This is a genomic window from Streptomyces ardesiacus, assembly GCF_003112575.1.
Taxonomy (GTDB): Bacteria; Actinomycetota; Actinomycetes; order Streptomycetales; family Streptomycetaceae; genus Streptomyces; species Streptomyces ardesiacus.
The window spans coordinates 110,586-166,215 of sequence record NZ_BEWC01000010.1; the positions used below are offsets into that span (position 1 = coordinate 110,586).

The following is a 55,630-nucleotide window of genomic DNA, read 5'->3' on the forward strand; positions in this document are numbered from 1 at the left end:
CCAAGGTGTGCGCCGCGTCGCTCGTCATCTCCCTGCCGGTGCTCGCCGCGGGGTTCGCCGCCCAGGACAAACTGGTCCAGGGCCTGTCGTTGGGAGCCGTGAAATGAAGGCCGCCGTCATCGAGTCCGTGGGCCGCGCCGTCGTCACCGAGGTCCCCGACCCGACCCCGGGCCCGCGCGAGGTCGTCGTGGAGGTCGCCGCCTGCGGGCTGTGCGGAACCGACCTGCACATCCTCCAGGGCGAGTTCGCGCCCAAGCTGCCGATCGTGCCGGGCCACGAGTTCGCCGGCGAGGTGGTCGGCGTCGGCGCCCAGGTCACCGAGGTGGCCGTCGGAGACCAGGTCGCGGTCGACCCCTCCCTGTACTGCTACGAGTGCCGCTACTGCCGCACCGGCCACAACAACCTCTGCGAACGCTGGGCGGCCATCGGCGTCACGACGGCGGGCGGCGCGGCGCAGTACGCGGTCGCCCCGGTCGCGAACTGCGTGAAGCTCCCCGAGCACGTCCGCACCCAGGACGCGGCCCTGATCGAGCCGCTCTCCTGCGCCGTCCGCGGCTACGACGTCCTCCAGTCCCGCCTCGGCGCCCACGTCCTGATCTACGGCTCCGGCACGATGGGCCTGATGATGCTGGAGCTGGCCAAGCGCACCGGCGCGGCCAGCGTCGACATGGTGGACGTCAACCCGGCCCGCCTGGAGACGGCCCGCGGCCTCGGCGTCTCGGCGTCGGCGGCGACCCCGGACGAGCTGGACCGGCCCCAGGGCTGGGACCTGGTCATCGACGCCACGGGCAACGCGGCGGCGATCCAGGACGGCCTGGAGCGGGTCGCCAAGGCCGGGACGTTCCTCCAGTTCGGCGTCGCCGACTACGCGACGCGCGTCCAGATCGACCCGTACCGCATCTACAACCAGGAGATCACCATCACCGGCTCGATGGCGGTCCTGCACAGCTACGAGCGCGCGGCGGAGCTGTTCGCGAACGGCGTCCTCGACCCGGACGTCTTCATCAGCGACCGCATCGAACTGGCCCGCTACCCGCAGGCCCTGGAACAGTTCGCGGCGGGCGTGGGCCGCAAGATCGTGGTCGTTCCGTAGGCGTCGCCGGCGGGGGCGGGAACGGCCGGGAACGCCGCCCCCGCCGCCCCGACCCGATTGGCCGCAGGGTAAGGGAACGGTAAAACGCCCTCGCTCGTTCACCCGGCATGACAGCTATGACCCCCGGCTCGAACATCCCCCTCTCCGCCGCCCGCGTGACGGTGGACGTCGCCGCGCCCGTGCGGCTCGACGTATCGGGCCTGCTGCTCACCGCCGACGGCAAGGTGCGCTCCGACGACGACTTCATCTTCTACAACCAGCCCGCCGGCCAGGGCGTGACCTACCGCTCCGGCGGCGGCACCGCCCCGGACGCGATCACGGTCGACACCGCCGCCGTCCCGCCGGGCATCGAGAAGATCGTCGTCACCGCCAGCCCGGACGCCGCCGGCCAGACCTTCCAGGGCATCGAGCCGACCGCCACCGTCCGCGACGCGGACGACGACTCCGTCCTCGCCACCTTCACGCCCCCGCAGCTCGGCACCGAGACCGCCCTGGTGATCGTCGAGGTCTACCGGCGCAACGGCGCCTGGAAGGCCCGCGCGGTCGGCCAGGGCTACGCCAACGGCCTGGCCGGCATCGCCACGGACTTCGGCGTCACGGTGGAGGAGCCCGCCGCCCCGGCCGCCCCGCCGCAGCCCCAGGCGGTCACGCCGCCCCCGCCCGCCGCCGCGCCCACGATGCCCGCCGCGCCGCCCGCGCCGCCCGCCGCACCGCCGGCCCCCGCCCCGGGCAGCGGCAAGATCAACCTGGACAAGGGCCGGGTCAGCCTCCAGAAGAACCAGACGGTCTCCCTCGTCAAGGGCGGCCGGCCGATGCTCTCCCAGGTCAAGATGGGCCTCGGCTGGGAGCCCGCGTACCGCGGCAAGGACATCGACCTGGACGCGTCCGTCATCGCCTACGGCCCGCAGCGCAACCACATCGACAGCTGCTACTTCGGCAAGCTCTCGATCCTGAACGGCGCGATCAAGCACTCCGGCGACAACCTGACCGGTGAGGGCGGCGGCGACGACGAGGTGATCGTGGTCGACCTCGGCCGGCTCCCGCAGGAGGTCTCCGGCCTGGTCTTCACGGTGAACTCGTTCTCGGGCCAGAAGTTCACGGAGGTCGCCAAGGCCTACTGCCGCCTCCTCGACGCCGCCACGGGCGAGGAGCTGGTCCGCTTCGACCTCACCAGCGCCGAGCCGCAGACCGGCGTGATGATGGCGAAGCTGATCCGCCAGTACTCCGGCGAGTGGGAGATGACCGCCGTGGGCGACTTCGTCAAGTCCCGCACGGTCCGCGGCATGGTGAAGCCGGCGGCCCAGGCGCTGTAGACGCCGGGGGGCGTCCGGCCTCGGACGCCCCCCTCGGACCTAGACCCGCCCCAGTCCCTCCATGAGCAGCGACAGGTACCGCCGCACGGCCGTCCCGTCCACCTCGCCCGCCGCCTCGGCCGCCGTCACCACGCCGTGCAGCAGCCGCAGCACCTCGACCGGCTCGACGTCCGGCCGCAGCGCGCCGGCCTCCTGCGCGGCCCGCACCAGGCGGGTCGCCGCACCGCGCACACAGTCGCCGCAGGCGGGCCCGCCGCCGGTGACGGCCGTACCGAGCAGCGCCTTCAGCCCGCGCACCTGGAGCATGCCGGCGGCCAGTTCGTCCAGCCACGCCACCAGCGCCGCGCCCGGTGCCCGCGCGCCGGCGATCGCGTCGGCGCGGGCCGCGATCGCCTCGAGGCGCTCCAGGTAGGCGGCCTCCAGCAGCGCCTGCCGCGTCGGGAAGTGCCGGTACAGGGTGCCGGTCCCCACCCCGGCACGGCGGGCGATGTCGTCCAGGGAGGCTCCCTCACCGTGCTCGGCGAACGCGTCCGCCGCCACCGCCAACAGCCGCTCACGGTTGCGGCGGGCATCCGCCCGCATGGGCCTGACCTGCGCCACAGCCCCTCCCTGCACACCGGGCACCCTTCCGGGCACCCTACCGCGCGTGCTCGGCGCGCTCCTGCCACGGCCAGTCGGCGTCCCGGCCCGCCTCCAGCAGCGGAACCATCCGGAACGCGGCGTCGGAGAGCCCGCCGAAGGTGTGCCGGTTCGCCCGGCCCGACGGACCGTGGCCCGCCCGGTACCCGGCGAGGTTCCAGGTGTAGACGGGCACGTGCGCCGGGACCTGCTCGGTCGGGTCTCCGTGCCGGCTGTACGCGTACTGCTCGTCGGTGACGATCAGCACCCGGTCGTGCTTCTTGTAGTGGCGCCGCACCGCCTCGGTGGTGTCGGTGCCGCCGAGGTCGCCGAAGCGCTCCAGGACCTTCAGCACCGACTCGCCCTTGCGGTACGTCACGGGCCTGCTGGACGTACCGAACTCGACCAGGTCCGCGTCGGCCGCCCGCAGCGCCACCGCCGTGCCGAAGACGGCCGCCGCGTCGGCCCGGGTCAGCTCGGAGCGGTCCGACAGCCGCGAGAAGAACATCGAGCCCGAGCGGTCCACGAGGACCAGCGTCCGGCCGCCCAGCGCGGGCACGTTGGCCAGCGAGTGGCCGAGCGCCCGCTCCAGCGCGAACGACCAGCGCAGCGACGGCGCGTGCCGGTACGCGGCGAGGTAGCGGAAGGGGAACTGCCGCGAGCGCGCCACCTCGGCCGGGTCGCCGATCCGCGCCGCGACCCGGGCCGCGACCTCGTCCGAGACACCGGCCTCGTCGAAGTTCCGCAGGTTACGGGCCAGCGCCATCGTCCCCATGGACGGGATCACCGCTTCCCAGGCGGCCTTGTCCATCGGGCCCTGGAGCCACCCGGCCAGCATCTCCCACGTGATGCCCGCCGCCGCGAGCCGCTCGGCGCCGTCGGGTGCCGTGACGACCGCTCGCCGCCGGTCGACGGGCAGCGCCATCAGCTCGCGGTGCGCGGTCAGGACCCGGTCCGAGGCGGGCGGCACCGCGGTGTCGGGGTGGTACCGGCGGTCGAGGGCGTACTGGAACAGCTCGCCCTGCCACGGCTTGTCCGGGTCGGGCGCCGCGTGTACGAGGTTGAGGACGTCGCCGAAGCGGTAGCCCTTGGACGCGGTGTCGTACTTCAGCAGCGACGTGCCGCGGTAGAGCCGTCGTACGGCGTCGGCGACGCCGCGCTTGACCGGCTTGGGCAGGGCGCGGCCGTAGGTCGCGGTCCAGTGGGCGAGCAGCTCGCCGGGCTCGTCGGGCCGCTGCAGCACGGAGGCGATCACCTGCCGGTTGGACGGTCCGTCGGTGGCGCCGGAGTCGAGGCGGGCCTTGACGTAAGCGGCGGCGCCGACGATCGAGGCGGTGCGCAGGTTGCCCTCGCCGCGCAGCCAGCCCAGCAGACCGGCGGTCCAGGACGGGTCGGACAGGGCGAGTTCGCGTACGAGTGTGACGAACCGGTCGTCGCGGGCGGCGCCGGGCTCGTAGAAGGTCCGCTGGGTCACGAAGTTGGCCACCGACAGCAGAAAGAGCTCGGAACGCGCGTCGCGTTCGGTGCCCCGGCCGCCCTCGCAGGTGCGCAGCACGCGTCCCGTCGACGTCACGCGCGAGGCGGGCTGCGCCTTGGCGGCCTTGGTGTTGAATCGCGCCATGGTGAATTCCCCCGAATTCTTTTGTGCGTTCGGCGGGAGACACGGCAGCGGAAGGGTGCCCGAGGTCGGAATCGGCGACGGAACGTGCGGATGCTCTGCCGAATTGAGCTACACCGACCCGAAGTCGGTGACGGGATTCGAACCCGCAACCGTCCGGTCCAAGAAGTATCCGCTGCCTGCGCACCGGGCACCCTTCGACTGCTGGGCCTCCCGAGATCACATGGGCGGCGGCACGGGATTCTTTTCGGAGAAGAAGTAGCCGCGGCCCGCGCACCGGGAGGTGCGTGAAGTTGTGGGTGTCCAGAGTTCAGGTCGGCGGAACCGACAAGGTGCTCTGACCTCTGAGCTACACCGGCGCGTGTGCCGGTGACGGGACTCGAACCCGTGACCGCCCCATTATCAGTGGAAGTAGGTCCTGCCTTCGCACCTGGACGTTCATCACTCTAAAAGGGCGGTCGTCGCTCGGGCGACCGAATTAATTACCGGCGCTTCTGGCGCTTCCACGGCCCCGCGATGGCGAGCATGATGCCGGGCGTCTGGATGTTGGCGTAGAGGGTCCGGCCGTCGGGGGAGAAGGTGACGCCGGTGAACTCGCTGTATTCGGGGTCGTCCTCGGTGCCCAGGTTCAGTTCGTTGCGGGCGATGGGGTAGGTGCGGCCGCTGTCGGTGGCGCCGAACAGGTGCTGGACGCCGTCGCCGTCCTCGGCGACGACGAGGCCGCCGTAGGGGGAGACGGTGATGTTGTCGGGGCCGTCGAAGGCTCCGTCGGCGGACGGGTCGGGGTTGACGCCCAGCAGGACCTTCAGGGTGAGGGTGCGGCGCTTGGGGTCGTAGAACCAGACCTGGCCGTCGTGCGGGCGGCCGGGGCTCTCGTCACGGGCGTAGGAGGAGACGACGTACGCGCCGCCGTCGGCCCACCACATGCCCTCCAGCTTGCGCGCGCGGGTGACCTCTCCGGCGGCGAACTGCTTGCGCACGGAGGTGGTCCTCGCGTCGCGGTCGGGGACGTCGACCCAGTCGACGCCGTAGACGGTGCCGGTCTTCGTGGCACGGGAGAGGTCGTCGACGAACTTGCCGCCGGAGTCGAAGCACTTGAAGGCCTGGAGGACCCCGGCGTCGTCGGCGAGGGTGCGCAGCCGGCCGCGGCCGTGCCGGAAGTGCTCCGGCGGGGTCCAGCGGTAGAGCAGGCCGTTGGGTCCCGAGGCGTCCTCGGTGAGGTAGGCGTGGCCGCGCTTGGGGTCGATGACGACGGCCTCGTGGGCGTAGCGGCCGAGCGCCTTGACCGGCTTGGGATCGCGGTTGGCGCGGTGGTCCTCGGGGTCGACCTCGAAGACGTAGCCGTGGTCCTTGGTCATCCCCTTCTGGCCGGCCTTGTCCTCGGTCTCCTCGCAGGTCAGCCAGGTGCCCCACGGGGTGCTGCCGCCCGCGCAGTTGGTGGCGGTGCCGGCGATGCCGACCCACTCGGCGACGTGGCCGCCGCGGCGGACCTCGACGACGGTGCAGCCGCCGGCGGCGGCGGGGTCGTAGACGAGGCCCTCGGTGAGCGGCACGGGGTGCGGCCAGCCGTCGCGGTGGCCGCCGAGTTCGTGGTTGTTGACGAGGAGGGTGGCGCCGCGCGGGCCCTCGAAGGCGGCGGTGCCGTCGTGGTGGGACGGGGTGTACTCGCCGGACTCCAGCCTGGTCCGGCCGGAGTAGGTGATGATCTCGTACCGGAAGCCGGCGGGCAGGGCGAGGATTCCGTCCGGGTCGGGGACCAGCGGCCCGTAGCCGACCCCGCCGTGATCGTGGCCGTGGCCGTGCTCCTCCCCCGCGCTGTCGGTGTCCGTGGACGCGAGGGCGTGGGGCGCGGTGGCGAGGGCGCCGACGCTGCCCGCCAGCACGACCCCGGCTCCGGTGAGCGCGGAGCGGCCGGCGAAGTCCCTGCGGCTGAGCGACATGGTGTCTCCTGTGACGGTGAGCGGGCCGTGGAGGACGGCGGACCTCGGTCCGCCGTCACGCTTCCGCGCGTCCCTGAACGAGAGCCCCACCGCGCCCTGAACGCGACCTGAACGAGCGGGAACGGCTCCCACCCGCGCCCGCCCGGCTCCCGGACCCCGGCCTCCGGACTCCCCGCCGTCGGACCGACCACGCTCCCCCGCCCACGGGCCCCCACCATGTCCCCACGACGCCCGGGTGCCGCCGCCGCCCCGTTCCCGGCCGCCCGTCTCCCCTCCGGCACACACCCCAGCCACAACCCGGCCCCCGCCTTCCGGCTGCAGGAGGACCACCGCTCCCGAGCACGGCCCGACCACCACCGTCCAGGCAGGGCGCCCCGGTGCCGCCCCGGCCGTCAGCCGCCCTGTTGGGAGCGGGCCTTGAAGGCTGCCTTGCGGGCCTCCTTGGCGATCTTCTTGTCGGGGTGCAGCCGTCCCATCGCCTCCAGGACGTCCGGCGTGGCCGGGTGTTCGACCCGCCAGACCGTGTCGAAGAAGCCGCTGTGCTGACGGGCGAGGCCCTCCACCAGGGCGCGCAGCTCCTCGGAGTTGCCTTCGGCGGCGAGCTGCGCGGCGACGGTGTCGATGGTCAGCCAGAAGACCATCTCCTGCGGCGGGGCGGGCACGTCCGCGGCGCCCTGCTCGGTGAGCCACACCCGGGCCAGCCCGCCCAGTTCGGCGTCGTCGAGGACCTCCCGCAGCGCCGGTTCGGCCTCCGCGCCCACGAGGGAGAGCGCCTGCTGGCAACGGAGCCGGCGCAGCGGTGCCCCGGGGTCGGAGCCGCGGGCGGCCGCGAGCAGTTCGCGGGCGGCGTCGAGCGGGCCACGGCCGGCCAGCCACAGCTCCGTCTCGGCGTGGGCGGCGGCCGGCGGGAAGGGGGCGGTGCCGTCGAGCAGCGCGTCGGCGCCCTTGTCGGCGAGGTCGCCGACGGCGGGGGCGTCGAAGCCGGCGTCCAGGAGCCGGGCGCGCAGTCCGTACAGGCCGAGCGGGGTGAGCCGCACCATGCCGTACCGGGTGACGTCGGCCTCGTCGACGGGCGCGGCGGGCTCCTCGTCGGCGTCGGCCATGAGCGCCTCGTCGACCGGCTGGTACTCGACGAGGCCGACCGGTTCCAGGAGTCGGAACTGGTCGTCCAGGCGCATCATCGCGTCCGACACCTGTTCGAGCACCTCGTTGCTGGGCTCCCCCATGTCGCTGGGCACGATCATGGAGGCGGCCAGCGCGGGCAGCGGCACCGGGGCGTCGCCGGGGCCCTCCTCGCCGACGGTGAGCAGGTAGAGGTTGCCGAGGACGCCGTCGAGGAACTCGGCCTCGGCGTCGGGGTCCCAGTCGAGGGAGGACAGGTCGACCTCGCCGCCCTCGGCCATCGCGTCGACCAGGTCGTCGAGGTCGGGCACGCCGGCGTCGGCGAGGACCGCCTCCAGGGCGGTGAGCCAGACGCCGAGCACGTCCTGGGGGGAGCCGGTGAGCAGGGCGAGGTCCTCGCCCGCGGCGACGGTGCCCGCCTCCTCGTCGGTGATCTCGACGAGCCCGGTGTCCACGGCGATCCGCCAGGCCTCGCTCGCGTACGCGGCGGCGTCGTCCCCGCTCAGCCCGAGCTGCCCGGCCGCCGCGGGCAGCTGTTCCTCGACGAGTCCGCCCCCGGCGTCGACCCGGGTGTCGGGACCGGCCCAGCGGGCCAGCCGCGCGGCCCGGGCGAGTACCGGCGCGGACAGCGCGTCGCGGGCCAGCTCCGCTTCGGGGCGCAGCCGTGCGGGCGGCAGGGTGGAGCTGTCTGACATCGGAAGTTTCTCCTCGCGCGCCTCTCGACCGCCGTACGGCCGCGGCCGGACCGCACCGGATCGCACCGGTCGGCACCCGGACCGCGTCATGGACCGCGTACGGCTCAACGGCTCAGCCTAGACGGGTTTCCACCCATGCCGCCCGGTTCATCTCCCCGTCGGGTGGTGTACATGGCCGAAACCTTGACAACCGGCGCGGCCAGGCAGGAGATTGACGCGCGTAGAAAGCGGGGGGCGAGCCGGGGGAAGGGTGCTCACCCGGGCCCCGGGAGTCCCACGGACCCTCAGGTCCTCCCCCGCGCCCCACCCCGTCCCCGCGCCACGTCACGTCCCCGGAGGGATCCGTTGGCCAGCAAGTCCTCCGCGCGCCTCGCCGCGCTCACCGTCGCCGCCGTCTGCTCGGTGGCGTCCACCGTCGTCCTCACCGCGCCCGCGCACGCCGGCGCCGCCCCGGCGGACCCCGTGCGCATCCACGACATCCAGGGCACCACCAGGCTCTCCCCGTACGCGGGCAAGCAGGTCGCGGACGTGGCCGGAATCGTCACCGGTGTCCGCGGCTACGGCTCCTCCAAGGGCTTCTGGATGCAGGACCCGCGCCCGGACGCCGACCCGGCCACCAGCGAGGGCGTCTTCGTCTTCACGAGCAAGGCGCCCGAGGTGGCCGTCGGCGACGCCGTCACCGTCTCGGGCACGGTCTCGGAGTACGTGCCCGGCGGCACGTCCTCGGGGAACCAGTCGGTGACCGAGATCACGCGCCCGACGGTCACCGTCGTGTCGCGCGGCAACGCGGTCCCGGCCCCGACGACCGTCTCCGCCCGCTCCGTCCCGCGCGCGTACGCCCCCGAGGGCGACGAGGGCGCGAACGGGTCGGTCAACGCCCTGCCGCTTCAGCCCGCGCGGTACGCCCTGGACTACTACGAGTCCCTGGAGGGCATGAACGTCCGGGTCCTGGACGCCCGTGTGGTCGGCGCCTCGGACCCCTACACGGAGCTGTGGGTCACGGTGAAGCCCCGCGAGAACGACAACCGCCGCGGCGGTACGGTCTACGGCTCCTACGACGACCAGAACACCGGTCGGCTGCAGATCCAGTCTCTGGGCAGGCCCGCCGACTTCCCCGCGGCCGACGTCGGCGACACGCTGACCGGCACCACCGCCGGTCCGCTGGACTACAACGAGTACGGCGGCTACACGCTCGTCGCGAGCGAGATCGGCGCCCTGGGGAGCGGCGGCACGGAGCGCGAGTCGACGCGTCCGCAGAGCGCGCGCGAGCTGGCGGTGGCGACGTACAACGTGGAGAACCTCGACCCGTCGGACGACACGTTCGCCGCCCACGCCGAGGCGATCGTGCACCACCTCAAGTCGCCCGACATCGTGTCCCTGGAGGAGATCCAGGACAACAACGGTGCCACGGACGACGGCACCGTCGCGGCCGACGAGACGGTCGGCAGGCTGATCGACGCGATCGTCGCGGCCGGCGGCCCGCGCTACGACTGGCGGGGCATCGACCCGGTCGACAAGGCGGACGGCGGCCAACCCGGCGGCAACATCCGCCAGGCGTTCCTGTTCAACCCCGAGCGGGTCTCCTTCACCGACCGGGCGGGCGGCGACGCCACCACGGCGACCGGGGTGCGCAAGGAGCGCGGCAAGGCGACGCTGACCCACTCCCCCGGGCGGGTCGACCCGGCGAACCCGGCCTGGAAGGACAGCCGCAAGCCGCTGGCGGGCGAGTTCGTCTTCCGCGGCCGCACGGTCTTCGTCATCGCCAACCACTTCAACTCCAAGGGCGGCGACCAGGGCCTGACGGCGCAGTACCAGCCGCCGTCGCGCGGCTCGGAGACCCAGCGCCACGCCCAGGCGAAGGTGGTGAACACCTTCGTGAAGGAGATCCTGGCCGCCCAGAAGAACGCGGACGTCGTCGCCCTCGGCGACATCAACGACTTCGAGTTCTCCGAAACCGCCCGCCTGCTGGAGGACGGCGGCGCCCTGTGGTCGGCGGTGAAGTCGCTGCCGGAGAGCGAGCGTTACTCGTACGTCTACCAGGGCAACAGCCAGGTCCTGGACCAGATCCTGGTCAGTCCGTCCATCCGCCGCGGCGGACTGTCCTACGACAGCGTGCACGTCAACGCCGAGTTCCACGACCAGATCAGCGACCACGACCCGCAGGTGCTGCGGTTCCGTCCGTAACCGGACGGTGGTGGGGGCGGGTTCGGCGGCTCGGCGGTTCGGCGGTTCAGCGCGGCACGAGACCGAGTGCGTGGTCGTACCGGCTGACCCCGCCGCCGGTCAGGCCCGGCCAGTTGTGCACCCGCTCCCACTGCGGCGTCGCCGAGCCGACCCCGTCACCGGGCGCGGCGAGGGCGTCGATGTGGGCCTGCGCGCTCTCCCACTCGGCGTAGTTGAGGACGCGCGTGCCGTCGGTGCTGAGGTGGAAGTGGGCCGAGATGCCCCCGGGTTGCGGGTTCGGCTCGGTCTCCAGGGCCTCGAAGACGGCGTCCACCCAGGCGCGCCGGCGGTCGGGGCCCGTCCCGTCGAACTCGACGTCGACGATGACGACGCAGCCCGGGGCCGCGGCTGCCGCCCCGTTCTCGCGGCTGGTGCTGCGGTACCGCCGGTAGCTGCGGAGCGCCAGCCGCTCGATGCCCGGCACGGCGGTGTCGATCTCGTCGACGCGCTCCTGGCGCCGGGTCTTCCTGAAGGCCTCGTACGCCGGCTCGCTCGCCCACTGGGAGTGGTGCAGCAGCGTGCTGCCGTCGTGCCCGGTGTAGACGTGATAGCCGCGCAGGTCTTCCGCGGGCCAGGGGCGGCGCTCCCAGGTGCGGGCGATGGCCTCGACGGTCCGCCGCTGCCGTTCGGGGGTGCCCACCCGCCAGGTGCTGAAGAAGGGCGCCAGGACGTCGGGGCGGGTGAGCCGGGGATGGGCGTCGGTGCGGCGGGTCATGCCGGCCTCCGTGGTCGGTGGTCGTCGGTACGCGGTGGACGCACGGTGGATGCGCCCACCGTGCCGCCACCACCCTCCGACCTCGACCAAGGTTGAGGTCAAGTCCGTTCCGGTACCGGCATGAGGGACACGGCCCTCAGCAGGGCCCGTGGCGGTGGCGCCGCGCGAGGCTCGCCGCCACCGCCACGCCCGCCGCCGCCCCGGCGACCAGCACGGCACGCGGGTGCCCGAGCCCGGCGCGCACCGCGCCCCGCGCCCGCCGTGACGGCGGGTCGGTCCGGCCCGCCCCGCCCCGCACGGTGTGCCCGGCGGAGCTGCGCAGGTGCACGGTCATGGCGCCGGCCCTGTCCTTGAGGTCGGCGACCCGGGCCTTGGCGCGGCCCTTCACGTCGGCCTTGCCAGCCAGTTCCTCGACGGTGTCGCCGAGTTCGCCGCGGGTCTGTTCGATCTGCCGCCGCAGCTCGTCGGGGCCCTTGGCGCCGCCGACCGGCTGCGCGGTGGAGCCGCTCCTCGTACCGTCCCGGCTCGTCGCGTCGGTCATCGATGTGCCCTTTCCCTGATCTGGTCGACGTCGGCCCTGACGCTGCCGAGGGTCTCCTCGGGCTTGGGCGGCACGGCCCGGCGGAGCTGGGCGCGACCGGTCATGGCCAGGACGCCGGCGATCACGAAGAGCGCCCCCGTCACGATGAGCGCCGCGGCCCAGACGGGCAGCACCAGCGAGAGTGCGGCGACGGCCGTGCCGGCCAGGGCGAACAGGCCCACGTAGGCGATCGCGCCCGCGGCACCGAGCATTCCGCCGCCGCGCCCGGCCCGCTTGCCCTTCTCGGCCAGTTCCATCTTGGCGAGGGCCACTTCCTGGCGCACGAGCCGGGAGAGCTGTTCGGTGGCCTGCCCGACGAGTTCGCCCACGGAGTGCTGTTCGTCGCGCACCGGCCTGGTGTGCATGGTTCCGGTCACGGTGTTCCCGCCTCCTCTCGGTCCGGAGCACCCCGGGTACCCCGGCCCGCCCGGCGCTACCCGCCCGAGCGCCGGCCCTCGCCGCGCGAAGCATTCCTTATAGGTACCTCGTAGAAAATTTAAGTGGAGCTACACGGTCCGGCCGCCGACACTACTCCCATGACGACAGACGACGACCGCCCCGCCGCCCCCTTCGGCCGCACCCTGTGCGCCATGGTCACGCCCCTCACCGAGTCCGGCGCGCTCGATCCCGACGGCGCCGCGCGGCTCGCCGGGCACCTGGTCTCGCGGGGCTGCGACGGCTTGGTCCTGTCCGGCACCACGGGCGAGTCGCCGACCACCACGGACGCCGAGAAGGCGGCGCTGGTGACGGCGGTCCGGGAGGCCGTCGGGGACCGCGCGGCACTCGTCGCCGGGGTCGGCACCGCGGACACCCGGCACACCGTGGACCTGGCGCTGGCCGCCGAGAAGGCGGGCGCGGACGGTCTGCTGGTGGTCGCGCCGTACTACAGCAGGCCGCCGCAGGACGCGGTGGAGGCGCACTTCCGCGAGGTCGCCGACGCGAGCGGCCTGCCGGTGATGCTGTACGACATCCCGGGCCGCACCGGCACGCGCGTCGAGCCGGACACGGTCGCCCGCCTCGCCGAGCACCCGCGGATCGTCGCCGTCAAGGACTGTTCGTACGACCTCCTCGGCACCCAAAAGGTGCTGTCCCGCACGGATCTGGCGTACTACGCGGGCTGTGACGAGCAGGTCCTGGCCCTGTACGCGCTCGGTGCGACGGGCTGCGTCAGCACGGTCGCGAACGTCGTGCCGGGGCTGTTCCCGGCCGTTTTCGACGCCTTCGACCGGGGCGACACCGGGCGGGCCGCCCAGCTCCAGCGACGGGCGGTCCCGCTCGTCGAGTCGATGACGGCGGCCGGCCTGCCCGGCACGGTCACCGCCAAGGCGCTCCTCGGCGCGCTGGGCCTGCCGGCGGGCCCGGTCCGCGCGCCGCTGCGGCCCGCGGACCGCGGGACCACGGCCGGCCTGCTGGCGGCCTACGAGGAACTGACCGCCGCCACCGCTCAGTTCCAGGCGTGGCCGCCGCCGGACAGCAGCCCTTCGTGCGGTTACGGTGGCCCGCGATGAGCAGAAGACGCTATGTGGCCCGGGGCGTCCCGGGCGGATACCGCATCTGGGACAGCAGGGGCCGCCGCTGGTGGGGCGACCACTACGAACTGTGCCCCGACGATCTCCTGACCGAACTGAACGGCCCGGCCGACCAGACCCGCATCACCGCGCTCCTGAAGCGCTACCGCGCCCTGAAACGGTGAACCCGCACGGCGCCGCCCCCGGCCCGTGCGGCGGTCTGCCGCTCCTCCGGCGCCCGCCCGGGCGGGCGCCCGCGCGCCGACGGTCACGAACGCGGCCCCGGCACTTCATCGGTGCCGGGGCCGGGTTCGGACGACGGGGGGGCCGCAGGTCACGGCCTTCCGTGCTCAGTTGTGGCTGTGCAGGATCTCGTTCAGGCCGCCCCACACCGCGTTGTTCGGGCGGGCCTCCACCGTGCCGGTGACCGAGTTGCGGCGGAAGAGGATGTTCGAGGCGCCGGAGAGTTCGCGGGCCTTGACGATCTGGCCGTCGGGCATGGTGACGCGGGTGCCCGCGGTGACGTAGAGGCCGGCCTCGACCACGCACTCGTCGCCCAGCGCGATGCCGACGCCCGCCTCGGCGCCGACCAGGCAGCGTTCGCCGATGACGATGCGGACGTTGCCGCCGCCGGAGAGGGTGCCCATGGTGGAGGCGCCGCCGCCGATGTCGGAGCCGTCGCCGACGACGACGCCCGCGGAGATGCGGCCCTCGACCATCGAGGTGCCGAGCGTGCCGGCGTTGAAGTTGACGAAGCCCTCGTGCATGACGGTGGTGCCCTCGGCCAGGTGCGCGCCGAGGCGGACCCGGTCGGCGTCGGCGATGCGGACGCCCTTGGGGGCGACGTAGTCCGTCATGCGGGGGAACTTGTCGATCGAGGTGACCTGGAGGTGCAGGCCCTCGGCGCGGGCGTTGAGGCGCACCTTCTCGATGTCGTCGACGGCGACGGGGCCGAGCGAGGTCCAGGCGACGTTGGCGAGGAAGGCGAACTGGCCCTCCAGGCTGAGGCCGTGCGGCTTGACCAGGCGGTGGGAGAGCAGGTGCAGGCGCAGGTAGACGTCGTGCGTGTCGAGCGGCTTCTCGTCCAGCGAGGAGATGACCGTGCGGACCGCGACCACCTCGACGCCGCGGCGGGCGTCCGGACCGACCGCGGCGGTGGCACCGCCGCCCAGGAGTTCGGCGGCCTGTTCGGCGGTGAGGCGCTCGGTGCCGGAGGGACCGGGCTCCGCGGCGAGTTCGGGGGCCGGGAACCAGGTGTCGAGGACGGTGCCGTCGGCGGCGATCGTGGCGAGGCCGGCGGCCACGGCGCCGGTGGTGCGGGGAGCAGTCGTGTCGGTCATGAGGGCAACCTAACCGGCCGCCGCCGGTGGAAGCGAGCCGGGACCGCGCCCGTCTCGGGTGCCGGGCGCCGGCAGCAGCCGGGTCAGCACCTCGCGCGCGTACTCCTCGTCGTAGGGCGTGTCCGTGAGCAGGACCTGGAGGCAGATGCCGTCCAGTACGGCGACCAGGGCGCGGGCGGTGGTGGGGTCCGTGCGGGCGGCGAGCAGGGCGCCCACGCCCTCGGCCCACTCGGCGGCCACGGGGCGCAGGGCGGGGCGGCGCAGCGCGGCGAGGTACAGCTCGTACTCCAGCTCCACGCCGGTGCGGTCGCCGCCGAGCCACTCCCCCAGGACACGGGCGAGTTCGGCGGGCAGGTCGCCCTCGGGGTCGGCCAGGGCGGGGTGGGCGGCGACGACCTTGGCGAAGCCCTCGTTGGCCTGGCGCAGGGCGGCGACCATGAGGTCGTCCAGCGTCGCGAAGTGGTACGTCGTGGAGCCGAGCGGGACGTCCGCCTCGGCGGCGACGGTGCGGTGGCTGAGGCCGGCGATGCCCGCCCGGCCGACGACCCGGATCGCGGCGTCGATGATGCGCCGGCGGCGCTCGGGGTCGTGGCGGCGGACCATCAGTGCGCTCCGCCCAGGTTGAGGACGACGACGCCGACGATGATCAGCGCGATCCCGGCGGCCTTGGTGAGCGTCATCCCTTCGCCCATGAAGGCCACGCCGATGGTGGCGATGGCGGCCGTGCCCACTCCGGCCCAGATCGCGTACGCCGTGCCGACGGCGAGGATCTTCAGGGTCTGGGCGAGGAGCGCGAAGGAGAGGACGTACGCGAGCGCCGTCAGCAGGGACGGCACGAGCCTGCTGAACCCCTCGCTGTACTTCATGGCGGTGGTGCCGGCGACCTCGGCGGCGATGGCTCCGGCCAGGAGCAGGTATCCCATGTGTACGAGCGTACATAACGGCGGACGCGGACGGGTGCGAACACGGGAAACGGCGGCACCCGAAGGTGCCGCCGTTCTCCGGAACCGTGCTGCCGGTGTGGCTCAGACGTTGAACCCGAGCGCGCGCAGCTGCTCGCGCCCGTCGTCCGTGATCTTGTCCGGGCCCCACGGCGGCATCCAGACCCAGTTGATGCGCAGCTCGCTGACGAGGCCGTCCGTGGCGGACTTGGCCTGGTCCTCGATCACGTCGGTCAGCGGGCAGGCCGCCGAGGTCAGGGTCATGTCGACGGTGGCGATGTTCGCGTCGTCGACGTGGATGCCGTAGATCAGGCCGAGGTTGACGACGTCGATGCCCAGCTCGGGGTCCACGACGTCCATCAGGGCCTCGCGGAGTTCCTCCTCCGAGGCCGGCTTCATTTCCACGGTCTCGCTCATGCCGTCGTCTCCTTCTCGGCGTCGGCGCCGTCCAGCGCCTGGGCCGTCGCGTCCTTCCAGGCCATCCAGCTCAGCAGGGCGCACTTGACCCGGGCCGGGTACTTCGAGACCCCGGCGAACGCGACCGCGTCCTCCAGGACCTCCTCCATGGCGTCGTCCGGCTCGACCTTGCCCTTGGACTGCATCAGCTCCAGGAAGGTCTCCTGGATCCGCTGCGCCTGGGCCAGGTCCTTGCCGACCAGCAGGTCGTTCAGCACGGAGGCGCTGGCCTGGCTGATGGAGCAGCCCTGGCCCTCGTAACTGACGTCGCTGATCGTCGTGCCGTCGTACTTCACGCGGAGCGTGATCTCGTCCCCGCAGGTGGGGTTGACGTGGTGGACCTCGGCGTCGCCATCCCGCAAGCCCCGCCCGTGCGGGTTCTTGTAGTGGTCCAGGATGACTTCCTGGTACATGGAGTCCAGCTTCATGCTCTTCGCTCGTCCCGTCAGCCGAAGAAGTTCCGTACGTGCTCCAGGCCGTCGACCAGTGCGTCGATCTCGGCCGGCGTGGAGTACAGATAGAACGACGCTCGCGTGGTCGCAGGAATTCCGTAGCGCAGGCAGACGGGGCGGGCGCAGTGGTGGCCGACCCGGACCGCGATGCCCTGCTCGTCGAGGACCTGCCCCACGTCGTGGGGGTGGATGTCCCCCAGCGTGAAGGAGATCGCCGCGCCGCGCTCCTCGGCCGTGGTGGGGCCGATGATGCGCAGGTCGGGGACCTCCAGCAGGCGCTTGACGGCGTACTCGGTCAGCGCGTGCTCGTGGGCGAAGATCTTGTCCATGCCGATCGAGTTCAGGTAGTCGATCGCCGCGCCGAGGCCGACCGCGCCCGCGATGGGGGGCGTACCCGCCTCGAACTTGTGCGGGGCCGGGGCGTAGGTGGAGGAGTGCATCGAGACGGTCTCGATCATCTCGCCGCCGCCGAGGAACGGCGGGAGGTCCTCCAGCAGCTCCTGGCGGCCCCACAGCACGCCGATGCCGGTCGGGCCGCACATCTTGTGGCCGGTGAAGGCCACGAAGTCGGCCTGGAGGGCCTGCACGTCCAGCGGCATGTGCGGCGCGGCCTGCGAGGCGTCGACGCACACGAGCGCGCCGACCTCCTGGGCGCGGCGCACGATCGCCTCGACCGGGTTCTGGGTGCCCAGGATGTTGGAGACCAGCACGAAGGAGACGATCTTCGTCTTCTCGGTGATGACCTCGTCGATGTTGGACAGGTCCAGGCGGCCGTCGTCGGTGAGGCCGAACCAGCGGAGCTTCGCACCGGTGCGCTGCGCGAGCAGCTGCCACGGCACGATGTTGGAGTGGTGCTCCATCTCCGTGATCACGATCTCGGTGTCGTGGTCCACGCGGTAGGGGTCGTCGGCCCAGCCCAGCATGTTCGCGACGAGGTTGAGGGACTCCGAGGCGTTCTTGGTGAAGATCACCTCGTTGCGCGAGGGCGCGTTGATGAACTCCGCGACCTTGTCACGCGCGCCCTCGTACAGCGCCGTGGCCTCCTCGGCGAGGACGTGCACGCCACGGTGGACGTTGGCGTTGTGCTGCTCGTAGTACTCGTCGAGCACGTCGATGACCTGACGCGGGGTCTGCGAGGTCGCGGCGTTGTCGAGGTAGACGAGCTTCCTTCCGTCGTGGACCTGGCGGTCCAGGATGGGGAAGTCCTTGCGGATCGCCTCGGTGTCGAGGAGGCCCGGCAGCTGTGTCACTCGGATGCGCCGCCCTTCGTGTATGCCTCGTAGCCCTCGGCCTCGAGCTTGTCGGCCAGCTCGGCGCCGCCGGACTCGGCGATGCGGCCGTTGGCGAAGACGTGGACGTGGTCGGGCTTGATGTAGCGCAGGATGCGCGTGTAGTGCGTGATCAGCAGCGTGCCGACCTCGCCGGTCTCGCGGACGCGGTTGACGCCCTCGGAGACGATGCGCAGGGCGTCGACGTCCAGGCCGGAGTCGGTCTCGTCGAGGATGGCGACCTTCGGCTTGAGCAGCTCCAGCTGGAGGATCTCGTGGCGCTTCTTCTCACCGCCGGAGAAGCCCTCGTTGACGTTGCGCTCGGCGAAGGAGGGGTCCATGTTGAGGCGCTCCATGGCCTCCTTGACCTCCTTGACCCAGTGCCGCAGCTTGGGGGCCTCGCCGCGCACGGCGGTGGCGGAGGTGCGCAGGAAGTTGGAGACGGAGACGCCGGGGACCTCGACCGGGTACTGCATGGCGAGGAAGAGGCCGGCGCGGGCGCGCTCGTCGACGGACATCTCCAGGACGTCCTCGCCGTCGAGGGTGACGGTGCCGCCGGTGATCGTGTACTTGGGGTGACCCGCCAGGGAGTAGGCGAGGGTCGACTTGCCGGAGCCGTTGGGGCCCATGATGGCGTGCGTCTCGCCCTGCTTCACGGTGAGGTCGACGCCCTTGAGGATCTCCTTCGTGGCGTTGTCGGCCTCGACGGTGACGTGCAGGTCTCGGATTTCAAGCGTTGCCATGGGTGCCTCAGGACTCCTGGGTGAGGGAGACGAGCACGTCGTCCCCTTCGATCTTTACGGGGTATACGGGGACGGGGCGCGTCGCCGGAAGACTGTCGGGCTTGCCGGAGCGGAGGTCGAAGCGCGAGCCGTGCAGCCAGCACTCGATGTGGCAGTCGTCGACCTCGCCCTCGGCCAGCGAGACGTTCGCGTGCGAGCAGATGTCGTGGATCGCGAAGACCTCGCCCTCGGTCCGCACGACGGAGATCGGCGTGCCGTCGAGTTCCACCCGCTTCGGGGTGTCCTCCTCCAGCTCGTCCGCTCCACAGACGCGTACGAAGGTCATGCGACCGACGCCTCCAGCTCCTCTTCGATCTTGGCGAGGAGGCGCTCCTCGATGTCCGCGACGCCGATCTGCTGGACCAGCTCGGCGAAGAAGCCGCGGACCACCAAGCGGCGGGCGTCGATCTCGGGGATGCCGCGCGCCATCAGGTAGAAGAGCTGCTCGTCGTCGAAGCGGCCGGTGGCGGAGGCGTGGCCGGCGCCGACGATCTCGCCGGTCTCGATCTCCAGGTTCGGCACGGAGTCGACACGGGCGCCGTCGGTGAGGACGAGGTTGCGGTTCATCTCGTAGGTGTCGGTGCCCTCGGCCGCGGCCTCGATGAGCACGTCGCCGATCCACACCGCGTGCGCGTCCTCGCCCTGGAGCGCGCCCTTGTAGACGACGTTCGACTTGCAGTGCGGGACGTTGTGGTCGACCAGGAGGCGGTGCTCCTGGTGCTGGCCGGCGTCGGTGAAGTACAGGCCGAACAGCTCGGCCTCGCCGCCGGGGCCGGCGTAGGCCACGCGCGGGTGGAGGCGGACCAGGTCGCCGCCGAAGGTGACGACGAAGGACTTGAAGGTGGCGTCGCGGCCGACCAGCGCGTTGTGCTGGCCGACGTGGACGGCCTTGTCGTCCCAGTCCTGGACGGAGACGACGGTCAGCTTGGCGCCGTCGCCCAGGACGTAGTCGACGTTGGCGGCGAGCACGGCGTCGCCGGTGTGGTCGATGACGACCACGGCCTCGGCGAAGGCGCCCAGCTCGACGACCTGGTGGGCGTAGGCGGTGCCGCCCGCGCCGTGCACGGCGATGCGGATCGGCTCGGTGAGGACCGTCTCCTTGGGGACGGTGATCACACCGGCCTTCTCGAACGCCGAGTAGGCCTGGGCGGCGACCCGGTCCACGGGGGTGCCGGCCCGGCCGATGCGCGCGTCGTCGCGGCCGACGGTCTCGACGACGACGCCCTCGGGCGCGTCGATGTCGACCTTCACACCGTCACCGGTGGCGACGGCGGTGCCGTCGTGCAGCCCGCGCAGCCGCTCCAGCGGGGTGAACCGCCATTCCTCCTCGCGGCCGTGGGGGACCGGGAAGTCCGCCACGTCGAAGGACGCGGGTGCGCTCATGCGCGTGGCGACGGTCGACTCGGCGGCCACCGCGATCTGGCCCGCGGTGGTGGACCCCACGGGAATGTTCTGAGCCTCAGCCATGGCTGTCGGTCTGCTCTCTTCCTACGTTCCTGAATCTGGTGACTGCTGCGGGGGCGGGGTCAGCCGACCGCGCCCTCCATCTGCAGCTCGATCAGCCGGTTGAGCTCGAGGGCGTACTCCATGGGCAGCTCCTTGGCGATCGGCTCGACGAAGCCGCGCACGATCATCGCCATCGCCTCGAACTCGGTCAGACCGCGGCTCATCAGGTAGAAGAGCTGGTCCTCGGAGACCTTGGAGACGGTCGCCTCGTGGCCCATGGACACGTCGTCCTCGCGGACGTCCACGTAGGGGTACGTGTCGGAGCGGGAGATGGTGTCGACGAGCAGCGCGTCGCACAGCACGTTCGACTTGGAGCCGTGGGCGCCCTCGCCGATCTCGACGAGACCGCGGTAGGAGGTGCGGCCGCCGCCGCGCGCCACGGACTTGGAGACGATGTTGGAGGAGGTGTTCGGCGCCATGTGGACCATCTTGGAGCCGGCGTCCTGGTGCTGGCCCTCGCCCGCGAAGGCGATGGACAGGGTCTCGCCCTTGGCGTGCTCGCCCATCAGGTAGACGGCCGGGTACTTCATCGTCACCTTGGAGCCGATGTTGCCGTCGATCCACTCCATGGTCGCGCCCTCGTACGCCACGGCGCGCTTGGTGACCAGGTTGTAGACGTTGTTCGACCAGTTCTGGATGGTCGTGTAGCGGCAGCGGGCGTTCTTCTTGACGATGATCTCGACGACCGCGGAGTGCAGCGAGTCCGACTTGTAGATCGGCGCGGTGCAGCCCTCGACGTAGTGCACGTAGGCGCCCTCGTCGACGATGATCAGGGTCCGCTCGAACTGGCCCATGTTCTCCGTGTTGATGCGGAAGTAGGCCTGGAGCGGGATCTCGACGTGCACGCCCGGCGGCACGTAGATGAAGGAGCCGCCGGACCACACGGCGCTGTTCAGCGAGGCGAACTTGTTGTCGCCGACGGGGATGACGGTGCCGAAGTACTCCTTGAAGAGCTCCGGGTGCTCCTTCAGGGCCGTGTCGGTGTCGAGGAAGATGACGCCCTGCTCCTCCAGGTCCTCGCGGATCTGGTGGTAGACGACCTCCGACTCGTACTGGGCCGCGACACCGGCGACGAGGCGCTGCTTCTCCGCCTCGGGGATGCCGAGCTTGTCGTATGTGTTCTTGATGTCCTCGGGCAGGTCCTCCCAGGACTCCGCCTGCTTCTCCGTGGAGCGCACGAAGTACTTGATGTTGTCGAAGTCGATCCCCGACAGGTCCGAGCCCCAGTTCGGCATGGGCTTCTTCTCGAAGAGGCGCAGGCCCTTGAGGCGGAGCTTGGTCATCCACTCCGGCTCGTTCTTCTTCGCGGAGATGTCCCGGACGACGTCCTCGTCGATGCCGCGCCTGGCAGAGGCGCCGGCCGTGTCGGAGTCGGCCCAGCCGTACTCGTACTTGCCCAGGCCCTCGAGCTCAGGGTGAGCAGTCTCCGTGGGGAGAGTCATGCGGGGTTCCTCCCGGCCGTGCTTGCAGATGCGTGAGCGGTGTTCTCGGTCGCGCGCGCCGTGTCCGGCGCGTGCGAAGTCTTCGGAATGAACGTGGTGCAGACGCCGTCGCCGTGCGCGATGGTCGCGAGCCGCTGTACATGCGTACCGAGCAGCTCGGCGAAAAATTCCGTCTCCGCCTCGCACAGCTGCGGAAACTGCTCCGCGACGTGGGCGACCGGGCAGTGGTGCTGGCACAGCTGCTCGCCCTGCTGGGGGTGGGGCGCGCTCCGCGCGGTAGCAGCGTACCCGTCCTCGGTCAGGGCCTTGGCCAGCGCTTCCGCCCGCTTGTCGGCGGGAACGGACTCGACGGCCTTGCGGTACGCGCCCGACTGGGCGGCGATCCGGGCGCGGGCGAAGGCGGCGATCGCCTGCTCCCCGCCCTGCTGCTCGGCGATCCAGCGCAGGGCGTCGGCGGCCAGCTTGTCGTACGACTGGTCGAAGGCGTCCCGGCCGCAGGCGGTGAGCGCGAAGACCTTGGCGGGGCGCCCGCGCGTGCGCGCGCCGTAGACCCGCTGCTCGCGGGCCTCGACCACGTCGTCGGCGACCAGGGCGTCCAGATGGCGCCGGACGGCGGCCTGGGTCAGGCCCAGGCGACCGGCGAGCTCGGCGACGGTCGACGGCCCGTGGTCCAGGATGGAGCGCGCGACGCGGTTGCGGGTGGACCGCTCACCGGTCGCGAGTTCCTCCTGCGGAGCCTCACCGACGTTTTTCACAACGCCATTGTTGCGTAATTCCTCGGGACCGGGCAAGCCGCGTCCGGATCACCGGACGGTGCCCTGCGTCACTTAGGCATACCTAACGTGACCTGCGGAAACGATCTCCGGGTGATCGGCCGCGGGACAAACCGCTGGCGTCCGCGCCCGCCTTCCGGAACACTCCCCCGCATGCCCGCACCCCCTCCGACCGGCCCACTCGTCACCCGCGGCACGCTCGCCGCCGGGCTGCGCGACCTGGGGGTGCGCACCGGCGACACCCTCCTCGCGCACTCCTCCCTCAGCTCCCTCGGCTGGGTCTGCGGAGGCCCCGTCGCGGTCGTCCAGGCACTCCTCGACGTCCTCGGTCCGGACGGCACCCTGGTGGTCCCGACCCAGACCGGCGACCTCTCCGACCCGGCCCTGTGGACCAGTCCGCCGGTGCCCGAGGAGTGGTGGGAGACCGTGCGCGCGGCGACGCCCCCGTACGACCCGCTGATCACGCCCTCGCGCGGGGTCGGGGTGGTCCCGGAGACGGTGCGCACCTGGCCCGGTGCCCGGCGCAGCGCCCATCCGCAGACCTCCTTCGCGGCTCTCGGCGCCCGCGCCGACGAGGTGGTCGCCGGCCACGCGAGGGACTGCCGGCTGGGCGAGCGCAGCCCGCTGGCCGCACTGGAGCGGCTGGACGCCCGGGTCCTGCTGCTCGGCGCGGGCTACGACGCCTGCACCGCCTTCCATCTCGCCGAGTACCGGATCCCCGCCCCGCTGGTGGAGGTGGGGCGCCCGGGACCGGTGGGCTGGGAGCGGGTGACCGAGGTGTCGATCACGTCGGAGCGCTTCGCTGAACTGGGCCACGACTTCGAGCGGGACCGGCCCGTCCTGCGCGGCAGGATCGGCGCGGCCGACGCACGCCTGTTCCCGTTGCCGGACGCGGTCGCCTACGCCGAGCGGTGGCTGCCCGTCCACCGCCCCCGCGAGTGAGCCCCGTCCCCGGTGCGAGCGGGTTTTCCACACCCCCGCGCCCGCCCGGCCGTCCGTCTCCCTAAACTCGTGACTCATGCGAAGCGAGCCCGTGCTCCAGGTCCAGGCCCTGGTGAAGCGGTACGGCACGAAGACCGCGGTGAACGGCCTCGACCTGGTGGCCCGCACGGGTGTCACCGCCGTGCTCGGCCCCAACGGGGCGGGCAAGACGACCACCGTCGAGACCTGCGAGGGGTACCGCAGACCGGACTCCGGCACGGTGCGCGTGCTCGGCCTCGACCCGGTGGGCCAGGGCGCCGAGCTGCGCCCTCGGATCGGCGTCATGCTCCAGTCCGGCGGCGTCTACTCCGGCGCCCGCGCGGACGAGATGCTGCGCCACGTGGCGAAGCTGCACGCCCATCCGCTGGACGTCGACGCGCTGATCGAGCGGCTCGGTCTCGGCTCGTGCGGCCGCACCACGTACCGCAGGCTCTCGGGCGGACAGCAGCAGCGGCTCGCCCTCGCGATGGCCGTGGTGGGCCGCCCGGAGCTGGTCTTCCTCGACGAGCCGACCGCCGGCCTCGACCCGCAGGCCCGCCGCGCCACCTGGGACCTCGTACGGGACCTGCGCGGCGACGGTGTCTCGGTGATCCTCACCACGCACCACATGGACGAGGCCGAGCAACTGGCCGACGACGTCGCCATCGTCGACGCCGGCCGGGTCGTCGCCCACGGCTCCCCGGAGGAGCTGTGCCGCGGCGGCGCCGAGAACACCCTGCGGTTCACGGGCCGGCCGGGACTGGACCTCGCGTCCCTGCTCAAGGCGCTGCCCCCGGACTCCTCGGCCGCCGAGCCGACGCCGGGCTCCTACCGGGTCAACGGCGGCATCGACCCGCAACTGCTGGCGACGGTGACCTCCTGGTGCGCCCAGCACGGGGTGATGCCCGACCGGATCTCGGTGGAGCGGCACACACTGGAGGACGTCTTTCTGGAGCTGACGGGCAAGGAGCTGCGCGGGTGACCACGACCACAGGGACGCCGGGCGACACGGGAACGCCCGGGGCCGCGGGCACGTACGCGCCACGGCCCGGCGCCGCACCGCTCGGGCGCATGATCGCGGCGCAGGCCGTGCTCGAGACCAAGATGCTGCTGCGCAACGGCGAACAGCTGCTGCTGACGGTGATCATCCCGACGCTGCTGCTCGTGCTGTTCAGCTCCGTGGACATCATCGACACCGGCGCCGCAGAGGCGGTCGACTTCCTCGCCCCCGGCGTCCTCGCGCTCGCGGTGATGTCGACGGCGTTCACCGGGCAGGCCATCGCCACCGGCTTCGAGCGCCGGTACGGGGTGCTGAAGCGGCTGGCCTCCTCCCCCCTGCCGCGCTGGGCCCTGATGACGGCGAAGACCGCGTCGGTGCTGGTCACCGAGGTGCTGCAGATCGTGCTGCTGACCGTGATCGCCCTCGCGCTGGGCTGGTCGCCGCACGGGAACCCGGCGGCCGTGCTGCTCCTCCTGGTCCTCGGCACCGCCGCCTTCTCCGGGCTCGGGCTGCTGATGGCGGGCACGCTGAAGGCGGAGGCCACGCTCGCCGCCGCCAACCTGGTCTTCCTGCTGCTCCTGGTGGGCGGCGGAGTGATCGTGCCGCTGGACAGGTTCCCGGACGCGGCGCAGAGCGTGCTGGGGCTGCTGCCGATCTCCGCCCTGTCGGACGGGCTGCGCGACGTGCTCCAGCAGGGCGCCTCGATGCCCTGGGGCGACCTGGGCATCCTCGCCGTGTGGTCGGTCGTGGGACTCGCGGCCGCCGGGAAGTTCTTCCGCTGGGAGTAGGAACACATGCCGGACCCGGGCTTCAGGACGACCCTCGTGAAAGCGTGCACAAGCGGGCGCCTACGATGGACGGCGTGCCAAACGTGACCCGCGCCGACGCCGCAGCCGCCGTGCGCAATCCGCTCGCCTTCATCGCCGCGCGCTGGACCCCGGCCCCCCGGACGGTCCAGCGGGCGGCCCTCGCGCCTCTCGTGATGTCCGTGGTCATCGTCGTCACCGGCGGCGCCGTCCGGCTCACCGGCTCCGGTCTCGGCTGTCCGACCTGGCCCAAGTGCACCGACGACTCGCTCACCACCACGAGCGAGATGGGCTTCCACGGCGTCATCGAGTTCGGCAACCGCATGCTGACCTACGTGCTGTGCGCCGCGGTCGGCTGGGCGATCATCGCGGCACGCTCGCAGAAGCCCTACCGGCGCAGCCTCACCCTGCTGGGGTGGGCGCAGTTCTGGGTGGTGATGAGCAACGCGGTGCTCGGCGGCATCGTCGTGCTCGTCGGCCTCAACCCGTACACGGTCGCGGCCCACTTCGTGGCCACGACCGTGCTCCTCGCCCTGGCCACGGTGATGTGGCAGCGCACCCGGGAGGGCGACACGGCACCGCGCCCGCTGGTCGGCAGGTCCGTGCAGCAGCTGGTGTGGGTGATGGTCGTCGTCTCCGCGCTGCTGATCCTGGTCGGCACCGTGGTCACCGGCGCGGGACCGCACGCGGGTGACTCCAGTGACGTACCGCGCATGCCGGTCGACTGGGAGACGATCAGCAAGGCCCACGCCGTCCTGGCGTGGATCGTGGTGACGCTGGCCTTCGCCCTGTGGTTCGTGCTGAAGGCGGTCGACGCGCCCAAGGGCCCGCTGGCGCGCACCCGGGACCTGTTCCTGGTGCTGCTGGCGCAGGGGGCCATCGGCTATGTCCAGTACTTCACCGACCTGCCCGAGGTGCTGGTCGGCCTGCACATGTTCGGCTCGTGCGTGATGTGGATCGCGGTGCTGCGCGTGCTGCTGTCGCTGCGCGAGCGGCCCGAGGAGACGGTGTCCGGGTTGCCCGCTCAGGAGTACGACGCCACCAGCGTGTCGATGGCCGGGCCCAGGTAGCTCCGGGTCAGCTCGGCGCGGCGGGCGGTCCACTCCGCCGTGGCCGCGGGCCGCGTGCCGTTCCCGTACCGCCGCTCGGCGACGTCCTCGACGACCTCGCCGGGCGCGCCGAGCGCGGGCAGTTCCTCCAGGGCCTCCCGCTTGGTGATCAGGCGGCCCTCGCGCAGCGTGACGGTGGCGCGGGCGAAGGTGAGCAGGCCCAGGTCGACCCAGACGTCCTGCCGCCACAGCTCCGCCCTGCGCACGTGCGGCCGCCAGAAGTCCCGCTGGTCGCGGACGACGAACCCGGCCAGCTCCGGGTCCGCCACCGGCGGCAGCAGCTGCCCCGGCGACTCGCCGTGCAGGACGCGGCCGAAGCTGCGGAGTTCACGCCGGGTGACCGGGGTGACCGTCCGCCTGAAGAGCTGCTGGTGGGCCCAGGTCGGATGCCGCCGGTCGGGGTCGGCGACCGTGTCCGGCGACAGGTACGTGCAGTGCAGCAGTCCGGCCAGGGGTTCGTGGCGCAGCCGGGCGTGGAGCAGCCCGAGCCGCCAGGCCGTGCGGGCCGTGGCCGGCCGGGGCAGGACCGCGATCAGGTCCAGGTCGCTGCGGCCCTCCTGGTAGTCCCCCGCGCCCAGTGAACCGTGCGCCCACACGGCGACGGGGTCGAGGGGCGTGAGGCCGGTGAGGAAGCGGTCGAGCAGGGCGTCGGTCGGCATGCGGCCAGTTTCGACGACGCGCTCCGCCGTGTACACCCGTCACTCCAGCCGGTACACCCGCCCCGCGTTCCCCGAGGCGATCATCCCCGCGACCCGCTCGGCGTCCCCCGGCGACCACGCCCCCTCGGCCACCCAGGCGCCCAGCACCCGGCCGAGGGCCTCGCGGAACAGCCGGGCGGCGACGACGTGCAGCTCGGGCAGCCCCTGGGCGCCGCTGGAGAAGAGGATCTTGCCGAAGGGGGCCAGCTCCAGGATCTCCGCGAGGACCGTCGCCGCACGGGCGCCGGTGCGCACCAGGGCGGCGCCGGAGTCGGCGTAGACGTGCGGGAAGACGCCGGCCAGGTGGGCGGCGTGGCGGTGGTACGGGTAGCCGTGCAGCAGGACCAGGTCGGTGCCGAGACCGGCGGTGGCCCGCACGAAGTCGGTGAGCAGGACCGGGTCGGTGCGGTCGATGCGCAGGCCCGGTTCGCCCAGCCCCGCGTGCAGTTGGAGCGGCAGGCCGGAGGCGACGGCGATCCACAGCAGGTGCCGCAGCAGCACCGGGTCGCTCAGTTCCCCGCCGACCTCGCGCCCGGTCAGCCAGCGGGCGGCGGCCCCGCGCACCTCGCCCGCGCCGGGCGGCTCGGGGGCGAGGGCGAGACCGTGCCGCATCCCGGCGACGGAGGTGAAGGCGACCGCGTCGGCGGCGGCGCCGTGCACGGCCTCGGCGAGGTTGGCGAGGAAGGACTCGACGGTGCCGGAGGTGTCGGCGACCTGCTCGGCGAGCAGTTCCAGGCGGACGACCTCCCGCGCCTCGGCGTCCGCGGCCGAGGCCATCTCGGCGGGGCCCGTGAGGTCGCCGGGCAGCCCGGCGTCGACCAGGAAGGTGGTGATGCCGCTGCCGCGCAGCAGCCGGCGGTCGGCCTCCATGACGCCCAGTTCGCGGCGCCGGGCCAGGTAGCGGGCGGGCGGACAGTGCGGTTCCAGGCCGAGCAGGGGCGGGCACCAGCGGCGTACCGCGAAGCCGGTCTGGGTGTCGAAGAGGGTGGTCCCCGGGGCGGGCGGCCCCTCGGTACGGGCGAGCCGGGCCTCGAAGGTGCCGAGACCCAGCTCCGTTCTCAGGACGCCGTGGCAGTACTGGTCCACCAGGGACGGCGTTTCGATCATCCGGGCTCCCCGTGCTGGGACCGTGTGCCGCGCGGCTCGTGCGCCTCGCGGCCCGCGCGCCTCGCGGCTTCCTACGGTCCTAACGGGTGAACCCGGTCTCAGGTGTTGCTCGGGCCTCCGAGCTGGAGGCCCGCCATGCGCGACCACTCGTAGCGGCCCGTGGCGACCTTGGCCGCGAACTCGCCGTCGAACTCCTCGTGGACCGTGATCCCGGAGCGCTCCACGGCCTTCCGCGCCCGCTCGGGGGTCCGCGCCACGAGGTCGCCCCAGGCGCCGTCCTCACCGACGAGCACGATGCGGGCGCCGCGCTCGCCGAGGTAGGCCACCTGGGCCTCGGCGCCGCCGTGGGCCTTGGCGAAGGACGCGATCCGCCCGGCCGCCCGGTTCACCTCGTACGCGTCCCACCGCTCGGCCCAGCCGCGCCTGGCGCCGGCCTGCTCCGTGTCCACCTGCTGCGTGTCTGCCATGACCAGGATGCTACCGACGGGTAGATCGAACGGCGACGGGCGGGGTGCGTGGCCTTGACCACGCGCCCCGCCCGTCGGACGGCTCCACCGGAGGGTGCTCAGCGCAGGAAGGGGTCCACCGCGATCGCCAGGAACAGCACCGAGACGTAGGTGATGGACCAGTGGAACAGCCGCATCTCCTTGAGCTTGGTGCCCGTGACCTCGGCCTTGGCGCGGTTCTGCAGCCCGTGCGCCTCCCACAGCCACATGCCGCCGGCCGCCACGGCGACCACCGTGTAGAACCAGCCGGTGTACCCGAGCGGCGTCAGCAGCAGCGACACGGCGACCATCACCCAGCTGTAGATGACGATCTGCCGCGCGACGACCTTGTTGGAGGCGATCACCGGGAGCATCGGCACGCCGACGCGCGCGTAGTCCTCCTTGACCTTCATGGACAGCGGCCAGTAGTGCGGCGGCGTCCAGAAGAACATCACGCCGAAGAGGATGATCGGCGCCCACGACATCGAGTCGGTCACGGCCGACCAGCCGATGAGCACCGGCAGACAGCCCGCGATGCCGCCCCAGACGATGTTCTGGGAGGTACGGCGCTTGAGGATCATCGTGTAGACGACGACGTAGAAGAGGAGCGCGCCGAGCGACAGCCAGGCCGACAGCCAGTTGACGGTGAACCCGAACAACAGCGTCGAGACGATCGCCAGGGCGATGCCGAAGACGAGGCACTCGACCGGACTGACCATGCCGGTCACCAGCGGGCGCTGCGAGGTCCGGTCCATCAACGCGTCGATGTCGCGGTCGATGTACATGTTCAGCGCGTTGGCGCCGCCGGCCGACAGATAGCCGCCGATACAGGTCAGCAGCACCAGCTTCAGATTCGGAACACCCTGCTCGGCCAGGAACATCACCGGCACGGTGGTGATCAGCAGAAGCTCGATGATCCGCGGCTTGGTCAGCGCCACGAACGCCTTGACACGGGCCCCGAACGGCCGGTGACTCGGGCCCCGGCTCGTCCCGATATCCCCCATTGCCTTAAGGGTATGGGGGGTACCCCCACCCGCAGGACGGGATTCAACGGCCGTCACGCACACCCCTGACAGAGACATCCCAGCAAGCCCGACCGTGTGAAGCGGCGGTAAAGGCTCGCGCGTACCACGCCACTTTAGACGTTGCCCATACCTCGGTCTTCGCGGGGGTGGGCTCGTGTTGGCACCGGTGCTCCGACGTGCGTGCGGAGAGTCGATTGAGCAGTCAGATGAGCGGCCGCGTATTCACTTGCCGAATGCGGTTTCACCCAGTCGGCAGGCGGATCGGGAAGAGTCCCGGCAGTCTGGTTTCCAGCGGAAAAGCGCACGTACTCGCAGGGGTAGGCTCGGCCATGGCCGGCCGACTCACGGACGCGCCGGCAGCCGGTGCACCCGTGTACCGGCAACCGACATGTGGAGAGGAGCCCTGACTCAGGGTGAGCACCAAGCCGACCACCACAGACCTCGAGTGGACCGAACTGGACCAGCGGGCCGTGGACACCGCCCGCGTCCTGGCCGCCGATGCCGTACAGAAGGTTGGCAACGGCCATCCGGGTACGGCGATGAGCCTGGCGCCCGCCGCCTACACCCTCTTCCAGAAGGTGATGCGGCACGACCCCGCCGACGCGAACTGGGTCGGACGGGACCGCTTCGTGCTGTCCGCCGGCCACTCGTCCCTGACCCTCTACACCCAGCTCTACCTGGCCGGCTTCGGCCTGGAGCTGGCGGACCTGGAGTCCTTCCGCACCTGGGGTTCCAAGACCCCCGGCCACCCGGAGTACGGCCACACCACCGGCGTGGAGACCACGACCGGCCCGCTGGGCCAGGGTGTCGCCAACGCGGTGGGCATGGCGATGGCCGCCCGCTACGAGCGCGGTCTGTTCGACCCGGAGGCTCCCGAGGGCGAGTCCCCCTTCGACCACTTCGTCTACTGCATCGCCGGTGACGGCTGCCTCCAGGAGGGCATCTCCGCCGAGGCGTCCTCGACGGCCGGCCACCAGAAGCTCGGCAACCTGGTGCTGCTGTGGGACGACAACCACATCTCCATCGAGGGCGACACCGAGACCGCCGTCTCCGAGGACACCTGCAAGCGGTACGAGGCCTACGGCTGGCACGTCCAGCGCGTCGCCCCGAAGCCGGACGGCGACCTGGACCCCCACGCGATTTACGCCGCGATCGAGGCGGCCAAGAAGGTCACCGACCGGCCGTCGTTCATCGCCATGCGCTCGATCATCGCCTGGCCCGCCCCGAACGCGCAGAACACCGAGGCCGCGCACGGCTCGGCGCTCGGCGACGACGAGGTCGCCGCGACCAAGCGGGTCCTGGGCTTCGACCCGGAGAAGACCTTCGAGGTCTCCGACGAGGTCATCGCGCACACCCGCAGGGCCCTGGAGAAGGGCCAGGCGGCCCGCGCGGTGTGGGAGAAGTCCTTCCAGCAGTGGCGGGACAACAACCCGGAGCGCGCCGCCGAGTACGACCGCGTCGCCAAGGGCGAGCTGCCCCGGGGCTGGGAGGAGAAGATCCCGGTCTTCGAGGCGGGCAAGGGCCTGGCGACCCGCGCCGCGTCCGGCAAGGTGCTCCAGGCGCTCGGCGCGGTGGTCCCGGAGCTGTGGGGCGGCTCGGCCGACCTGGCCGGCTCGAACAACACGACCATCGACAAGACGTCGTCGTTCCTCCCGGCGGGCAACCCGCTGCCGGAGGCCGACCCGTACGGCCGCACCATCCACTTCGGCATCCGCGAGCACGCGATGGCCGCGGAGATGAACGGCATCGCGCTGCACGGCAACACCCGCATCTACGGCGGCACGTTCCTGGTCTTCTCCGACTACATGCGCAACGCGGTCCGGCTGTCCGCGCTGATGCACCTGCCGGTGACGTACGTGTGGACGCACGACTCCATCGGCCTCGGCGAGGACGGCCCGACCCACCAGCCGGTCGAGCACCTGGCCTCGCTGCGCGCCATCCCGGGCCTGAACGTGGTCCGCCCGGCCGACGCCAACGAGACGGCGATCGCCTGGCGCGAGATCATGCGCCGCTGGACGAAGGAGTTCGGCAAGGGCCGGCCGCACGGTCTGGCGCTGACCCGCCAGGGCGTGCCGACCTACGAGCCCAACGAGGACGCGGCCAAGGGCGGCTACGTGCTGTTCGAGGCCGAGGGCGGCGAGCCCCAGGTGATCCTCATCGCCACCGGCTCCGAGGTGCACGTGGCCGCCGGGGCGCGCGAGCAGCTCCAGGCCGACGGTGTGCCGACCCGTGTGGTGTCCATGCCGTCCGTCGAGTGGTTCGAGGAGCAGGACCAGGGGTACCGGGACAGCGTCCTGCCCCCGTCCGTGAAGGCCCGGGTCGCGGTCGAGGCCGGGATCGGACTGACCTGGCACAAGTACGTGGGGGACGCCGGCCGCATCGTCTCCCTGGAGCACTTCGGTGCCTCGGCGGACGCCAAGGTGCTCTTCCAGGAGTTCGGCTTCACCGCCGAGAACGTGACTTCCGCGGCGCGGGAATCCCTGGCCGCCGCCCAGCGCTGACGCTCGTATACGACACGTAGGAGATGCATTTTCCATGACAGACGCACTCAAGCGCCTCTCCGATGAAGGCGTGGCGATCTGGCTGGACGACCTGTCGCGCAAGCGGATCACGTCCGGCAACCTCGCCGAGCTGATCGACCAGCAGCACGTCGTGGGCGTCACCACCAACCCGTCGATCTTCCAGAAGGCGATCTCGCAGGGCGACGGCTACGACACGCAGCTCACCGACCTCGCCGCCCGCGAGGTGACGGTCGAAGAGGCCATCCGCATGATCACCACGGCGGACGTGCGGGACGCCGCCGACATCCTGCGCCCGGTGTTCGACAACACCGGCGGCAAGGACGGCCGGGTCTCCATCGAGGTCGACCCGCGCCTGGCCCACAACACCCGCGCGACGGTCGCCGAGGCCAAGCAGCTCGCCTGGCTGGTGGACCGGCCCAACACGCTGATCAAGATCCCGGCCACCGAGGCGGGCATCCCGGCGATCGCCGAGACCATCGGCCTGGGCATCAGCGTCAACGTCACGCTGATCTTCTCGCTGGAGCGCTACCGCAAGGTCATGGACGCCTTCCTGACCGGCCTGGAGAAGGCCAAGGAGCGCGGCCTGGACCTCTCCCAGATCCACTCGGTGGCGTCCTTCTTCGTGTCCCGCGTGGACACCGAGATCGACAAGCGGATCGACGCGCTCGGCACCGACGAGGCCAAGGCCCTGCGCGGCAAGGCCGCCGTCGCCAACGCCCGCCTGGCCTACCAGGCGTACGAGGAGGTCTTCGGCACCGACCGCTGGGCCGCCCTGGAGAAGGCCGGCGCCAACAAGCAGCGTCCGCTGTGGGCGTCGACCGGCGTGAAGGACAAGGCGTACAGCGACACCATGTACGTCACCGACCTGGTCGCGCCGAACACGGTCAACACCATGCCGGAGGCCACGCTGCTGGCCACCGAGGACCACGGCGAGATCAAGGGCAACGCCGTCGCCGGCACCTACGAGCAGGCCCGCGCCGACCTCGACGCGGTCGAGAAGCTGGGCATCTCCTACGACGAGGTGGTCCAGCTCCTGGAGGAGGAGGGCGTCGAGAAGTTCGAGGCGTCCTGGAACGACCTGCTGAAGTCCACGGAGGCGGAGCTCAAGCGCCTCGCTCCGTCGAAGGGCTGACCATTGTCGAGCAGCAATCCGCTGCGTGACCCCGCAGACCGACGGCTCCCGCGCATCGCGGGGCCGTCGGGTCTGGTCATTTTCGGCGTCACCGGCGATCTGTCCCGCAAGAAGCTCATGCCCGCCGTGTACGACCTCGCCAACCGGGGTCTGCTGCCGCCGGGCTTCTCGCTCGTCGGGTTCGCCCGGCGCGACTGGGAGCACGAGGACTTCGCCCAGGTCGTGCACGACGCCGTCAAGGAGCACTCCCGCACCCCGTTCCGCGAGGAGGTCTGGCAGCAGCTCATCCAGGGGATGCGCTTCGTCCAGGGCACCTTCGACGACGACGAGGCGTTCGAGCGGCTGCGCGGCACCATCGAGGAGCTGGACAAGGCCCAGGGCACGGGCGGCAACTTCGCCTTCTACCTCTCGGTGCCGCCGAAGTCCTTCCCGGTGGTCATCCAGCAGCTGAAGAAGCACGGGCTGGCGGACCAGTCGAGCGGTTCCTGGCGGCGCGCGGTGATCGAGAAGCCGTTCGGCCACGACCTGAGGTCGGCCGAGGAGCTGAACGCGATCGTCCACGAGGTCTTCGCCCCGGACCAGGTCTTCCGCATCGACCACTACCTGGGCAAGGAGACCGTCCAGAACATCCTGGCGCTGCGCTTCGCCAACACGATGTTCGAGCCGATCTGGAACCGGTCCTACGTCGACCACGTGCAGATCACGATGGCCGAGGACATCGGCATCGGCGGCCGGGCCGGCTACTACGACGGCATCGGCGCGGCGCGCGACGTCATCCAGAACCACCTGCTCCAACTGCTCGCGCTGACCGCCATGGAGGAGCCCGCCTCCTTCGACGCGGACGCGCTGGCGGCGGAGAAGACCAAGGTGCTCGGCGCGGTCCGGCTCCCCAAGGACCTGGGCCGGGACACCGTGCGCGGCCAGTACGCGGCCGGCTGGCAGGGCGGCGCCCAGGCCGTCGGCTACCTCGAAGAGGACGGCATCGACCCCAAGTCGAAGACCGACACCTACGCCGCGATCAAGGTCGGCATCGACAACCGCCGCTGGGCGGGCGTCCCCTTCTACCTGCGCACCGGCAAGCGCCTGGGCCGCCGCGTCACCGAGATCGCGGTGGTCTTCCAGCGGGCCCCGCACTCCCCCTTCGACACGACGGCCACCGAGGAACTCGGCTCGAACGCGATCGTCATCCGCGTCCAGCCCGACGAGGGCGTCACCGTCCGCTTCGGTTCCAAGGTGCCGGGCACGTCGATGGAGATCCGGGACGTGTCGATGGACTTCGCCTACGGCGAGTCCTTCACGGAGTCCAGCCCGGAGGCGTACGAGCGCCTCATCCTCGACGTCCTGCTCGGCGACGCCAACCTCTTCCCGCGCACGGAGGAGGTCGAGCTGTCCTGGAAGATCCTCGACCCGATCGAGGAGTACTGGGACCAGCACGGCACCCCGGCCCAGTACCCGGCCGGTACCTGGGGACCCGCGGAGGCGGACGACATGCTGGAGCGAGACGGACGGAGCTGGCGCCGGCCATGAAGACAGACCTCACGGACACCACGGCCAGCAAGATCAACAAGGCGCTGGTGCTGGGCCGCCGGGCGATCGGCACCCCGGCCGTCGGCATGGTGCTCACCCTGGTCATCGTCACCGACGAGGAGAACGCCTACGACGCGCTGAGGGCCGCGAGCGACGCCGCGCACGAGCACCCCTCGCGCACGCTCGTCGTCATCAAGCGCGTCTCCCGCTCGCCCCGGGACCGCACCACGTCCCGGCTGGACGCCGAGGTCCGCCTCGGTGCCGACGCGGGCACCGGCGAGACGATCGTGCTGCGGCTGTACGGCGACGTCGTCGACCACGCCCAGTCGGTGGTCCTGCCGCTGCTGCTGCCGGACGCGCCGGTCGTGGTGTGGTGGCCGGTGAACGCGCCGCTGGATCCGGCGCGGGACCCGCTCGGCGCGCTCGCCCAGCGCCGGGTCACCGACACCTACGCCTGCGAGGAGCCCATACGGGAGCTGGTGGCCCGCGCCGACGCCTACGCGCCGGGCGACACCGACCTCTCCTGGACCCGCATCACGCCGTGGCGCTCGATGCTGGCGGCGGCTCTGGACCAGGTCGACTGCGAGGTGCAGTCGGTCGAGGTGGAGGGCGAGGAGTACAACCCGAGCTGCGAGCTGCTCGCGATGTGGCTCGCGGACCGGCTGGACGTGCCGGTGCGGCGCACGGTGTCGGACGGGCCGGGTCTGACCGCGGTCCGCATGGACACCGACTGCGGTCCGGTCGTCCTGGACCGGGCCGACGGCTCGCTGGCGAACCTCTCCATCCAGGGCCAGCCCGGCCGCGCGGTGGCGCTCAAGCGCCGGGAGACGGCCGAGCTGATCGCCGAGGAACTGCGGCGCCTGGACCCGGACGACACGTACGCCTCGGCGCTGCGGTACGGGGTGGACCGGTTGAACGCGCCGGCCAAAGGAGACCCGGCCGGCGAAGACGGCCTCGCGGTCGCCGCTCCCGTCGGGACGGTCGCGAAGGCGCCCGCGAAGGACGCGGCGCGGGAGAAGACACCGGTGAGGAAGGCGGCGGCGAAATGAGCGACACCCCGCAGCTGGTCGTGCACCGCGACAAGGAGCTGATGGCCGAGGCCGCGGCGGCCCGCCTGATCACGAAGATCGTGGACGCGCAGGCCTCCCGGGGCAGCGCGTCCGTGGTCCTCACCGGCGGCCGCAACGGCAACGGTCTGCTCGCGGCGCTGGCCGCCTCCCCGGCCCGGGACGCGATCGACTGGGGCCGGCTCGACCTGTGGTGGGGCGACGAGCGCTTCCTGCCGGAGGGCGACCCGGAGCGCAACGTCACCCAGGCGCGCGAGGCGCTGCTCGACGCGGTGCCGCTCGACCCCAAGCGCGTGCACGCGATGGCGGCCTCCGACGGCCCCTACGGCTCGGACGTGGAGGCGGCGGCCACCGCCTACGCGCAGGAGCTGGCCACGGCGTCGGTGCCCGAGAACCACGCCGCGGTCCCGTCCTTCGACGTGCTGCTGCTCGGCGTCGGCCCGGACACCCACGTGGCCTCGCTCTTCCCGGAGCACCCGGGGGTGCGGGAGACCGAGCGCACGGTGATCGGCGTCCACGGCTCCCCCAAGCCGCCGCCCATCCGCATCTCCCTGACCCTGCCCGCGATCCGCGCCGCCCGTGAGGTGTGGCTGCTGGCGGCGGGCGAGGACAAGGCGAACGCGGTGGCGATGGCCCTGTCCGGCGCGGGCGAGATCCAGGCCCCGGCGGCGGGCGCCCGGGGCCGCGCCCGCACCCTGTGGCTCCTCGACTCGGCGGCGGCGTCCCGGCTCCCCCGGTCGCTGTACCCGCCGGCGTCGGCGTAGCTCCGGCACGGCACGAGAACGCCGGGTTCCGCATGGGCGGAGCCCGGCGTTCGTGCTGCGCGGGCCTCAGGGAGTGCGGGGACCGCGGTGGCCCGGCGCGTACGGCGGCGGGGGCGGCGTGCCGGGGTGGTGCGGTCCGGGGGCGTACGGGTTGCCGGCTCCCGCGGGCGGATACGGGTGCCCGAAGGGGTTGCCCTGCGGCGGTACGTGCGGCAGCCCGGTCGGCGGGAGGTGGCCGGGGAACGGCGGACAGGTCGCCGGGTGGGCCTTCAGCCGGATTCCGTAGCGCCGCTTGAGCCGCCCCATCTCCAGCAGGGCGATCACGGTGACGGTCACGGGGGCACCCAGGATGAAGACGACGCCGAGGGTGAGGCTCAGCCCGTGGAGATCTCCCGTGACGAGGTCCGGGAGGGCCATCAGCCAGCTCGTCACCGTGGCGAGCAGCGCCGGGAGGCAGCGGTGCACGGCGGCGGTGCCGAAGAAGTTGCCGGAGACGCGGACGGCGCCCCAGACCACGAAGCCGAGCATCCACAGCATCGCCAGGCCACCGACCATGATCACCAGCGGGTTGCCCGTGGCGTTGATCGTCGTCACCAGCATCACCAGGGCGGCGACGCAGCCGACGAACAGCAGCAGCAGCTTGAGCGCGTTCAGCAGCGACACGCGAAGCTGGCGCACGGTGCCGGTGTGCCGCCAGAGGCAGAGCATCACGCCGACCACCAGCGGGGTGATGAACAGCAGGACGACGGAGGCCGTCAGCGCGTTCTCCATCAGCTCGGTCATGTCGAAGCCGCCCTCGAAGAGGGTGTAGACACCGATCGAGGCGACCGCGCCCCCGATGACCCTGATCCGCTTGAGCCGCTCGATCGACGGATCGAGCGACGGCGGGATCCACCTGGGGTGGAACACCGCCGTCGCGACCTGCTTGGGATTGAGCAGGGACCGGGCCGTCAGCCTGCCACCGGTCCAACTGCCGCGCGAACGCGCCACCTTGTTCCCCCGAACGACTCGCTGTGATGATCGCCGGGGGATTCTACGTCACTTCCTGCCGCGCAATTCCCGGTAGGCGGCCACCAGCGCGGCCGTGGACGGATCGAGGCCGGGCACGTCGGCGCCCTCGGTGAGGGCCGGTTCGACGCGCTTGGCGAGCACCTTGCCGAGCTCGACGCCCCACTGGTCGAAGGAGTCGATGTTCCAGATCGCGCCCTGGACGAACACCTTGTGCTCGTAGAGCGCGACGAGCTGGCCGAGGACGGACGGGGTCAGCTCGGCGGCCAGGATCGTCGTCGTCGGGTGGTCGCCGCGGAAGGTCTTGTGCGGGACCAGTTCCTCGGGCACCCCTTCGGCGCGCACCTCGTCGGGGGTCTTGCCGAAGGCGAGGGCCTGGGTCTGCGCGAAGAAGTTGGCCATCAGCAGGTCGTGCTGGGCCTTGAGCCCCTCGCCCAGTTCGTCCACGGGCCGCGCGAAGCCGATGAAGTCCGCCGGGATCAGCTTCGTGCCCTGGTGGATCAACTGGTAGTAGGCGTGCTGCCCGTTGGTGCCGGGCGTCCCCCAGACCACCGGCCCGGTCTGCCAGTGCACCGCATTACCCTCGCGGTCCACCGACTTGCCGTTGGACTCCATGTCGAGCTGCTGGAGGTACGCCGTGAACTTCGACAGGTAGTGCGAGTACGGCAGCACCGCGTGCGACTGCGCGCCCAGGAAGTCGCCGTACCAGACGCCCAGCAGACCCAGCAGCAACGGCACGTTGGACTCGGCGGGGGCGGTGCGGAAGTGTTCGTCGACGATGCGGAAGCCGTCGAGCATCTCGCGGAAGCGGTCCGGCCCGATGGCGATCATCAGGGACAGGCCGATGGCCGAGTCGAACGAGTACCGGCCGCCGACCCAGTCCCAGAACTCGAACATGTTGGCCGTGTCGATGCCGAAGTCCGCGACCTTCTCGGCGTTCGTGGACAGCGCCACGAAGTGCCGTGCGACCGCGGCGTCGTCGCCGAGCGCGTCCAGCAGCCAGGTCCGGGCGGAGGTGGCGTTGGTGACCGTCTCGATGGTGGTGAAGGTCTTGGAGGCGATGACGAACAGCGTCTCGGCGGGGTCGAGGTCGCGGACCGCCTCGTGCAGGTCGGCGCCGTCCACGTTGGAGACGAAGCGGACCGTGAGCGAGCGGTCGGTGAAGGCCCGCAGCGCCTCGTAGGCCATCGCGGGGCCCAGGTCCGAGCCGCCGATGCCGACGTTGACGACGTTCTTGATGCGCTTGCCGGTGTGCCCGGTCCACGCACCGCCGCGGACCCGGTCGGCGAAGCCGGCCATCCTGTCGAGCACCGCGTGCACCTTGGGGACGACGTTCTCGCCGTCGACCTCGATCACCGCGTCCCGCGGGGCCCGCAGCGCGGTGTGCAGGACGGCCCGGTCCTCGGTGATGTTGATGCGCTCACCGCGGAACATGGCGTCCCGCAGCCCGAACACGTCGGTCGCCGCGGCCAGTTCCCGCAGCAGCCGCAGCGTCTCGTCCGTGACGAGGTGCTTGGAGTAGTCGACGTGGAGGTCGCCCGCACGGAGCGTCCAGCCGGTGCCGCGCCCCGGATCTGCGGCGAACAGTTCGCGCAGGCGCACCTGGCCGAGCTGCTCGCGGTGCTTGGCCAGCGCGGCCCATTCGGGCGTCTGGTGGAGCCTGGTGCGGCCGTCTGCGTTCATGTCGGACGTCAGCCTTCTTCCTTGGGTGTCCCAGCTCTCAGGCCGTTCCAACCTAAATGATCAGGAGTGAGGGCGTCCGACGGAGGCGGAACTAGATCTCGCCGCGCAGCTTGGCGAGGGCCTCGGCGAGGATCGCCTCGCCGTCGGCGTCGCTGCGGCGCTCGCGCACGTAGGCGAGGTGGGTCTTGTAGGGCTCGGTGCGCGGCGGGTCCGGTGGGTTCTCGCGGTCCTGTCCGGCCGGGAAGCCGCAGCGCGGGCAGTCCCAGGTCTCCGGGACCTGGGCGTCGCTCGCGAAGCTCGGCTGTGTCTCGTGTCCGTTGGAGCACCAGAAGGAGATGCGCAGACGCGGCGCGGACTCGCCGCGCTCGGCCTCGCCCATCGGCCCCGCCCCGACCCGGCTTCCCCGGATCGCGTTGCCACTTGCCACGGTCGTAACTCCCTGCGTGATGGTGCCGCGAAGCGAGTCGGCGTTTCGCTTCGCTGCGAGCGCCTCAGTCTACGTAAGGCCCAACGCGCGTCCAGTGATTGGAGTTACAAGCTCCGATGCGCAGACGCAAGCCCCATGATAGGCCGCGCGGTGGAGCGCGTACCGGACATGGGGCTTTACGTGCGCGGGGTGCTGACGGGTCGGCGTGGCGGTCGACGCGACGGGTCAGCTGTTGGCCTTCATCAGCAGGCCGAGCACGACGATGCACGCGATCCAGAGCAGACCGACCACCACGGTGATCCGGTCGAGGTTGCGCTCGGCGACCGAGGAGCCGCCGACGGACGACTGCATGCCGCCACCGAACATGTCGGAGAGACCGCCGCCCTTGCCCTTGTGCATCAGCACCAGCAGCATCAGCAGCAGGCTGAAGACGATCAGGGCGATCGAGAACCCCAAAACCACGGCTGGACCAACTTCCTCGGATTCGGATGAACGACGGGGGCACGGTGACGGCAGGCCACCATGCCCCCGCAAGGGTACGACGTATCGCCGCTAGCGCATACTCACTGGTCGCGGAAGCGGACGATCTTGACGAACTCGTCGGCGTCCAGCGAGGCCCCACCGACCAGGGCGCCGTCGATGTCGGGCTTCGCCATGATCTCGGCGACGTTGCCGGACTTGACGGAGCCGCCGTACTGGATGCGGACCGTGTCGGCCAGCTCCTGGGAGTACAGCTCGGCGAGCTTGCCGCGGATCGCCGCGCAGACCTCCTGGGCGTCGTCGGCGCCGCAGACCTTGCCGGTGCCGATGGCCCACACGGGCTCGTAGGCGATCACGACGGTCTCGGCCTGCTCGGCCGGGAGGTCCTTCAGGCCGCCCTCGACCTGGGCGAGGGTGTGCTCGACGTGGTTGCCCGCCTCACGGACCTCCAGCTCCTCGCCGACGCACAGGATCGGGGTCAGGCCGTGCTTGTAGGCGGCCTTGACCTTGGCGTTCACGATCTCGTCGGTCTCGGCGTGGTACTGCCGGCGCTCGGAGTGGCCGACGGCCACGTACGCGCACTTCAGCTTGGCCAGCATCGGGCCCGAGATCTCGCCGGTGTAGGCGCCGCCGTCGTGCGCGGAGATGTCCTGGGCACCGTACTTGATCTTGAGCTTGTCCCCGTCGACCAGGGTCTGCACGGAGCGCAGGTCGGTGAAGGGGGCCAGGACGGCGACCTCGACGGCCTCGTAGTCCTTGTCCGCCAGGGCGAAGGCGAGCTTCTGGACGTGGGCGATGGCCTCGAGGTGGTTGAGGTTCATCTTCCAGTTGCCCGCCATCAGCGGCGTGCGGGTGGTCATCGGGGTCAGTCCTCCAGTGCGGCGAGGCCGGGGAGCGTCTTGCCCTCGAGGTATTCGAGGGAGGCGCCGCCGCCGGTCGAGATGTGGCCGAATGCGTTCTCGTCGAAGCCGAGCGTGCGCACGGCGGCGGCGGAGTCGCCGCCGCCGACCACGGTGAAGCCCGGGGCGTCGACGAGGGCCTGGGCGACCGCTTTGGTGCCCTCGGCGTAGTCGGGGTGCTCGAAGACGCCCATCGGGCCGTTCCAGAAGACGGTGGCGGCGTCGGCGAGCTTCGATGCGTACAGCTTGCGGGTCTCCGGACCGATGTCCAGGCCCTCCTGGTCGGCCGGGATGGCGTCCGCGGCGACGGTGGTGGGGTTGGCCGGGGCCTTGGTCTTCAGGTCCGGGAACTCGGCGGCGACCAGGACGTCGACGGGCAGGACCAGCTCGACGCCGTTCTTCTCGGCGCGCTCGATGTACTCCTTGACCGCCGGGATCTGGTCCTCCTGCAGCAGGGAGATGCCGACCTCGTGCCCCTGGGCCTTGAGGAAGGTGTACGCCATGCCGCCGCCGATGAGGAGCCGGTCGGCCTTGCCGAGGAGCTGGTCGATGACGGCGAGCTTGTCGGAGACCTTGGCACCGCCGAGGGCGACCACGTACGGGCGCCGCACGTCGTCGGTGAGCTTCTTCAGGACGCCGACCTCGGTGGCGATCAGGTACCCGGCGTAGTGCGGGAGCCGCTTCGGCAGGTCGAAGACCGAGGCGTGCTTGCGGTGCACCGCGCCGAAGCCGTCGCCGACGTAGACGTCCGCGAGGCCGGCCAGCCTGTCGGCGAAGGCGGCGCGCTCGGCGTCGTCCTTGCTGGTCTCGCCGGCGTTGAAGCGCAGGTTCTCGATGACGGCCACCTGGCCGTCGGCGAGGCCGGAGACGGCGGTCTCGGCGGAGGTGCCGACCGTGTCCTCGGCGAAGGCGACGTCGGCGCCGAGCAGTTCACCGAGGCGGGCGGCGGCCGGGGCGAGGGAGAAGGCGGGGTCCGGGGCGCCCTTGGGGCGGCCCAGGTGCGAGGCCACGATCACGCGGGCGCCCGCGTCGGCCAGCGCCTTGACGGTGGGCACCACGGCGCGGATGCGGCCGTCGTCGGTGATGGTGGTGCCGTCCAGCGGGACGTTCAGGTCGGCGCGGACGAAGACGCGCTTGCCCGCGACGCCTTCGGAGAGCAGTTCGTCGATCGTCTTCAAGAGGGCTCCTGGGTTCTCGGATCGCTCGTGATCCTACGAGGGCTGGTCGAGGCGGACGCGGCGCAGGGCCCGGACGGCGCGACCGTGCGCCGTCCGGGCCCTGCTGCCGCATCGAGGTGCCGTGCTGAAGTCGATCAGAGCTGGTTGCCGACGAAGACCGTGAGGTCGACGAGGCGGTTCGAGTAGCCCCACTCGTTGTCGTACCAGCCGAGGATCTTCACCGACTTGCCCTCCTGGACCATGGTCAGGGAGGAGTCGAAGGTGCAGGAGGCCGGGTCGCCGGTGATGTCCGAGGAGACGATCGCGTCCTCGGTGTAGAAGAGGATGCCCTTGAGGTCGCCGTCGTCGGCGGCCTTCTTGAACGCGGCGTTGACCTCGTCCTTGGTGACCTCGCGCTGGAGCTCCACGACGAGGTCGGTGGCCGAGCCGGTCGGGACCGGGACGCGCATCGCGATGCCGTCGAGCTTGCCCTTGAGCTGCGGCAGGACCAGCGCGGTGGCCTTGGCGGCGCCCGTGGTGGTCGGGATGATGTTCTCCGCGGCGGCACGGGCGCGGCGCAGGTCCTTGTGCGGGAAGTCCAGGATGCGCTGGTCGTTCGTGTACGCGTGGACCGTCGTCATCAGGCCCTTGACGATGCCGAAGTTCTCGTCGAGGACCTTCGCCATCGGCGCCACACAGTTGGTGGTGCAGGAGGCGTTGGAGATGACGTGATGGTTCGCCGGGTCGTACTTGTCCTGGTTGACGCCCATCACGATGGTGATGTCCTCGTCCTTGGCCGGGGCCGAGATGAGGACCTTCTTCGCGCCGCCCGCGATGTGCTTCTCGGCGTCGGCCTTCTTGGTGAAGATGCCGGTCGACTCGATCACGACGTCGACGCCCAGCTCGCCCCAGGGGATGTCGGCCGGGTTGCGCTCGGAGAGGACCTTGATGGTCTTGCCGCCGACGGTGATGGTGTCCTCGGTGTGCGTGACCTCCTGCTTGAGGCGGCCGAGGATGGTGTCGTACTTCAGCAGGTGGGCGGTGGTCGCGGTGTCACCCAGGTCGTTGACAGCCACGATCTCGATGTCCGCACCCTGCTCCAGCAGCGCGCGGAAGTAGTTACGACCGATGCGGCCAAAGCCGTTGATGCCTACGCGGATCGTCACGAACCGATCTCCTCGTTGGTACGCCGGCCCGATGTGCCGGCGAGCTGTATTTGGGATGTCCCCGACCACCTCCGACCCTACCTCTCCACGGCGGCGGGGGTGACATCGAGACGGCCCATACCCGGCAGGGCGGTCCGTACCCGTCAGTAGAGGTACGGACCGCCCCGGGCGACGGGGACCGATCACCCGATTTCGCTACACCGGTCCAGTCCCCCGCATACCGGAATTCACTCGTTCAGGGCACGCAGCGCCTGCCGGACCAGTGCCGCGCGGGCGGCCGGTTCGGCGAGGTGCTCCAGGCCGAAGCCGAGCAGCACGGTGTCGTCCGTGGTGACGGCGGCGTAGGTCTGGAACAGGGTTCCGGTGCGGGTCCAGTCCTTGAGGACGGCGGGGCTGCCCGCGGGCGGACCGGCGGCGCGCCAGGCGCCGAGCGAGGTCTCGAACCCCTCGGTCTGCGTCGCCGTGCCGCCGACGACCAGGGAGGCCTCGTCGGCGAGGACGCCGCGTCCGCCGCTGCCGGGGTCGGTGACGTACGCGATCGAGACGTCCACGGACTTCCCGGCGTAGGCACTCAGGTCGAACTCGGTCTGCTTCCAGCCGCCGGAGGAGCCGGTGAGGCTGTTCCAGCGGCCGGTGGTTCCGGTCGCGGCGCAGCCCTCGTCGGACAGGGTCAGGTAGTGCGCCAGCCAGGGGTGCCCGGCCAGGTAGAACCCGGCCGCGCACTCGGCGGGCACGGCCGTGCCGGTGGCGCCGTTCGCCTCGGGCAGCGTGGTCCAGTCGTCGGCACCGGTGGTGTGCGCCTCGACCAGGGCGTGGTCGTAGCCGCGCTCGGTGTCCCACAGCAGGTGGGTGCGGAGCGTGGGCCGGTCGGCGGCGGTGACGCCGGTGAGGTCCACGGTGCGGGTGAGGCGCTTGTAGGCGTCGTCGGTGTGGACGGCGGCGGCCATCCACTCCCCCGCGTAGGGCCCGTACGGGTTGACGGTCCCGTCGAACTTCCCGGCGCCCGCGCTCGCGAACTGCGGGTAGGTGCCGGGGTCGAGTTCGTCGGAGGTCACGCTGTAGGCGCCGGCGGCGTCCAGCGGGTTGCCGGGGGCGTCGCCGAGGGGGCCGCCCGTCCTGCGGAGCCCGCCGGAGCCGGTGAACCCGGTGGCGCCGGAGGTGGCGGTGCGGGTGTAGGCGCCCAGGTAGTACTGGCTGAAGTCGTCGGAGAGGGTGCCGCCGCCGAGGTCGACGTCGCCGCCGGCCTGCTCGCCCGCCTCGACGAGCTTGCCCCCTTCGTTGAGGAAGGCGCGCAGCTGGAGCTGGGTGGCGTTGCCGGGCACCGCGGCGCCGGTGTAGTGGACGACGGTGTCGAAGTGGCCGAGGACGCCGAGCGCGTCGGGGGTGCCCTGGGCGGCGACGTCCCAGACGGCGGCGCGGTGGCCGTTGGCCTTGAGCGCGTCCACGTACGTCTGCGTCTGCGTGGCCTTCGCGCCCTCCTCGGCGACGACGAGGACGTCGGCGCGGGGACGCTCGGCGACCGTGTACGTGAAGTGCCGGCTCTCGGTGCGCCTGCCGTGCCGGTCGTGGCCCCGCGGCGTCTCGCCGGAGAACCAGACCTCGACGCGGTCGCCGGGGGCGGCGCCCCTGACCTCGGCCCGGTACTCGTCGAAGTGGAGGTTGTCCTCACCGCCGTAGCGCTCACCGCCCCGCCAGGGCCGCAGTGCCGTCTCGTGCGTGCGTCCGCCGTTGACGCGGTACCTCAGTTCCTTGTCGCGCACGGACTTGCGGACGACGACGGAGACCTCCTGGCCGGCGCCGCGGGCGTAGGAGGTGGTGAAGGGGGCCGGGGTGAAGTCGGCGGCGTCCAGGCCGACCGAGGAGGAGGGCCGGTCGGGGTGGGCGGCGGTCTCGGCGACGGAGAGCGCGAAGGGGACGTTCTTGGCGAACTCCTGCTGGATCAGCTTCTCGTCGTCGGGGAAGGTGAAGCCCGACCGGCAGTCCCGCGCGTTCCACCGGTCGTCGGGGTCGGCGTCGGAGGCGGTCTGGCAGGTCGACATCTCCGGGGTGAACATCGCCATGCCGTTGACGTTGGCCGCGTGCCCGTCGGCCTCGCCGTTGGTCGTGTACAGCTCCGAGGAGACCTGCGGGTGGTAGCCGGGGATCGCGGAGTTGTCGGGGGTGCCGGCGAGCGCCTTGTAGAGGACGTCGTCCGGGGTGCCGGTGGCCACCTGCCAGCCGACGCCGTAGAGGAGGAGTTCGGCGGCGGAGTGGTAGTTGATGCCGTACGTGAAGCCGATCCGCTTCTGGAAGGCGTCCAGCGCCTTGGTCTCGGGCTCGGAGCCGGGGCTCGCGCCGCGGTAGGTCTCGCTGGTGGGATTGGGGGACGAGCCCTCGTCGTCGTAACCCCACTTGTAGGCGAAGTTGCGGTTGAGGTCGACGCCGTCGCCGGTGCCGATGGTGCCGTCGCCGTTGACGTCGCGGAGGTTCTTGCGCCACAGGCGGGTGTCGGCGCTCTCGAAGGTGTAGTCGTAGCCGTCGGGATTGGCCGACAGGACGAACCACAGCTCGGTGGAGTCGACGATCTTCCTGATCCGCCGGTCCTTCTCGTAGGTGTCCAGGTAGTGGTGCATCAGCCGCCGGGTCATCTCCGGGGTGATCCACTCGCGTGCGTGCTGGTTGGACATGTAGAGGACCGAGGGCCGGGAGCCGTCCTCGGACTTCTTCGCCTGCTTGGTGAGCTTGAGTGCCAGGATGTCCTGGCCCCGCACGGTCTTCCCGATGGAGACGACCTTGGTGAGACCGGGGTTCTCCCGTGCGGTGCGCAGGATCTCCTCGCGCAGACCGCCGCTGCCGCCGTAGGGGCGGAAGACGCCGTCGGCGGCGCTCGCGACGCGCTCGGCGGCCTGCGCGGACAGGGTGTGCTCGGTGAGGCCGACGCCCTGCTTCTCCAGCGCCGCGGCCTGCTTCTCGGTGAGGTGGAGCTCGACGGCGGCCGTACCGCGGCCGGGTACCCGCTCGCCGAGTTCGTGGCCGTCCTGGCCGGCCGCCAGCAGCAGGGGGACCTGCTCCCTGGTGACGTCGGCGCGGAAGACCTTCACTTCGTCCGCGTCCGGGGTGACCGGATCCGCGGGCTGTGCCCGGGCTGCGGGTGCGAAGCCCGCCGCGCCGATCAGGAGCGCGCCGACGGCGAGGATCGATCTCGCTCTTCGTCTCATGAAACCCCCTGGGTGGGGCCTGTCCGACAGGCCTGGGTCCGCCACGGCGGCGAACAGATGCCAGGCTCATGACAGCCCATGATCGAGTCAAGGGCGCGACAAGGACACGCGAAGAGCCGGTGCCGGTCACCCAAGTGGGTGACGGCACCGGCTCGTTGTCGCTGTGACGCGCGGCTGGGGCGCGGGCGGCGAGGTCAGCCGACGAGGTTGTCGGCCAGCTCCTCGCCGAGGTTGGCGTCCGTACCGGCGATGCCGAGGTCCGAGGCCCGCTTGTCGGCCATGGCCAGCAGGCGGCGGATGCGTCCGGCGACGGCGTCCTTGGTCAGCGGCGGGTCGGCGAGGGCGCCCAGCTCCTCCAGGGAGGCCTGCTTGTGCTCCATGCGGAGCCGGCCCGCGGCGGCGAGGTGCTCGGGAACGTCGTCGGCGAGGATCTCCAGGGCGCGCTGGACCCGGGCACCGGCGGCGACGGCCGCGCGGGCGGAGCGGCGCAGGTTGGCGTCGTCGAAGTTGGCGAGGCGGTTGGCGGTGGCGCGGACCTCGCGCCGCAGCCTGCGCTCCTCCCAGGCCAGCACCGAGTCGTGGGCGCCGAGCCGGGTGAGCAGGGCGCCGATCGCGTCGCCGTCGCGGACCACGACCCGGTCCACGCCGCGCACCTCGCGGGCCTTGGCGGGGATCGACAGCCGGCGGGCGGCGCCGACCAGGGCGAGCGCGGCCTCGGGCCCCGGGCAGGTCACCTCCAGGGAGGAGGAACGGCCGGGTTCGGTGAGCGAGCCGTGCGCCAGGAAGGCCCCGCGCCAGGCGGCCTCGGCGTCGCAGGTGGCCCCCGAGACCACCTGCGGCGGCAGGCCCCGGATCGGGCGGCCCCGGCCGTCCACCAGGCCGGTCTGCCGGGCCAGCTGGTCACCGCCGGCGACGACCCGGACGACGAAACGCGAACCGCGGCGCAGCCCGCCGGGCGCCATCACGATCAGCTCCGAGCTGTGCCCGAAGATCTCCAGGATGTCCTGCTTGAGCCGGCGGGCGGCCCGCGCGGTGTCCAGCTCCGCCTCGATCACGATGCGCCCGCTCACCAGGTGAAGGCCGCCGGCGAACCGCAGAACGGCGGAGACCTCCGCCTTCCTGCAGCAGGTCCGGGTGACGGGGAGCCGGGAGATCTCGTCCTTCACCGCTGCCGTCATCGCCATGGGCCGATCCTTCCATGCATCCGAAAAATACGGTCGTACGCGGCGGCCAGCAGCTCCGGGTCGTGCCTCGGGGTCCCGTCGGTCCGGGCAACCGGAGCCAGTTCGACCGCGGCGCCGAACCCTTTCGCGGCGTCGGTCAGCGAGTCACGGTCGGGCACGGCGGCCTCGTCGGCCAGCACCACGTCCAGGGCGAGTTTAGGGGCGTGTCGTCCCAAAACCTCCAAATGACGCTGCGGGGAGAAGCCCTCAGTTTCTCCGGGCTGCGGTGCGAGGTTCAGCGAGAGCACCCGGCGCGCCTTCGTCTCGACCAGCGCGTCCAGCAGATCGGGCACGAGCAGGTGCGGGATGACCGAGGAGAACCAGGAGCCGGGGCCCAGCACCACCCAGTCGGCGTCCAGGACGGCGTCGACCGCCTCGGGCACGGCCGGCGGGTCGCTGGGCACCAGGTGCACGGACTGCACCTCGCCGGGCGTGAGCGCCACGGTCGCCTGCCCCCGTACGGTGTCCACCGCGTCGGGCCGCTCCGGGTCGTGGCCCCTGACCAGGGCCTGGAGCTCCAGCGGGACGGCGGACATGGGCAGCACCCGCCCGTGCGCGCCGAGCAGCTTGCCCACCAGGTCCAGCGCCTGGACGTGGTCGCCGAGCTGCTCCCACAGGGCGACGATCAGCAGATTGCCGACCGCGTGTTCGTGCAGGTCGCCCTGGGACTGGAAGCGGTGCTGGATGACGCGGGCCCAGGTCTGGCCCCAGTCGTCGTCCCCGCACAGCGCGGCCAGCGCCTTGCGCAGGTCGCCGGGCGGCAGGACGCCCAGCTCGTCGCGCAGGCGTCCGCTGGAGCCGCCGTCGTCGGCGACGGTGACGACGGCGGTGAGGTCGCCGGTGATCCGGCGCAGCGCGGCGAGCGAGGCGGACAGGCCCATGCCGCCGCCGAGCGCGACGACCTTGGGCTGGGCGCCCCGGCGGCGCGGCTTGGCGCCGCGCGTCTGTTCGGGCCGGGCGGCGCGGGCGTCGGCGGGTCTGCCGCCGCGTCCCTCGGGCACCACCCGGCGCAGCCGGCTCAGCCGCGGAGTGCGTCCTGTCATTGCCCTGTCATTCCCGTCCCATGTCCCGGTGGACGACCACCGTCTCCACGCCCTCGGCGGCGAGCCGGGCGGCGAGCTTCTCCGACATGGCCACGGACCGGTGCTTGCCGCCGGTGCAGCCGACGGCGACGGTCACATAGCGCTTGCCCTCCCGACGGTAGCCCGCGGCGATCAGCTGGAGCAGCTCGGCGTAGCGGTCGAGGAACTCCTTGGCCCCGGGCTGGTTGAGGACGTAGCTCGACACCTCCTCGTTGAGGCCGGTGAAGGGGCGCAGCTCCGGGACCCAGTGCGGGTTGGGCAGGAAGCGCATGTCGACGACGAGGTCGGCGTCGACCGGGAGGCCGTACTTGAAGCCGAAGGACATCACCGTGGCCCGCAGCTCGGGCTCCTCCTCGCCGGCGAACTGGGCGTCCATCTTGGCGCGCAGCTCGTGCACGTTGAGGCTGGAGGTGTCGATCACCAGGTCGGCGTCGCCGCGCAGCTCGCGCAGCAGCTCGCGCTCGGCGGCGATGCCGTCGACGATGCGGCCGTCGCCCTGGAGGGGGTGCGGGCGGCGCACCGACTCGAAGCGGCGCACCAGGGCGTCGTCGGAGGACTCCAGGAAGACGATCCGGCGGGTGACGCCGCGGGCGTCGAGGTCCGCGAGGGACTCGCGCAGGTTGTCGAAGAAGCGCCGGCCGCGGACGTCCACGACGACCGCGATGCGCGCCACGTTGCCCTGGGAGCGGGCGCCGAGCTCCACCATGGTGGGGATCAGCGCGGGCGGCAGGTTGTCGACGACGAACCAGCCGAGGTCCTCCAGACACTTCGCTGCCGTCGAGCGGCCGGCCCCGGACATGCCGGAGATGATCACCAGCTCGGGGATGGCCGCCTCGTGCGCCCCGGCTGTTTCCTTGCCCGTACTCACCTGTGCTCCGTCGTCGCGGGTCTGTTCTCGTTCGCCTGTGCGCTGCGGCTGTTCCCGATCGGCTGTGTGCTGCGGCTGTTCCCGTTCGGGTGCGTGCTGCGGCTGTTCTCGTTCCGCTGCGGGCCGTGCCTCGTGCTCGGTCATCTCTCCTGCCCCCGTCGTTCGTCCGGGGTGCCCGCGGACACGGGCTCCCCCGGGGCATCCGTCGTCGTCTCGGGTGCCCCGTCCTCGTCATCCATGATCTCTCCGGTCGCCGTGTTCACGGCGGGCCCGGCCGGGGTGGCCCCGGCGAGGGCGGCGGCGACGGTCTCGGCCGTCTTGCGGCCTATGCCGGGCACCTCGCAGATCTGGTCGATCGTCGCCGCCCGCAGCCTCTTCACGGAACCGAAGTGCTTGATCAGCGCCTGTTTGCGGGTCTCCCCCAGGCCGGGCACGTCGTCCAGCGGGCCCGCGCGGAAGCGCTTGGCGCGCTTGGCGCGCTGGTAGGTGATCGCGAAGCGGTGGGCCTCGTCGCGGACCCGCTGCAGCAGGTAGAGGCCCTCGCTGGTGCGGGGCAGGACGACCGGGTCGTCCTCGCGCGGCAGCCAGACCTCCTCGAGGCGCTTGGCCAGACCGCACACGGCGATGTCGTCGATGCCCAGCTCGTCCAGCGCCCGCTGTGCGGCCGCGACCTGGGGCTGCCCGCCGTCGACGACGACGAGCTGAGGCGGGTAGGCGAACCGCTTGGGCCGGCCGTCGTCGTCCTTGAGCGCCGGGCCGTGAGTGAGTGCCTCGCCGTCGTCCGGGGCGCCCGGCCCGGCCACGACGGCTTCGCCGCCCGGGTGCCGCCCGCCGTCGGTGAGTTCCTCGCCGTCCGCCCACTCGCCGGTCTTCTCCTTCTCGGCGAGGTAGCGGCGGAAGCGACGGGTGATGACCTCGTGCATGGAACGGACGTCGTCCTGTCCCTCGAAGCCCTTGATCTGGAACCGCCGGTATTCGCTCTTCCGGGCCAGCCCGTCCTCGAAGACGACCATGGAGGCGACGACGTCGTCGCCCTGGAGGTGGGAGATGTCGTAGCACTCGATGCGCAGCGGGGCGCTGTCGAGGTCGAGGGCCTCGGCGATCTCCTCCAGCGCGCGCGAGCGCGTCGTCAGGTCGGAGGCGCGCTTGGTCTTGTGCAGGACCAGGGCCTGCTGGGCGTTGCGCTGGACGGTCTCCATCAGCGCCTTCTTGTCGCCGCGCTGAGGGATGCGCAGCGACACGCCCGACCCGCGGCGCCCGGTCAGCCACTGCTGGACGGGCTCGACCGGGTCCGGCAGGGCGGGGACCAGGACCTCCTTGGGCACGGCGTCCCCGCTCTCCTCGCCGTACAACTGCTGGAGGGCGTGCTCGACGAGCGCACCGGTGGTGATCTCCTCCACCTTGTCGGTGACCCAGCCGCGCTGACCGCGCACGCGTCCGCCGCGCACGTGGAAGATCTGGACGGCGGCCTCCAGTTCGTCCTCGGCGACCGCGATCAGGTCGGCGTCGGTGGCGTCGGCGAGCACCACCGCGCTCTTCTCCATGGCCTTCTTCAGGGCCCCGATGTCGTCCCGCAGGCGCGCCGCCCGCTCGTACTCCATGTCCTCCGCGGCCTCGGCCATCTGCCGCTCCAGGCGGCGCAGGTAGGTGCCGGTGCGCCCGGCCATGAAGTCGCAGAACTCGTCGGCCAGGTCCCAGTGGTCCTCGGGCGTGATCCGGCCGACGCAGGGGGCGGAGCACTTGCCGATGTAGCCGAGCAGGCAGGGGCGACCGGTGCGGGCGGCGTTCTTGAAGACGCCCGCGGAGCAGGTGCGCACCGGGAAGACGCGCAGCAGGAGGTCGACCGTGTCGCGGATCGCCCAGGCGTGCCCGTACGGCCCGAAGTAGCGCACGCCCTTCTTCTTGTGGCCGCGCATCACCTGGACGCGCGGGAACTCCTCGTTCATCGTCACGGCGAGGTACGGGTAGCTCTTGTCGTCGCGGTACTTGACGTTGAACCTGGGGTCGTACTCCTTGATCCAGGAGTACTCCAGTTGCAGCGCCTCGACCTCCGTGGACACCACCGTCCACTCCACGGACGCGGCCGTGGTGACCATCGTGCGGGTGCGCGGGTGCAGGTGCGCCAGGTCCTGGAAGTAGTTGGCCAGGCGCTGGCGCAGGCTCTTCGCCTTTCCGACGTAGATCACCCGGCGGTGCTCGTCACGGAACCTGTACACCCCCGGGGAGTCCGGGATCTCACCCGGCCTGGGGCGGTAGCTGGAGGGGTCGGCCATGACTCACACCCTACTGGCGCGGACCGACACCGCGGCGGGGCTGTGGACGACGGCCCGGGCCCCTGTGGACGGCCGGCGGGGGCGGCCGCAGACCGCCGGAGAGGGGGCCGGGGAAGACGGTGCGGGGCCGGTCGGTCACGGCGGGTGGCGCCCACGGGGGCGGGGCGGTGCGTTCTCGGCCAGGAGTCCATGACGGTGGGCGTCAGGTGTTGTCGGGGCTGGATCAACACGCTTCAATGCGGAGGGACTCGGGGCCCGAAGCGCGGTGCCCGGACGTGAAGACTCCTGCGCCGCGACCGGGGGCGGCCCCGGGCGCCCGTACGGACGGTCTGACCAGCCGCCGTGAACTTCACAGAAGGGCCCCTGCATGCCGCACGCCGCACAGCACGCGGACGCCGCCACGGCGCAACTCGACTCGGCCCTGCGCGGCGGCCCGTTCCACGTCGCCCTGCGTGCGGCGATCGCCGCGCGCGGCCTGCCGCTGCAGCGCGTGCAGCACCATCTGTCGCGCCACGGTGTGAAGGTGGGCGTCACGAGTCTGAGCTACTGGCAGCAGGGGGCCCGGCGCCCGCAGCGTCCCGAGTCCCTGCGGGCCGTGCGGGCCCTGGAGGAGATACTCCAGTTGCCCGAGGAGTCGCTGATCCGCCTGCTCGCCGAGGCCGAGGAACAGACACCGGGCCGGCGGCCCGCCGGCCGCTCCTACCGCGCCCACCTGGCGGCCTCGGGTGTCCTGGACGGGCTGCTGACCGAACTGGGGTGCCCGTCGCCGGACGGCGGGATGCACACCCTCGGGCACCACGAGCGGGTCCGCGTCGGGCCCGGCCGTGAGCTGGCGGGACGCGAGTCGCACCTCATCGTCCGCGCCCACCGCGACGGCGTCGACCGCTTCCTCGCCGTCCACCACGGCGATCCGGGATGCGTCCCCGCGCGGATGACCGTCCACGCCCTGGAGAACTGCCGCACCGGACGGGTGCGCGTCCACCACGAGACCGGTCTGCTCGTGACCGAGCTGCTCTTCGACGCACGGCTGGCGGCGGGCGACACGCACCTCTTCCGCTACGGCGTCGAGGACGGCACGGCGGGTGTGTCGCGCGAGTACGTCCGCGGGTTCGGCACGGCGGGCGGGCAGTACGCGCTGCAGGTCCGCTTCGACGCCGCGGCCCTTCCGGTGCGCTGCCACCGGTTCACGCAGCACTCCCCGGCGGCGCCGCGCGGCGGCCGGCAGGAGCTGGCGCTGAGCGGACGGCACCACTCGGTGCACCTCGTGGAGCCGCGGGTCAGGCCGGGCATGCAGGGGATCGGCTGGGACTGGGAGTAGGGGCCCCGGGGGCAGGGACGCGGCCCCACCGCTCAGGTGCCCGGGCTCGCGACGATCCGGCCCTGCTTCACCTCGACGGGCAGTTCGACGAGCGGCACGGTCGCCGGGGCGTGCAGCACCTCGCCGGTGCGGGCGTCGAACTCGCTGCCGTGGCAGTTGCAGACGAGCTTGGTCCCCTCCAGCTTCTTGATGGGGCACCCCGCGTGCGTGCACACCGTGCTGAACGCCTTCAGGGAGCCGTCCTGCGCGCGGGTGACCACCACGTTCCCGTCCGGGAAGAGCTTGGTCGCGCCCTTGGCGACCTCTCCGTCCGCGCCGAGGTCCACGGGCGCGGTCGGCCGGGCCGGGGCGGCGCCGTCGTCGCCCGGGGAGCAGGCGGCCAGGCCGAGTCCGGCGACGGGCGTGGCGGCCACCGAACGCAGGACGGTACGGCGGCTGGGGGCGGGGCGGCCGGGCATGGGGTCTCCACTGGTCGGGGCGGGGCGTGAGCGGGGATGCGCTGCAGGGCGACGATATCCGGGGGGCGGGCTGCCCCGGGGGCCGGGTCGTCGTTGAGGGCGGGTCGTCGCCGGTCCGCGTAAACGCTTGCGCAAGCGTTTACGCGGCCACGGGGCATGGGGTACGGTCCGGCCGGGAGCACGACCGCCGGTCAAGCGGGGCGAAGGAGGGCGCGGTGGCGACCATGGCCGATGTGGCGCGGAGCGCCGGGGTCTCCGTGGCGACGGTCTCGCACGTGCTCAACGACACCCGCCCGGTGCTCCCGCACACCCGCCAGGCGGTGCTCGACGCCGTCGAGGAACTGGGCTACACCCCGAACTCCCTGGCCCGCTCCCTGGTGACCTCCCGCACCCGTTCCATCGGGCTCGCGGTGTCCGCGATCAGCAACCCGTACTTCACGGAGATCCTGCAGGGCGTCGAGGCCAGTGCCCTGGAGCACGGATACGGCCTGCTCATCGCCGATCCGCACGACGACCCCGGCCACGAACGCAAGGCCGTCCAGCTCCTGCACGAGCGGCGCGTGGACGGCATGATCGTCGCCCCCTCCGCCGAGCCCGGGGACCTGGTCGCCTACCTCACGCGCCACCGGGTGCCGGCCGTGTTCCTCGACCGGATCGTGGACGCGCCGGAGGCCGGGGACGCCCCGCGCTTCGACCAGGTCTGTGCCGAGGGCGCCGAGCCGACGACCGGACTGGTGGGCCATCTCGCCGGGCTGGGCCACCGCCGGATCGGCCTGGTCGCGGGCCGGCCGGGGCTCAGCACGACCAGCGAGCGGATCACCGGCTACCGGCACGGACTCGCCGCCGCCGGGCTGCCCTTCGACGAGCGGCTGCTGGTCCACGGCGACTCCGAGGCGGCCGGCGGCGAACGGGCGACGGCGGAACTGCTGTCCCTGGCGGTGCCGCCCACCGCGCTGGTCACCGCGAACAACGCCATGACCATCGGCGCCCTGCGCGCCCTGCGCGAGCGGGACCTGTCCGTGCCCGGCGACCTCGCGCTGTGCTGCTTCGACGACTTCGCCTGGGCCGACCTCTTCTCGCCCCGGCTCACCGCCGTCGCCCAGCCCAGCAGGGACATCGGCGCGCACGCCGTGCGGCTGCTCCTGGACCGCCTCGCCGCGCCGGACCGGCCCGCGCGGACCGTACGGCTGCCCTGTTCCTTCGTCCACCGCACCTCCTGCGGCTGCGCCGAGCAGCCCGGGCCCGAGAAAGGACCCTCCCGTGATCGTCGTCGCCGGTGAGGCACTGATCGACCTGGTACCGCAGGGCACGGGCGCCCTCGCCGCGCTGCGGCCCGCGCTCGGCGGCGGTCCGTACAACACCGCCGTCGCCCTGGGCCGGCTCGGCTCGCCCGTCGCCTTCTGCTCACGGGTGTCGTACGACGCCTTCGGCGAGGCGCTGCTCGACCGGCTGCGCGAGACCGGCGTGGACGTCTCACCGGTGCAGCGCGGTTCCGAGCCGACGACCCTCGCCGTGGCCTCGCTCGACGCGGACGGCTCGGCCGCGTACTCGTTCTACGTGGACGGGACGGCCGACCGGCTGTTCGCGCTGCCCGCCGCGCTGCCGCCCGGCACGCGGGCCGTCTCCTTCGGGACCTGTTCGCTGGTGCTGGAGCCGGGCGCCGGCGCCTACGAGGCGCTGCTGCGCGAGACAGCCGCGCGGGGCGTGTTCACGGCGCTGGACCCGAACATCCGGGCCGGACTGATCGCGGACCCGGACGCCTACCGGGCCCGTTTCAAGAGCTGGCTGCCGTCGGTGTCGCTGC

At 72.0% G+C, this 55,630-nt stretch carries 53 protein-coding genes (2 of these 53 only partly in view); 18 read left to right on the forward strand and 35 right to left on the reverse strand.

Translation table 11 applies throughout. The features are described from left to right. The 3 genes from Sdi02f_RS30430 to Sdi02f_RS30440 form a co-directional block, all read left to right on the forward strand. A protein-coding gene (locus Sdi02f_RS30430; RefSeq protein ID WP_030403792.1) for a carbohydrate ABC transporter permease crosses the window boundary here: on the forward strand, positions 1-107 show its final stretch. 769 nt of this gene lie to the left of the window's left edge; 107 of the gene's 876 nt are visible here — the last part of the coding sequence; its start codon lies beyond the left edge, outside the window; it ends in the stop codon at positions 105-107. Then, positions 104-1,093, forward strand: a complete 990-nt coding sequence (locus tag Sdi02f_RS30435) for a zinc-dependent alcohol dehydrogenase family protein (protein WP_030403791.1) — start codon at positions 104-106, stop codon at positions 1,091-1,093. Before Sdi02f_RS30430 ends, Sdi02f_RS30435 begins: the two co-directional genes overlap by 4 nt. A 116-nt stretch (positions 1,094-1,209) precedes the next feature. Then, positions 1,210-2,406 carry a TerD family protein gene (locus tag Sdi02f_RS30440; RefSeq protein WP_108934380.1) on the forward strand — a complete coding sequence of 399 codons (1,197 nt, stop codon included), beginning with the start codon at positions 1,210-1,212 and terminating at the stop codon, positions 2,404-2,406. Between the two features lie 39 nt (positions 2,407-2,445). Here Sdi02f_RS30440 and Sdi02f_RS30445 read toward each other — a convergent pair whose 3' ends face one another. The 4 genes from Sdi02f_RS30445 to Sdi02f_RS30460 form a co-directional block, all read right to left on the reverse strand. Then, positions 2,446-3,006 (reverse strand): TetR/AcrR family transcriptional regulator, encoded by a 561-nt coding sequence (locus Sdi02f_RS30445; protein WP_030403789.1) that lies wholly within the window; start codon positions 3,004-3,006, stop codon positions 2,446-2,448. A gap of 37 nt (positions 3,007-3,043) precedes the next feature. Next, a complete protein-coding gene (locus tag Sdi02f_RS30450) occupies positions 3,044-4,645 on the reverse strand; it encodes a TROVE domain-containing protein (protein ID WP_108934381.1) in 1,602 nt (533 codons plus the stop codon). Positions 4,646-5,124: 479 nt separating this feature from the next. Then, positions 5,125-6,582: a PhoX family protein gene (locus Sdi02f_RS30455; RefSeq protein ID WP_108934382.1), complete on the reverse strand. Its 1,458-nt coding sequence runs from the start codon at positions 6,580-6,582 to the stop codon at positions 5,125-5,127. A gap of 392 nt (positions 6,583-6,974) precedes the next feature. After that, positions 6,975-8,399, reverse strand: a complete 1,425-nt coding sequence (locus Sdi02f_RS30460) for a hypothetical protein (RefSeq protein WP_030403786.1) — start codon at positions 8,397-8,399, stop codon at positions 6,975-6,977. 345 nt (positions 8,400-8,744) lie between these two features. Between Sdi02f_RS30460 and Sdi02f_RS30465 the strand changes: the two genes are divergently transcribed. After that, positions 8,745-10,583, forward strand: a complete 1,839-nt coding sequence (locus Sdi02f_RS30465) for a DUF8508 domain-containing protein (protein WP_031186154.1) — start codon at positions 8,745-8,747, stop codon at positions 10,581-10,583. A 46-nt stretch (positions 10,584-10,629) separates the two neighbouring features. On the opposite strand, the gene Sdi02f_RS30470 is transcribed toward Sdi02f_RS30465, so the two are convergent. From Sdi02f_RS30470 to Sdi02f_RS30480, 3 genes are all read right to left on the reverse strand, one after another. Then, entirely contained in the window at positions 10,630-11,337 is a 708-nt protein-coding gene (locus Sdi02f_RS30470) for an antibiotic biosynthesis monooxygenase (RefSeq protein WP_031186155.1), read from the reverse strand. 136 nt (positions 11,338-11,473) lie between these two features. After that, positions 11,474-11,878, reverse strand: coding sequence for a DUF3618 domain-containing protein (locus Sdi02f_RS30475; protein WP_108934383.1), 405 nt, complete (start codon positions 11,876-11,878; stop codon positions 11,474-11,476). Continuing rightward, positions 11,875-12,294: a phage holin family protein gene (locus tag Sdi02f_RS30480; RefSeq protein ID WP_030403782.1), complete on the reverse strand. Its 420-nt coding sequence runs from the start codon at positions 12,292-12,294 to the stop codon at positions 11,875-11,877. Before Sdi02f_RS30480 ends, Sdi02f_RS30475 begins: the two co-directional genes overlap by 4 nt. 159 nt (positions 12,295-12,453) lie before the next feature. Here Sdi02f_RS30480 and dapA point away from each other — a divergent pair, with 159 nt between their 5' ends. Together dapA and Sdi02f_RS30490 are read left to right on the forward strand one after the other, a co-directional pair. Continuing rightward, positions 12,454-13,425, forward strand: coding sequence for a 4-hydroxy-tetrahydrodipicolinate synthase (gene dapA, locus Sdi02f_RS30485; protein ID WP_167458280.1), 972 nt, complete (start codon positions 12,454-12,456; stop codon positions 13,423-13,425). Beyond that, positions 13,422-13,610: a hypothetical protein gene (locus Sdi02f_RS30490; RefSeq protein WP_030403780.1), complete on the forward strand. Its 189-nt coding sequence runs from the start codon at positions 13,422-13,424 to the stop codon at positions 13,608-13,610. The genes dapA and Sdi02f_RS30490 overlap by 4 nt, the downstream gene beginning before the upstream one ends. Before the next feature lie 165 nt (positions 13,611-13,775). Here the strand turns inward: Sdi02f_RS30490 and dapD are convergent, their stop codons facing one another. From dapD to Sdi02f_RS30545, 11 genes are all read right to left on the reverse strand, one after another. Next, entirely contained in the window at positions 13,776-14,765 is a 990-nt protein-coding gene (gene dapD, locus Sdi02f_RS30495) for a 2,3,4,5-tetrahydropyridine-2,6-dicarboxylate N-succinyltransferase (RefSeq protein ID WP_030403779.1), read from the reverse strand. A 9-nt stretch (positions 14,766-14,774) separates the two neighbouring features. Further along, positions 14,775-15,368, reverse strand: a complete 594-nt coding sequence (locus Sdi02f_RS30500) for a TetR/AcrR family transcriptional regulator (RefSeq protein WP_053638614.1) — start codon at positions 15,366-15,368, stop codon at positions 14,775-14,777. Continuing rightward, entirely contained in the window at positions 15,368-15,688 is a 321-nt protein-coding gene (locus Sdi02f_RS30505; protein ID WP_030403777.1) for a DMT family transporter, read from the reverse strand. Before Sdi02f_RS30505 ends, Sdi02f_RS30500 begins: the two co-directional genes overlap by 1 nt. Before the next feature lie 102 nt (positions 15,689-15,790). Continuing rightward, a complete protein-coding gene (locus Sdi02f_RS30510; protein WP_030403776.1) occupies positions 15,791-16,123 on the reverse strand; it encodes a metal-sulfur cluster assembly factor in 333 nt (110 codons plus the stop codon). Beyond that, positions 16,120-16,590: a Fe-S cluster assembly sulfur transfer protein SufU gene (gene sufU, locus Sdi02f_RS30515; RefSeq protein ID WP_030184617.1), complete on the reverse strand. Its 471-nt coding sequence runs from the start codon at positions 16,588-16,590 to the stop codon at positions 16,120-16,122. The genes Sdi02f_RS30510 and sufU overlap by 4 nt, the downstream gene beginning before the upstream one ends. A 17-nt stretch (positions 16,591-16,607) precedes the next feature. Continuing rightward, positions 16,608-17,864 carry a cysteine desulfurase gene (locus Sdi02f_RS30520; RefSeq protein ID WP_030403775.1) on the reverse strand — a complete coding sequence of 419 codons (1,257 nt, stop codon included), beginning with the start codon at positions 17,862-17,864 and terminating at the stop codon, positions 16,608-16,610. After that, positions 17,861-18,625, reverse strand: a complete 765-nt coding sequence (sufC, locus tag Sdi02f_RS30525) for a Fe-S cluster assembly ATPase SufC (protein ID WP_030403774.1) — start codon at positions 18,623-18,625, stop codon at positions 17,861-17,863. The genes Sdi02f_RS30520 and sufC overlap by 4 nt, the downstream gene beginning before the upstream one ends. Before the next feature lie 7 nt (positions 18,626-18,632). Continuing rightward, the gene (locus Sdi02f_RS30530; RefSeq protein WP_019329250.1) at positions 18,633-18,950 is read right to left on the reverse strand and encodes a non-heme iron oxygenase ferredoxin subunit; all 318 of its coding nucleotides are present in this window, start codon (positions 18,948-18,950) and stop codon (positions 18,633-18,635) included. After that, positions 18,947-20,131: a Fe-S cluster assembly protein SufD gene (gene sufD / locus Sdi02f_RS30535; RefSeq protein ID WP_030403773.1), complete on the reverse strand. Its 1,185-nt coding sequence runs from the start codon at positions 20,129-20,131 to the stop codon at positions 18,947-18,949. Before sufD ends, Sdi02f_RS30530 begins: the two co-directional genes overlap by 4 nt. Positions 20,132-20,190: 59 nt before the next feature. Continuing rightward, positions 20,191-21,612, reverse strand: a complete 1,422-nt coding sequence (sufB, locus tag Sdi02f_RS30540; protein ID WP_030403772.1) for a Fe-S cluster assembly protein SufB — start codon at positions 21,610-21,612, stop codon at positions 20,191-20,193. Continuing rightward, positions 21,609-22,367 carry a helix-turn-helix transcriptional regulator gene (locus Sdi02f_RS30545; RefSeq protein ID WP_030403771.1) on the reverse strand — a complete coding sequence of 253 codons (759 nt, stop codon included), beginning with the start codon at positions 22,365-22,367 and terminating at the stop codon, positions 21,609-21,611. The genes sufB and Sdi02f_RS30545 overlap by 4 nt, the downstream gene beginning before the upstream one ends. Positions 22,368-22,538: 171 nt before the next feature. Between Sdi02f_RS30545 and Sdi02f_RS30550 the strand changes: the two genes are divergently transcribed. The 4 genes from Sdi02f_RS30550 (at position 22,539) to Sdi02f_RS30565 (ending at position 26,221) form a co-directional block, all read left to right on the forward strand. Continuing rightward, the gene (locus tag Sdi02f_RS30550) at positions 22,539-23,327 is read left to right on the forward strand and encodes an AAC(3) family N-acetyltransferase (protein ID WP_053638613.1); all 789 of its coding nucleotides are present in this window, start codon (positions 22,539-22,541) and stop codon (positions 23,325-23,327) included. Between the two features lie 76 nt (positions 23,328-23,403). Beyond that, on the forward strand, positions 23,404-24,327 hold the full coding sequence (locus Sdi02f_RS30555; protein WP_063788322.1) for an ABC transporter ATP-binding protein: 924 nt from the start codon (positions 23,404-23,406) through the stop codon (positions 24,325-24,327). Continuing rightward, complete coding sequence (locus tag Sdi02f_RS30560; protein WP_053638612.1) at positions 24,324-25,133, forward strand: ABC transporter permease; 810 nt, start codon at positions 24,324-24,326, stop codon at positions 25,131-25,133. The genes Sdi02f_RS30555 and Sdi02f_RS30560 overlap by 4 nt, the downstream gene beginning before the upstream one ends. 65 nt (positions 25,134-25,198) lie before the next feature. Further along, the gene (locus Sdi02f_RS30565; protein WP_051849734.1) at positions 25,199-26,221 is read left to right on the forward strand and encodes a COX15/CtaA family protein; all 1,023 of its coding nucleotides are present in this window, start codon (positions 25,199-25,201) and stop codon (positions 26,219-26,221) included. Here Sdi02f_RS30565 and Sdi02f_RS30570 read toward each other — a convergent pair. The 4 genes from Sdi02f_RS30570 to Sdi02f_RS30585 form a co-directional block, all read right to left on the reverse strand. Continuing rightward, the gene (locus tag Sdi02f_RS30570) at positions 26,176-26,919 is read right to left on the reverse strand and encodes a nucleotidyltransferase domain-containing protein (RefSeq protein WP_174843418.1); all 744 of its coding nucleotides are present in this window, start codon (positions 26,917-26,919) and stop codon (positions 26,176-26,178) included. The genes Sdi02f_RS30565 and Sdi02f_RS30570 overlap by 46 nt on opposite strands. Before the next feature lie 39 nt (positions 26,920-26,958). Further along, complete coding sequence (locus Sdi02f_RS30575; RefSeq protein WP_108934386.1) at positions 26,959-28,065, reverse strand: amidohydrolase family protein; 1,107 nt, start codon at positions 28,063-28,065, stop codon at positions 26,959-26,961. A gap of 98 nt (positions 28,066-28,163) precedes the next feature. Then, complete coding sequence (locus tag Sdi02f_RS30580; protein ID WP_053638610.1) at positions 28,164-28,532, reverse strand: hypothetical protein; 369 nt, start codon at positions 28,530-28,532, stop codon at positions 28,164-28,166. 98 nt (positions 28,533-28,630) lie between these two features. Beyond that, complete coding sequence (locus Sdi02f_RS30585; protein WP_078869602.1) at positions 28,631-29,617, reverse strand: heme o synthase; 987 nt, start codon at positions 29,615-29,617, stop codon at positions 28,631-28,633. 371 nt (positions 29,618-29,988) lie between these two features. On the opposite strand from Sdi02f_RS30585, the gene tkt reads away from it, so the two are divergent. Genes tkt through pgl form a run of 5 tightly spaced genes read left to right on the forward strand, consistent with a single transcriptional unit; the run spans position 29,989 to position 36,587 of the window. Then, positions 29,989-32,076: a transketolase gene (gene tkt / locus Sdi02f_RS30595; RefSeq protein ID WP_108934387.1), complete on the forward strand. Its 2,088-nt coding sequence runs from the start codon at positions 29,989-29,991 to the stop codon at positions 32,074-32,076. Positions 32,077-32,110: 34 nt separating this feature from the next. Then, a complete protein-coding gene (gene tal / locus Sdi02f_RS30600; protein WP_030403761.1) occupies positions 32,111-33,229 on the forward strand; it encodes a transaldolase in 1,119 nt (372 codons plus the stop codon). A 3-nt stretch (positions 33,230-33,232) separates the two neighbouring features. Continuing rightward, on the forward strand, positions 33,233-34,756 hold the full coding sequence (gene zwf, locus Sdi02f_RS30605; RefSeq protein WP_055469499.1) for a glucose-6-phosphate dehydrogenase: 1,524 nt from the start codon (positions 33,233-33,235) through the stop codon (positions 34,754-34,756). Next, positions 34,753-35,805, forward strand: a complete 1,053-nt coding sequence (gene opcA, locus Sdi02f_RS30610; RefSeq protein ID WP_030403759.1) for a glucose-6-phosphate dehydrogenase assembly protein OpcA — start codon at positions 34,753-34,755, stop codon at positions 35,803-35,805. The genes zwf and opcA overlap by 4 nt, the downstream gene beginning before the upstream one ends. Next, on the forward strand, positions 35,802-36,587 hold the full coding sequence (gene pgl / locus Sdi02f_RS30615; protein ID WP_108934388.1) for a 6-phosphogluconolactonase: 786 nt from the start codon (positions 35,802-35,804) through the stop codon (positions 36,585-36,587). Before opcA ends, pgl begins: the two co-directional genes overlap by 4 nt. 66 nt (positions 36,588-36,653) lie before the next feature. On the opposite strand, the gene Sdi02f_RS30620 is transcribed toward pgl, so the two are convergent. From Sdi02f_RS30620 to uvrC, 12 genes are all read right to left on the reverse strand, one after another. Continuing rightward, positions 36,654-37,577: a hypothetical protein gene (locus tag Sdi02f_RS30620; RefSeq protein ID WP_108934389.1), complete on the reverse strand. Its 924-nt coding sequence runs from the start codon at positions 37,575-37,577 to the stop codon at positions 36,654-36,656. Between the two features lie 48 nt (positions 37,578-37,625). Further along, the gene (gene pgi, locus Sdi02f_RS30625; RefSeq protein ID WP_055469498.1) at positions 37,626-39,278 is read right to left on the reverse strand and encodes a glucose-6-phosphate isomerase; all 1,653 of its coding nucleotides are present in this window, start codon (positions 39,276-39,278) and stop codon (positions 37,626-37,628) included. A gap of 91 nt (positions 39,279-39,369) precedes the next feature. Further along, positions 39,370-39,705, reverse strand: coding sequence for an RNA polymerase-binding protein RbpA (locus Sdi02f_RS30630; protein WP_078856302.1), 336 nt, complete (start codon positions 39,703-39,705; stop codon positions 39,370-39,372). A 225-nt stretch (positions 39,706-39,930) separates the two neighbouring features. After that, positions 39,931-40,167, reverse strand: coding sequence for a preprotein translocase subunit SecG (gene secG / locus Sdi02f_RS30635; RefSeq protein ID WP_078861418.1), 237 nt, complete (start codon positions 40,165-40,167; stop codon positions 39,931-39,933). 101 nt (positions 40,168-40,268) lie between these two features. Beyond that, positions 40,269-41,045, reverse strand: a complete 777-nt coding sequence (tpiA, locus tag Sdi02f_RS30640; RefSeq protein WP_030404554.1) for a triose-phosphate isomerase — start codon at positions 41,043-41,045, stop codon at positions 40,269-40,271. 5 nt (positions 41,046-41,050) lie between these two features. Further along, positions 41,051-42,262, reverse strand: coding sequence for a phosphoglycerate kinase (locus Sdi02f_RS30645; protein ID WP_031083820.1), 1,212 nt, complete (start codon positions 42,260-42,262; stop codon positions 41,051-41,053). 134 nt (positions 42,263-42,396) lie between these two features. Beyond that, positions 42,397-43,407 (reverse strand): type I glyceraldehyde-3-phosphate dehydrogenase, encoded by a 1,011-nt coding sequence (gene gap / locus Sdi02f_RS30650; protein WP_030404552.1) that lies wholly within the window; start codon positions 43,405-43,407, stop codon positions 42,397-42,399. Between the two features lie 227 nt (positions 43,408-43,634). Next, positions 43,635-46,604, reverse strand: coding sequence for a M14 family metallopeptidase (locus Sdi02f_RS30655; protein ID WP_108934390.1), 2,970 nt, complete (start codon positions 46,602-46,604; stop codon positions 43,635-43,637). A 194-nt stretch (positions 46,605-46,798) separates the two neighbouring features. Next, positions 46,799-47,788, reverse strand: a complete 990-nt coding sequence (gene whiA, locus Sdi02f_RS30660; protein ID WP_030404550.1) for a DNA-binding protein WhiA — start codon at positions 47,786-47,788, stop codon at positions 46,799-46,801. Next, on the reverse strand, positions 47,779-48,870 hold the full coding sequence (locus Sdi02f_RS30665; RefSeq protein ID WP_030404549.1) for a gluconeogenesis factor YvcK family protein: 1,092 nt from the start codon (positions 48,868-48,870) through the stop codon (positions 47,779-47,781). Before Sdi02f_RS30665 ends, whiA begins: the two co-directional genes overlap by 10 nt. A gap of 7 nt (positions 48,871-48,877) precedes the next feature. After that, positions 48,878-49,921 carry an RNase adapter RapZ gene (gene rapZ, locus Sdi02f_RS30670; RefSeq protein ID WP_055469496.1) on the reverse strand — a complete coding sequence of 348 codons (1,044 nt, stop codon included), beginning with the start codon at positions 49,919-49,921 and terminating at the stop codon, positions 48,878-48,880. Then, on the reverse strand, positions 49,918-52,050 hold the full coding sequence (uvrC, locus tag Sdi02f_RS30675) for an excinuclease ABC subunit UvrC (RefSeq protein ID WP_030404547.1): 2,133 nt from the start codon (positions 52,048-52,050) through the stop codon (positions 49,918-49,920). The genes rapZ and uvrC overlap by 4 nt, the downstream gene beginning before the upstream one ends. Positions 52,051-52,417: 367 nt before the next feature. On the opposite strand from uvrC, the gene Sdi02f_RS30680 reads away from it, so the two are divergent. Next, complete coding sequence (locus tag Sdi02f_RS30680) at positions 52,418-53,368, forward strand: hypothetical protein (protein WP_108934391.1); 951 nt, start codon at positions 52,418-52,420, stop codon at positions 53,366-53,368. A 32-nt stretch (positions 53,369-53,400) separates the two neighbouring features. On the opposite strand, the gene Sdi02f_RS30685 is transcribed toward Sdi02f_RS30680, so the two are convergent. Next, positions 53,401-53,826, reverse strand: coding sequence for a Rieske (2Fe-2S) protein (locus Sdi02f_RS30685; protein ID WP_031083813.1), 426 nt, complete (start codon positions 53,824-53,826; stop codon positions 53,401-53,403). 215 nt (positions 53,827-54,041) lie between these two features. Between Sdi02f_RS30685 and Sdi02f_RS30690 the strand changes: the two genes are divergently transcribed. Both Sdi02f_RS30690 and Sdi02f_RS30695 read left to right on the forward strand, forming a co-directional pair. Then, positions 54,042-55,106 carry a LacI family DNA-binding transcriptional regulator gene (locus Sdi02f_RS30690; protein WP_053639173.1) on the forward strand — a complete coding sequence of 355 codons (1,065 nt, stop codon included), beginning with the start codon at positions 54,042-54,044 and terminating at the stop codon, positions 55,104-55,106. Then, positions 55,087-55,630, forward strand: the 5' portion of a protein-coding gene (locus Sdi02f_RS30695) for a carbohydrate kinase family protein (protein WP_030404543.1). 365 nt of this gene lie beyond the right edge of the window; only the first 544 of its 909 coding nucleotides appear in the window; the start codon lies at positions 55,087-55,089; the stop codon falls past the right edge of the window. Before Sdi02f_RS30690 ends, Sdi02f_RS30695 begins: the two co-directional genes overlap by 20 nt.

Coding starts and splice junctions, on each gene's coding strand:
- Sdi02f_RS30655 (WP_108934390.1), bottom strand. CDS start 46,604: ATGAGACGAAGAGCGAGATCGATCCTCGCCGTCGGCGCGCTCCTGATC.
- Sdi02f_RS30470 (WP_031186155.1), bottom strand. CDS start 11,337: ATGACCCGCCGCACCGACGCCCATCCCCGGCTCACCCGCCCCGACGTC.
- Sdi02f_RS30450 (WP_108934381.1), bottom strand. CDS start 4,645: ATGGCGCGATTCAACACCAAGGCCGCCAAGGCGCAGCCCGCCTCGCGC.
- Sdi02f_RS30580 (WP_053638610.1), bottom strand. CDS start 28,532: ATGGCAGACACGCAGCAGGTGGACACGGAGCAGGCCGGCGCCAGGCGC.
- Sdi02f_RS30440 (WP_108934380.1), top strand. CDS start 1,210: ATGACCCCCGGCTCGAACATCCCCCTCTCCGCCGCCCGCGTGACGGTG.
- Sdi02f_RS30565 (WP_051849734.1), top strand. CDS start 25,199: ATGGACGGCGTGCCAAACGTGACCCGCGCCGACGCCGCAGCCGCCGTG.
- Sdi02f_RS30570 (WP_174843418.1), bottom strand. CDS start 26,919: ATGCCGACCGACGCCCTGCTCGACCGCTTCCTCACCGGCCTCACGCCC.
- Sdi02f_RS30550 (WP_053638613.1), top strand. CDS start 22,539: ATGCCCGCACCCCCTCCGACCGGCCCACTCGTCACCCGCGGCACGCTC.
- pgi (WP_055469498.1), bottom strand. CDS start 39,278: ATGAACGCAGACGGCCGCACCAGGCTCCACCAGACGCCCGAATGGGCC.
- Sdi02f_RS30575 (WP_108934386.1), bottom strand. CDS start 28,065: ATGATCGAAACGCCGTCCCTGGTGGACCAGTACTGCCACGGCGTCCTG.
- Sdi02f_RS30510 (WP_030403776.1), bottom strand. CDS start 16,123: ATGAGCGAGACCGTGGAAATGAAGCCGGCCTCGGAGGAGGAACTCCGC.
- Sdi02f_RS30555 (WP_063788322.1), top strand. CDS start 23,404: ATGCGAAGCGAGCCCGTGCTCCAGGTCCAGGCCCTGGTGAAGCGGTAC.
- sufC (WP_030403774.1), bottom strand. CDS start 18,625: ATGGCAACGCTTGAAATCCGAGACCTGCACGTCACCGTCGAGGCCGAC.
- Sdi02f_RS30665 (WP_030404549.1), bottom strand. CDS start 48,870: ATGACAGGACGCACTCCGCGGCTGAGCCGGCTGCGCCGGGTGGTGCCC.
- Sdi02f_RS30475 (WP_108934383.1), bottom strand. CDS start 11,878: ATGACCGACGCGACGAGCCGGGACGGTACGAGGAGCGGCTCCACCGCG.
- pgl (WP_108934388.1), top strand. CDS start 35,802: ATGAGCGACACCCCGCAGCTGGTCGTGCACCGCGACAAGGAGCTGATG.
- dapD (WP_030403779.1), bottom strand. CDS start 14,765: ATGACCGACACGACTGCTCCCCGCACCACCGGCGCCGTGGCCGCCGGC.
- opcA (WP_030403759.1), top strand. CDS start 34,753: ATGAAGACAGACCTCACGGACACCACGGCCAGCAAGATCAACAAGGCG.
- Sdi02f_RS30505 (WP_030403777.1), bottom strand. CDS start 15,688: ATGGGATACCTGCTCCTGGCCGGAGCCATCGCCGCCGAGGTCGCCGGC.
- Sdi02f_RS30435 (WP_030403791.1), top strand. CDS start 104: ATGAAGGCCGCCGTCATCGAGTCCGTGGGCCGCGCCGTCGTCACCGAG.
- sufD (WP_030403773.1), bottom strand. CDS start 20,131: ATGGCTGAGGCTCAGAACATTCCCGTGGGGTCCACCACCGCGGGCCAG.
- sufU (WP_030184617.1), bottom strand. CDS start 16,590: ATGAAGCTGGACTCCATGTACCAGGAAGTCATCCTGGACCACTACAAG.
- uvrC (WP_030404547.1), bottom strand. CDS start 52,050: ATGGCCGACCCCTCCAGCTACCGCCCCAGGCCGGGTGAGATCCCGGAC.
- Sdi02f_RS30500 (WP_053638614.1), bottom strand. CDS start 15,368: ATGGTCCGCCGCCACGACCCCGAGCGCCGCCGGCGCATCATCGACGCC.
- Sdi02f_RS30680 (WP_108934391.1), top strand. CDS start 52,418: ATGCCGCACGCCGCACAGCACGCGGACGCCGCCACGGCGCAACTCGAC.
- tal (WP_030403761.1), top strand. CDS start 32,111: ATGACAGACGCACTCAAGCGCCTCTCCGATGAAGGCGTGGCGATCTGG.
- dapA (WP_167458280.1), top strand. CDS start 12,454: ATGACGACAGACGACGACCGCCCCGCCGCCCCCTTCGGCCGCACCCTG.
- Sdi02f_RS30460 (WP_030403786.1), bottom strand. CDS start 8,399: ATGTCAGACAGCTCCACCCTGCCGCCCGCACGGCTGCGCCCCGAAGCG.
- Sdi02f_RS30490 (WP_030403780.1), top strand. CDS start 13,422: ATGAGCAGAAGACGCTATGTGGCCCGGGGCGTCCCGGGCGGATACCGC.
- sufB (WP_030403772.1), bottom strand. CDS start 21,612: ATGACTCTCCCCACGGAGACTGCTCACCCTGAGCTCGAGGGCCTGGGC.
- rapZ (WP_055469496.1), bottom strand. CDS start 49,921: ATGACCGAGCACGAGGCACGGCCCGCAGCGGAACGAGAACAGCCGCAG.
- Sdi02f_RS30530 (WP_019329250.1), bottom strand. CDS start 18,950: ATGACCTTCGTACGCGTCTGTGGAGCGGACGAGCTGGAGGAGGACACC.
- Sdi02f_RS30685 (WP_031083813.1), bottom strand. CDS start 53,826: ATGCCCGGCCGCCCCGCCCCCAGCCGCCGTACCGTCCTGCGTTCGGTG.
- Sdi02f_RS30455 (WP_108934382.1), bottom strand. CDS start 6,582: ATGTCGCTCAGCCGCAGGGACTTCGCCGGCCGCTCCGCGCTCACCGGA.
- whiA (WP_030404550.1), bottom strand. CDS start 47,788: ATGGCGATGACGGCAGCGGTGAAGGACGAGATCTCCCGGCTCCCCGTC.
- tpiA (WP_030404554.1), bottom strand. CDS start 41,045: ATGACCACCCGCACGCCGCTGATGGCGGGCAACTGGAAGATGAACCTC.